Genomic DNA, 57,671 nt, shown 5'->3' with positions numbered 1-57,671 from the left:
ATGCCAAACTAATTGAGATTTCAAATGAAGAGGAGAAGACTTTTGCACCCGACTTTTGGAACAATGCAAAAGATGCTGAAATCATTGTAAAAAATCTTAGAAACAAAAAAAAATGGATTGAAGATTACAATAAAGCTGTCGAAATGACGGACGAATTGCAACTCGCCTATGATTTTTACAAAGAAGGAGAACTTACATCTGAAGAATTAGACGAACAATATTTGACTACTGCCAATCATATAGAAGCGATTGAATTCAAAAACATGCTTTCGGACGAAGGCGATACTTTGAGTGCTGTTGTACAAATAACGGCTGGCGCAGGTGGAACCGAAAGTTGTGATTGGGCCGAAATGCTGATGCGCATGTACATGATGTGGGGCGAAAAATACGGCTATAAAATCAAAGAACTGAATTTCCAGAAAGGAGAAGCTGCAGGTATAAAAACAGTAACGCTCGAATTTGAAGGCGATTATTCATTTGGTTATTTAAAAGGTGAAAACGGCGTACATCGATTGGTTCGAATATCTCCTTTTGACAGTAATGCCAAGCGCCACACTTCGTTTGCATCCGTTTATGTGTATCCGCTTGTTGATGATAGTATTGAAATTGATATTAATCCTGCTGATATTGAAATTACAACTTCGCGATCCAGTGGTGCCGGAGGACAAAATGTAAATAAAGTAGAAACCAAAGTACAATTGTTTCACAAACCAACCGGAATTCAAATACAATGTTCCGAAACGCGTTCGCAACAAGATAACAGACAACGTGCGATGCAAATGTTACGATCTCAATTATACGAAATTGAGTTAAAAAAGAAACAAGCACAACGCGCTGATATCGAAGCCGGAAAAATGAAAATAGAATGGGGATCACAAATACGCAATTACGTGATGCAACCTTATAAATTGGTCAAAGATGTTAGAACCGGTCATGAAACCAGTAATGTTGATGGCGTTATGAATGGTGAAATTGACGAATTCCTAAAAGCATATCTAATGATGATGGGACAAAAAGAAGAGGAATAGTTATCAGTTTGCAGTGGTCTGTACATACTCTAACAAGGTGAAATAAATAACAAAATCCCCTCAACATTCGTTTATCGAAAGGTTTGAGGGGATTTTTTTTGCATCTATTAAAGAGTCCTTTTTTTACAATGCAAAAAAAACATTTGCAATTTCAACGTTAAATGATTTTATTTGGAAACGATAACAAAACCAAATTCAATCCATACTTAATGAAATCCTACACAATTCAAGAAATAAATGAGATTCTAAAAGGAGTAATAGTCGGGAATACTTCCCAAAATATTACTGCACCTGAACAACTTGAAGTCGCTAATGAATCTGAAATTTCATTTATTGGGAACAAAAAATATGAGAAATTTTGGTCTGCATCCAAAGCTTGTGTAGCAGTCGTTAACGAAGACATATCAATAGAACCAGGAGAAGACAGGGCTTTTATAAAAGTAAAAAATGCTGATTTGGCAATGTCTCAAGTATTGGAACTTTTTGCACCTCCAACTCCATTATTTACTATTGACATTCACCCAACCGCAGTAATTGACCCAAGTGCAACTATTTGTAATGGCGCCAGAATTGGTGCAGGTTGTTATATAGGACCTAAAGTTATTATTGGAGATAACACGACCATTTATCCAAATGTGACTATTCTTGATGAATGTACTATAGGAAAAAACACCGTGATTTGGTCAGGAACTGTCATTAGAGAGCGCTGTCATATTGGGAATGATTGTATTTTGCATCCTAACGCAACAATTGGTGCCGATGGTTTTGGTTTTCGTCCTGACCCACAAAGAGGTTTAGTCAAAATTCCTCAAATTGGAAATGTGATTATTGGTAACAGTGTTGAAATTGGTGCCAATACTTGTGTTGACCGAGGAAAATTCAGTTCGACCGTTTTAGGAGATGGTTGTAAAATTGATAATTTAGTTCAAATAGGTCATAATAGTAAATTGGGTAAATTTTGTATTATGGCTGGAAACAGTGGACTGGCAGGATCCGTAACTTTAGGAAACGGCGTGATTATTGGTGGAAGTGCTTCTATAAAAGACCACACCACTATTGGCGATGGTGCCATTGTAGGTGCTGGTTCCGGTGTCACAGGAGATATTCCGGCAGGAAAAACTATGTTAGGATATCCTGCAGTAGAAGCTCGTGACGCATTAAAACAATGGGCAATTTTGAAAAGACTGGTAAATGAGTCTAAAAAATAAATATGACTATCCGTTATTAATACAAAAAAAAAAATCAATCTCTCCGCCGTGGCGGATTCGAACTTGCAAAAATACTTTGTAAACCCCTGTAAATATTAAATCCGCCGCGGCGGAGAAAAACATTATAATTTTTAAACAGTGAGGTTTATAGGTTAAGAGATGCTGGCTTTGTTCTGTTTTAAACCGACGCGGCGGAAGGTTTAGCTTTTTTTTAAAACAAAGAAATAAAGATAGCAAGTGGGGTTCAAGATATTCAGTTTTTTTTTTAAGATTTTTTTGATAACATTGACTCTTAATCTCTTAATCTCATTGTTGATGATAGTAAAAAAAATAATGATGGTTCGTTTAGCGGACAGTCCTACAAATAAATATTCTCTTTTTTTATTAAATTCATAAAAAAATAGAGATAAACTTCTATTTTTTTGTTTTAATAGTAAACATATATTCGATTTTCTTCACAAACCAATTAAAATAATAAAATTTATTTAGTTGGATTTTGTATTTTAGCGCAAACTTTTTTTAACACTATTTCATCATGGATTTGAACTTCAACAAAAACGAAGACCACAATAAACTTTTACTTTCAGCATTACGACAAAAATTAAGCATAGTCAAACTTGGAGGTGGTGAAAAACGCATCCAAAAATTACATGGCGAAGGCAAAATGACGGCACGCGAACGTATCGATTATTTATTGGATCCAAAAGCAAAATGTATTGAAATTGGAGCATTTGTTGGTGAAGGAATGTATGTAGAACATGGTGGCTGCCCATCTGGCGGAGTTGTGGTAAAAATAGGGTATATCAAAGGAAAACAATGTATTGTTGTGGCCAATGATGCTACCGTAAAAGCGGGAGCTTGGTTTCCTATAACCGCAAAGAAAAATCTACGTGCGCAAGAAATTGCAATGGAAAATCGTCTGCCAATCATATATTTAGTGGATAGTGCAGGCGTTTATTTGCCTTTGCAAGATGAGATTTTCCCTGATAAAGAACATTTTGGTCGTATTTTTAGAAATAATGCACAAATGAGCAGCATGGGAATCACCCAAATTGCTGCTGTAATGGGAAGTTGCGTTGCCGGTGGTGCCTATTTGCCTATCATGAGCGATGAAGCTATGATTGTGGATAAAACGGGAAGTATTTTCTTAGCCGGAAGTTATTTGGTCAAAGCTGCCATTGGCGAAAGCATTGATAACGAAACGTTAGGTGGAGCAACTACACATTGTGAAATTTCGGGAGTTACAGATTACAAGGCCAAAGATGACAAAGACGCATTAGACAAAATAAAAAATATAGTTGACAAAATAGGTGATTTTGACAAAGCCGGCTACAGCCGAATTAAAGCAGAAAAACCAGCATTGGATGAAAAAGAAATCTACGGTGTTTTACCAAAAGCCAGAAATGAACAGTATGATATGATGGAAATCATCAATCGTCTGGTAGATAATTCCGAGTTTGAAGCCTATAAAGACGGTTACGGTCAAACCATTATTACCGGCTATGCCAGAATTGACGGTTGGGCAGTGGGAATTGTTGCCAACCAACGAAAAGTGGTGAAAACCAAAAATGGCGAAATGCAATTTGGCGGTGTAATCTACTCCGATAGTGCGGACAAAGCCACCCGTTTCATCGCTAATTGCAACCAAAAGAAAATTCCTTTAGTTTTCGTACAAGATGTTACCGGTTTTATGGTGGGATCCAAATCTGAACATGGCGGAATTATAAAAGACGGTGCTAAGATGGTAAATGCTGTATCTAATTCAGTTGTACCTAAATTCACAGTTATCGTAGGGAATTCCTATGGAGCCGGAAATTATGCCATGTGTGGAAAAGCGTATGACCCAAGATTAATTTTTGCTTGGCCAAGTGCAGAATTAGCCGTTATGGGTGGAACACAAGCAGCGAAAGTATTGGCGCAAATCGAAGCTTCTTCGCTTAAAGCAAAAGGCGAACTGGTAGATGAAGCTAAAGAAAAAGAATTATTCGATAAAATAAAAGCAAGATATGACGAACAAGTTTCGCCTTATTATGCGGCTTCACGATTATGGACAGATGCAATCATCGATCCTTTAGACACCAGAACCTGGATTTCTATGGGTATTGAAGCGGCAAACCACTCGCCTATTGAGAAGAAATTTAACCTGGGTGTAATTCAAGTTTAACTACTCATTTACAAACACTTAACTCTTTATTTTGTATATTTATAATGCTTTTAGAAACTATTAATATAGTTCCTAAAAGCATTTACAGTGCCATAAAAAGTCTTAACCTAATTCGTTTTAATTATTTAAAATTAAAAGAAAATGAAAAAGATTTTGGTTTTACTAACAACAGTATTATTGTTAGTGGGGCAGTTTATATATGCACAAAATAAAACCGAAAATGCTATTTTGTCAATGGATAAGAAACCTTTTTATCTAGAATCAGGTTTAAACTTATCATTGCCCGTACATATAGAAATGTATCGAAGTCACAGACTTGCTGTAGGCGTAAATGTAAGAGCTGGAAAAATAATTTCCAGAAAATTAGAACTCGGAATTCGATTCGATTATGATTACAGATTCATTAAAAAAAATAGTCGAATACTTACTCCCGAAAGCACATTGGAAGAAAGAGCTTTACACAGTAACTTTAGCTTGTTCAGCATCAAACCAAATGTTCAATTTAATTTAAATAATTGGTATTGGGGAGTCGAAACCGGCGTAGGGTACGCACTTTCAGACGAAGACGGTAAAATTGGATTGGGTTTTGTATCTGAATATGCCCGTGACCAACAATTTGGATTATGTTCGGGTCTGTATTTTGGGAAGTCATTTATCATTGGTGCTAAAAAAACCAAAGTAAACTTATCTATGGATTTGACTCAGTTTTTGGCTCATGGACATGCTGAAAACAGCCTTGGTTTAAGAATAAATTATCGATTCCTAAATTAAATAAGGCTTACTTTATTATTAAAATTACGAAATCATTTTTTAAAATTTAACATCTTTACTTACGCTGCAATTATAAATTAAGTTGGTATTAGTAGTAATTTATTCACAAACGCTAGATTACTATTCATTTGAATAAGAAAAATATTCGAAATTTAGTTTTCTTTAACAATTTTAAATTATTTAATTAAAAATCAGTAACTTAGTACTACATATTTTAAACTATAGTATTATGAGCAACGTAAAAAATTTAAACAAATGGGCGAATGCGCACACTTATTTAACCGTAGATTTGGTACGAATAGCACTTGGTGTATTTTTGTTTATGAAAGGAATCTCTTTTATAACGAACATCCAATATTTAAATGATCTAATATCCCCAATTGACAGAATTGGTGGTGGAATGTTTCTCATTCATTACATTGCTCCAGCGCATATGGTAGGTGGTATAATGATTGCATTTGGTTTATTGACAAGATGGGCGATAATGGCGCAACTACCTATACTGATAGGTGCTATTATAGTAAATTTCATGGGAGAAATGCATTCACAAAATTTACTTTTGGCATTACTGGTATTAGGAGTATGTGTGTTTTTCTTATTCTACGGAAGTGGAAAAAATTCAGCTGATTATTATTTTAAAATGCAACAATAATTAAATAAAAAAGCATCCATTTAGCGGATGCTTTTTACTTAAAAACAATTTATATACTTTCTACAATTTCTTTGCGTTTTATCTTCCCGTTTTCGGTTTCAATAAATTTAGAAACATAAAACACCTCTTTAGGCTTTTCATATTTGTCTAAACCATCAAAAATAGTCTCGTCTAGTATTTGTTTTTCACCTTCTATAACGATAACTAATTTTTCTCCTAAAACAGCATCTTGTTTTCCAGTTACAAAAAATCTTGAGTTAATTTTATCGGATAGCTTATCTTCAATTTTCTCCGGAATTAATTTGATTCCGCCACTATTTATTACGTTATCAATACGTCCTAAAAATACAAATTGATTTTCGCCCACCAGTTCCACTAAATCATTTGTGACAATGGACTCATCTGAAATTTTTAAAGCATCAATCACCAGACAATTTCTATCATCTTGGCTAATTTTAATATTTGGCAAAATTGAAAAAGCCTCCTCCCCTATCTTTTTGGCTGCAATATGAGTAATAGTTTCAGTCATACCATAGGTTTCATAGACTTCCGTTTTTAATTTAGAAAGTCCTTTTTCTAGTGTTTTGCTCATTTTAGCTCCTCCAATAATCAACTTTTTCACATTCTTTAATGCCGACAAAGAGTTTTGAGCTTGTAAAGGGACCAGCGCTACAAAATCATATTTGGTATCATTTTGCAACATTGGATGAGAACTTGGCGCAACAAAATCAATATCGAGACCAAGAATAAAGCTCCTCACAAACATCATTTTTCCAGCTATATATTTTGTGGGTAAGCAATGTAATACCTTATCTCCAGGTTTTAAATCGAAAAAATCACCCGTAGCAATTGCCGAATTGACCATAGCTTGTTTATCGACACGAATCAATTTAGGGGTTCCAGTTGTCCCGGAAGTATTCATTTCAATATACGATTTGTTATCAAACCAATCGAGTATAAAATCTCCCACTGATTTTTCGAACTCCTCTCCTTCTTTTATAAAACTGTACGCTACTCTGCATAAATCATTTCGATTCAGATGATATCCATTTAGTTTAAAGAGGTTGTGGACATTATGGTACTTTATTGTATCGATCATGATTCCGGTTATTTTAAATTATTGAAGCGTTTTAATGTTTAAATAGTTCCTGTTAATTTTTCTTTCCAATTAGTCCAATTGTATTTTTTACTAAAGATAAATAAAAGTATTGGGTAAATAAGAACTACCGGTACTATTACATCTAATCCCGCTGAAGGATCCGAAATGTCCTTAAAAATAGAATTAGTTTGGAACGCTGACCAATCTGATGTAACGAGTAAAGCACCAACTAAATTATTGGCTGCATGAAATCCTAAAGCCAGCTCCATTCCTTCATCCATCAACGTAATAATACCCAGAAACAAACCGGTCCCGATGTAATACACTAAAACAATATGACCAATTTTGGATACTTCAGGATTAAAAATATGCATTCCTCCAAAGATAACCGAAGTCATTAATAAAGGAAACCATTTATTCTTGGCAAGATTGGCAAATCCCTGCATCAAGTATCCCCTGAAAATATATTCTTCGGAACTGGTTTGAATAGGAATTAAAAGTACACCTATTACAACTAAAATTGCAAATGGAATTGGTTTAAAATTGACTACGAAATCGCTGGGATTAGAAAAATAAAATAGCAATGTGGAGACAATTGTAAAAATGGACCAAATCATAAAAGAAAATCCAACTCTTTTCCAATCTATTTTATCTCTCGATGTTGTTATCGAAAGCATCGTTTGTCCGTGCAAATAACGTACTACTAGCACAATGCCAACCATAATAAAAACGAATGAAATCAGTATTAAAAACAAAGTCAAATTAGGGTCAAAAAAACGCATTACAGCTTCATTACTCGTTGGATAAGGCTTTCCATTGAAAAATGCTTCATATAAGACCCCAATCAAAAGTGGCACCTGACCCACAAATGAAGCGAAAATTATTAATAACGATCCTAAAATATATTTCCAAAACTTATTTTCTGCTTTTATTCCTTGTTCTATAAACATCTATTTTTCGTTTAGTTTTTATACTGAATAAGTTTAGCAAATGTTACTTTTGTTACATCAATGATAATCCTCGATATACCAATTTACAATAACCCAATATAAATAAAATATGATACAAATATACCATAATTCACGCTGCGGAAAATCTAGAAATTGTCTGGCATTTGTAGAAAAATCAGAAAAAGAGTTTGAAGTCATCAATTATTTGACAAACCCTCCTTCATTTGAAGAGTTGTCTGCTATCATTCAAAAACTAAATATAAAACCTATTGAATTAGTTCGTCAAAAAGAAAAAATTTGGATAGAAAATTTTAAAGACCAAGAAATGAATGATAAACAAATTATTCAAGCCCTGATTTCTAATCCAATTCTAATTGAAAGACCAATTGTAATCAATGGAAATAAAGCAATTATAGGCCGTGAATTAGACAAAGTAGCAGCTTTTATTTTGTAAAACCTCGAATTTTATAATTAACATTTTTTTGTGATTTCTAGTATTAAACCAAATTCTACTTTTACAATCTAAAGTTTGTAACCAAAGTTTTTAAAAATGAAAAAAATGAAATCCGTTTTAATTCTTGTTCTCTTTTTTACTACCCTGTTCGGTTTTGCTCAACAAGGTCCAAGTCCAAAAATTAAAATTACTGGAAAAGTGCTTGAAAAAATAAGCAAGCAACCCCTTGAATACGCAACAATAACTTTTTTGATTCCCAATAATCCAAAACCAGTTGCTGGAGGTATTACAAATCCAAAAGGAGAGTTTGATATTGAGATTAAGCCCGGTATTTACGATATAAAAATTGAATTCATCTCTTTCAAACTAAATGAAATCAAACAGAAAAATCTTAAAGCAAGTACTAATTTAGGGGTAATTAGTTTAGAAGAAGATGCCAATCAATTGAATGAGGTTATTATTCGTTCCGAAAAAACAACCGTTGAAATAAAATTAGACAAAAAAGTATACAACGTAGGAAACGACCTTATGGTAAAAGGAGGAACTGTTAGTGATGTTTTAGATAACATTCCTTCAGTTGCTGTTGATGTTGAAGGAAATGTAAGTCTTCGTGGAAACGAAAACGTAAGAGTACTTATTGACGGAAAACCATCAAATGCTATTAATATTGCTGAAGCCTTGCGATTAATTCCAGCCGATGCGATTGACAAAGTAGAAGTTATTACCAATCCATCTGCAAGATATGATGCCGAAGGTGGTGGTGGTTTATTAAATATCATCTTGAAAAAAGGAAAAAACCAAGGTTTAAACGGAACTTTTATAGCTTCAACCGGATACCCTGAAACGTATGGTTTAAGCGGTACATTAAACTATAAATCAAAAAACTTTAATCTTTTTACTACTCAAGGATACAATGATCGTAGTAATCCCGGAAATGCATTTACAGATTCAAGATATTTAAATGCTGATAATACAACTCGTAATTATGTAAATGAAACTCGAGAAAACGAAAGAGACAATAAAGGATATAATGGAAACTTTGGAATGGAATGGTATCTAAGCGAGAGTCTTTCCTGGACCAATACCTTCAACTACAGAAAAAGTAATGGAATCAACGTTGATAACGTTTTCCAAAATAATTATGATGCAGGGTTTAATTATGACTATACCCGTAATCGTATCAATTTAGAAAATAGCGATAGTGAAAATGTAGAATTTGCAACAAACTTCACTAAGAAATTTAAAAAAGACGGTCATAAATTAACAATTGACGGTTCCTTCTCTACAAATGATGACATCAACGATGCTATAATTACAGACACAGCCACTAATACAAGTGTGGTGAAATTTGACAATACAATCAACAATCAAACTCAAAGCAGAAATTTACTTCAAATGGATTATGTATTGCCTTTTGGAAAAGGAAGCCAGTTTGAAGCAGGATATAGAGGCGATTTCTCAGAATTACTTACCGATTATAGCGTTGAAAATGATGGCATAATCAATAATAACTTCACAAATACATTAGAATACAAGGAGAAAGTTAATGCGATTTATACACAATATGGTGTAAAAATCAATAAATTCTCAGCCCTTTTCGGATTGCGTTTTGAGGATTCCAATATTGAAATCAATCAATTAGCAACCAATGATTTCAACAATAAAAAATACAATAATTTCTTTCCAAGTGCTTTCTTCACTTATGAAATCTCTGATAAAAGCAGCGCTTCTGTAAGCTATAGCCGAAGAATTCAAAGACCTAGAGGAAGAATGTTGAACCCATTCAGTAACTTGTCGAGTAACATTAATATTTTTGTTGGAAATCCAGATTTAGATCCTGCATTTTCAGATGCAATTGATTTTGGTTACATCAAAAGATGGGAAAAATTGACCTTCAATACTTCTTTATATGTGAATAAAACTACTGATGTTTTTCAATTTGCAAGAAGAGAATCAGGAGATTTCGTTAACGGAACACCTATCTTAATCAGTTCACCAATCAACTTGGCAACTGAATATAGAACAGGATTTGAATTTACATTAAACTATTCTCCATACAAATGGTGGAAATTAAACAGTAATTTCAATTTCTTCAGAAACGAAACTCAAGGCGATTTTACCTATACAGATTTTAACAATAATGTGATTGTACAAAATTTTGATAACGTAGCCACTTCATGGTCCACAAGACTAACCTCTAAAATTTCGTTACCCTATAAAATTGACTGGCAGACAAATGCATCCTATAATGGTCCGCAAAATAATGCACAAGGAAGAAGCTTAGGGATTTTTGCAGCAAATATAGCATTCAGTAAAGATGTCTTAAAAGATAAAGGAACACTTTCATTTAACGTTAGTGATGTATTCAATTCCAGAAAAAGAATGATGGAAAGTAATCTTCCTGGAATTGTAAGCTCTTACAGCGAAATGCAATGGAGAGAAAGACAGTTTAGCTTATCGTTCACGTATCGTTTTAACAAACCGAAAAACGAAAAAGAACAACCTAAGCGAAATCAAAATGAAAATGAAGGTGACTTTCAGGGATAAAAAAATAAGGACTCGTGAAAACGGGTCCTTTCTCTTTTTATACAAAAAGTAAAATATTAAGCATAAAAAAAGGACTCATTTTCACGAGTCCTTTTTTTATTTAACAAACAGATTAAACTGATTGTTCTTTCTTTGCTTTTCTTTCTTTATACATTTCCCATAGAGCACCGCCAATCCAATATTGAACGAAACCTACAAGAAAAAACATTAACCAAAATCCTATAGTAAGAATGGTTAAGAAAAGTAAAAAGCCTAAGTACTGTGAAAATTCAAACATGTTTTCCGGAATTTTTGAATGTAGCCACAAATGTAAGTTTAATTCTTTTTCGCACCAATAAAAAAACATAAAAACTACCAATCAATTTTTATAAAAAAGGAATTATCCGTATTTTTGAGCTCAGAATTTGGAGCTGTTTCCCGCTGTACACTCTAATCTTTTCTTTTTGGCAGCAAAAAGAAAAGGATTTCCGTTGCCATCGGGGCTAAAAACGAATTAAACTACATAATTACTTATAAATAACAACAAATGAAATTCAGAATAGAAAAAGACACCATGGGTGAAGTGCAGGTTCCTGCTGACAAGTATTGGGGCGCACAAACAGAACGTTCCAGAAATAACTTCAAAATAGGTCCATCGGCTTCCATGCCAAAAGAAATTATTGAAGGTTTTGCTTATCTTAAAAAAGCGGCGGCTTATGCCAATTGTGATTTAGGTGTTTTACCAGTCGATAAACGTGACGCTATTGGAGCTGTTTGTGACGAAATTCTAGCTGGAAAATTAGATAACGAATTTCCATTGGTGATTTGGCAAACTGGTTCAGGTACGCAAAGTAACATGAACGTAAATGAAGTTGTTGCAAATCGTGCGCAAGTATTAAAAGGATTCAACATTGGCGAAGGCGAGCAATTTATCAAAGCCAATGATGATGTAAATAAATCACAATCTTCAAACGACACCTTCCCTACCGGAATGCACATTGCAGCTTACAAAGCGGTTGTAGAAATCACGATTCCAGGTGTTGAAAAATTGAGAGATACACTTCATGCGAAAGCGGTTGAATTTAATAATGTGGTTAAAATAGGTCGTACGCATTTAATGGATGCTACACCACTTACATTAGGACAAGAAATTTCAGGATATGTAGCGCAATTGAACTACGGTTTGAAAGCAGTTAAAAATACCTTGGCACACTTATCAGAAGTAGCTTTAGGAGGAACAGCGGTAGGAACAGGATTAAATACTCCTGATGGATACGATGTAAAAGTGGCTGAATATATCGCTGAATTTACCGGACATCCATTTGTAACTGCCGAAAATAAATTTGAAGCTTTAGCTGCACACGATGCAATCGTAGAAACACACGGAGCATTAAAACAACTGGCGGTTTCATTGAATAAAATTGCCAATGATGTACGTATGTTAGCTTCAGGACCACGTTCAGGAATTGGAGAAATCCTTATTCCAGAAAATGAGCCAGGCTCTTCAATCATGCCAGGAAAAGTAAACCCAACACAATGTGAAGCATTAACGATGGTTTGCGCACAAGTTATGGGGAATGATGTTGCCATTTCTGTTGGTGGAATGCAAGGTCATTATGAATTGAATGTTTTCAAACCATTGATGGCTGCAAATTTCTTGCAATCAGCGAGATTACTTGGTGATGCTTGTATGTCTTTTGACGAACATTGCGCACAAGGTATTGAACCTAACTACAAACGTATTAAAGAATTGGTTGACAATTCATTGATGTTAGTTACGGCTTTGAATACTAAAATTGGGTACTACAAATCAGCTGAAATTGCTCAAACAGCACATAAAAACGGAACAACGCTTAAAGAAGAAGCCGTTCGTTTGGGGTATGTAACTCCGGAAGATTTTGATGCTTGGGTTAAACCAGAAGACATGGTGGGAAGCCTGAAATAATTTTTTATATTGTAGAGATGCACTGCAGTGCATCTTTACTAAATTAAAAACCCTGCAATATAAAATTGCAGGGTTTTTAACTTTTTAAAGCTATCAAACTATCAAACGCTATTTAATAGTGTCAATAACTTCTTTCATGATTCGAATGCTTTTCAATTTATCCTGATGATTAAAAATTGGACTGGTAATCATCAATTCATCAATAAGCGTATAATCAATAAACTGTTTTAATTCTAAAACTAATTTTTCTTTGCTTCCCACAAATGAACAAGAAGTCATTTGGTTTACATGAAAATGTTCTTCTTCACTCATAATTGCATCAAGGGAATCAACTGGCGGCTGTAACGGTTTTCTATCATTCCGAATCAAATTCAGAAACATTTGAGTCAAACTGGTCGATAATTTTTCGGCATCTTCGTCGGTATCGGCAGCTATCGCGTTTACACATGCCATTGTTTTGGGTTGGTCTAAATATTCCGAAGGTTCAAAATTATCACGGTAAAATTGAAATGCCTGATGCATTTGTTTCGGTGCAAAATGTCCCGCAAAGGCATACGGCAATCCATTGGCAGCAGCCAAAGCAGCGCTATCCATACTGGAACCTAAAATCCAAATGGGAACTTTAGTCCCTTCGGCAGGAAAAGCTCTCACTTTTGCAGTAGCATTATCCTCTGAGAAAAATTCCTGCAGCGCGGCAACATTTTGAGGAAATCGTTGCGATTGCTCGAAGAAATCTTTCCGAATCGCTTGTGCTGTTAAACCATCCGTTCCCGGCGCTCTTCCCAATCCTAAATCAATCCGGTTGGGATATAGTGTTTCAAGCGTACCAAATTGTTCCGCAATAATTAGCGGAGCATGATTAGGCAACATGATACCGCCTGAACCTACACGAATATTTTGGGTTTGACTGGCAATATAACCAATCAAAACAACCGTGGCAGAACTCGCTACGTGCGCCATATTATGATGTTCGGCTAACCAAAATCGTTTGTAATCTAAACTATCAGCCAGTTGCGCCAGTTCTTTTGTTTTTTGTAATGTTTCGCTTGCATTGCTATCTTCGGTAATTATCGCTAATTCTAATAGGGAAATTGGAATATTTTTAGTCATTATAAATTTTTAGTTTTGAACAAAATTAGGCATTTAGACAAACTCATTAAATTATGAGGTGTTAATTGATTTATAATATTTCAAAACCAAGCCAATTTATTTGCCTATAAATTTCCATAAAAAAAAACCTGCAACATTACATTGCAGGTTTGTCTATTATATTAAAGAAACAGCATTTACTTCCCATCTACATAATCTTGTAAATAACTAAATCTTGGAGTCAGTTTTCCTTTTTCGGTGATTTTAGCTCTTTGTAAAATCCCTTCTATATCTCCATTGAAAAATGCAGGAATTACATGCTCCATAAACATTTCTCCAAATCCTTCACTGGCATCTTTTGGCAATTCACAGGGTAAATTATCAACCGCCATAACTACAATTGCCGCAGGATGAAAAACATCAACTTCTTTATCTTCATTTGGCAAATACCCATATAAAGGTTCCGCAATTGTTGATGATCTTAGCGTGCATGCTATTGGGCCATTGACATCACAGGAAACATCTGCAACTACTTTGATTTTGCAATCTTTGGACTGTAGCATTTCACGTGAAAGAATCACCGGAGCCTCATTGGCATGAAAATGTCCCGTAATATAAATATCCGAAACTTTAGTGAATCGTTCAAAATTAGAAACATATTCCTGTGGATTATCATAAAAATCAGTGAAGTCTAATATTTGGCCGTCTTTACGTTTGTTATATTCCAATACATCAATTTGGGTGTAAACGGGTTGTGTGTAGTTTTTTGTTAAATAATTTTCGACTGAAACTTCTTTTATTTTTATGGCATCCAGAATCTCTTTTGCCCCATTACCAACTTTTCCTGTACCCGTAATCACGAATTTTAACGGTGGCAATACCAATCTTTTTAAATGTGTGATTAAAGCCTCTTTTCCTGAAAGTGTTTCTGCTTTTGGCAATTTAAATAATTCGAATTTTATTCCAAAAGCTCTTATACTATTATATGCACCTACTATTCCGGCATAACGTCCAAAACCAATTAACCTGCGATTATGAGAGTCTACAATAGTTTCATGATCGTATAAATCAATATTTTTTTCTAAAATGGTCTGCAATAACTTTCTATTGTAAGGCTGTTTTTTTATGGTATGAGAGAAAAAGAAATACGCTTTATTAGGAATTAAATTTTCTACAGGAACTTCTTTTACTCCAAATAAAACATCACAATCACTGATATCATTGGTCACTTCAATTCCTGATTCTTTATATTGTTTATCAGTAAACACGCGAATATCAGAACTTTCTACTTTTATAGAAGCACCTTGATATAGCTGTTTTAATCTAGCCAATTCATCTGGTGAGAAAATAACTCTTCTGTCAGGCGGGTTCTTTCTTTCTTTTAATATTCCGAATTTCATATTTTTTTATGCTTTTGATTTGTTTTTATTATAACTTTATTTAACTTATTTGTTACAAATATAACAATTTAAATTAAATTGCATTTATTTTTTTATTAAAATCTGCAGGCTGTAAACTACTATTCACTGATGTACAAAATGATACAAAAAATGTGATTCCTATCTACTGATAAAATAGTGTTAAGGTTTAGAAAAAACAGCGTCCAAAAAGACATTGATTCTATATATTTGCCTTCTAGCACCACAGAAATGAATTTTATAAAAAAAACAAATATACTACATATATTCCTCCTCTTTTTGGTTTTGAGTTCATGCAATAAGGAGAAAAAGAAAATAGAATTAAATGATGCCCAACTCCCAAAGAGTACATTGCCTAAGATGAAGCCGTTAAGCAAACCAGAGACAAAATTAACTGCTGAATACATTAATTCAAAAAAGGCATTGATTGACTCTTTTTATAAAAAAAACTGGCCCAATAATAGTGCAAACGGAAGCTTTCTAGTTGCTAAGAATGGTCAAATTATTTATGAAAAATATGAAGGCTACTCTAATTTTAGAGATAAAACATTAATTACTAAATCTACTCCGCTACACATTGCCTCTGTGAGTAAAGTAATTACGGCAACTGCTATTTTAAAACTAATAAATGCTAAAAGACTTGACTTAGATCAAAAGGTGAATACCATCTTGAAAGAGTTTCCGTATCCAGATGTTACGATAAAAACATTGTTAAATCACAGAAGTGGTATGCGTAATTATGCCTACTTCACGGATCGTGACAAAACTATTTGGGATAGGCACAACATACTTACCAATCAAGATATCCTGACTATCATGGCTACAAAAGACATTGGTTTAGAATTTAAAACCGATACTCGTTTTAGTTATTGCAATACTAATTATGTCATGTTGGCATTAATAATTGAAAAAACCACAAAGCTCCCTTACAAAGAGGCTATGAAACAGATTATTTTTGAACCATTAGGCATGAAAAATACGTATGTTTTTGACTATGAAAGGGATAAAGATACTGCTGTTACTTCCTATAAAGGAAATAAAGTAGAGATAGGGAAAGATTACTTAGATGAGGTTTATGGAGATAAAAATATCTACTCTACACCGCGTGATTTATTAAAATTTGACAGAGCGAGAAATAGTTCCGATTTTTTAACGCCTGAGCTTCAAAGTCAAGTATACAAAGGATATAGCAATGAGCGCAAAGGCACTAAAAACTATGGTCTTGGCATTAGAATGGTCAATTGGGAGACAGGGCAAAATTTTTATTTCCACAACGGTTGGTGGCATGGTAACACGTCGGCTTATATTACTTTAAGAAAAGAAAGCGTTACCATTATTGCACTATCCAATAAATTTACCCGAAAAACATATGACGTTAGGAAGTTAGCCGTTTTATTTGGGGACTATCCGTTCAAATTAAAAGACGAATAAAAAAAGGAATGATTTTTGAAATAGAGTTGGTAGTTTAGCACTACTAATTAAAGTTTAAAAGTGTACATTTGCAAATTCAAAATTCAAGTTTGGATTTTGAAATAAAAAAGGGGTCGACTGGTTTTGACAGCAAGTCGAATTGAGAAGTAAGCACGTCGAGAACTGGGACAATTCTCGTTAATAAAAGGTTTCAAAACACATACACGGCGAAGGAAACTACGCTCTTGCTGCATAATCTGAATCATAGTAAGATTAGCCTCGTTCCTATCAGATAGGAAAGCAGGATTTACCTCGAAAGCTTTGGTTTATAGCGGTCGATAAAGGTGAATCGTAAATTTAAACCTAGATTTCCATAAGCTTCGGGTGGATTTTGAAATTAAGAAGATAAGTCTTGTGCGACTGTTTCTGGTCAAACACAAGATCGAAAATCTAATCAGGAAATAAACGTGTAGAAAGCTTTTTAGTTGCTTGTTTGGACCCGGGTTCGATTCCCGGCGACTCCACTAATTCATTTTCAATTGAAACCAAAAGCCTGTAAATCCTAAGATTTACAGGCTTTTTCGTTTTTATTAATTTCAAAAATCATCATTAAATCATAATCGTAAGGACGCTTATTCGGTTACCCTAGAAAAATAATTTTTAGGTACCCGAATTTCAAACAAGACCTTATTTAACAAGTAGTTTGAATAATGAACATCTTGACAATAGAAAATTTATAATCTAATTTAATAATCTTCAAAAGTCACCACATTATAAAAAACAAAATTGCAATACTTTTTTTATACAAAAAGTTCTAGGGCATTAAAAAGCGGTTTACTGCCAATTTATTGGTTCAGTCGCAGCTATCGATTACAAATCTACTTATTAGTGCTTTCGGTGGGATATGCTACCAATGAACAGAAAGATTTAAATATAGTTATACCAGGATTAATCATCTGTTTCTTTCTTAACATATGTACAACTTCAATTCCACTTAACGTTCTTTTAGCTGATTCAAAATCTTTAAATCCTAATCCATTTAGAGTTCTCCACTTGATAAAACGATGATCTTGGTCAACAATGTTGTTCAAGTATTTACATTGCCGGATCACTATTTTAGAAAACGAACGCTGATTATAAACTCTTATAGCACCTATGTTTGATCTCCTTTTATCAATATTTATTACTCCTGGTTTACCATTATTACCAATTGCCTTAATTAAAAAAGATTGGGCACTCATCCTTTGTTTTCTCCTGGTTAATAGGAATCAACTGTATTACCTGATTTATCAACTGCTCTATACAAATAACATCATTTACCCTTAACCTTTATATAGGTTTCATCCATTCTCCAATTTTCCCCAATTCTTAGTTTTCGTTTTTTCATTTGCGCCTCGATAAAAGGACTAAACTTGTACACCAACGCTGAATTGTCGCATGGTCAACCTGAACTCCCCTCATTTTCATTATTTCCTCAACATCTCGATAGCTTAACGTAAACCTGAGTTTGAAATATACAGCTTGAAGAATAATAGATTTTGGGTAGCAGTCACCTTTGATATTCATGGATCGAATGTTTTAAAGCCCCAAAGATAAAAAGTTATTATCAGATGCGAAAGAGCCCTCTCAAGATGCTTTACCAGATATAGATTACGGGTCTGTTAATTTCTATAATCCTAAAGCATAAAAATATAGCACGTAATTTTTTACAAACTAAACACTATCAATAGTACTGTTCAATTTTTCATGCAAGATTTTAAGTTGCTTAAAATCTACGACCAAAGCTTCATCTGTAAAAAAATCCCCCTTGAAAACGGTATTTACATTTTTAGAATGCTTTTTTAAACGTTCAAACATTTGAATAACTTCATCATTTGAATATTCAATTTTAACAAAAGATATAAATCTCTCCAAAACAGATTTCATTCCATCATTATAATTGCACAATAAAACGTTTTTATCTGTTGCATAAAAATCAATTAAAGCCTGAAAATATTTTTCCAGAACCAATGCACCATACTGTTTAAAGCCAATTTCCTTAATTGTATGTGTGGTAATCCCAAAAATTCTAGGTGCTAATACGCCCGGAACCATATGCATTCCTATCATTTTTTGATGAGATTTTAAAACCTCTGTTGGTTCTCGATAAAGCAACATAAAAGGTAATTCAGGAAAGATTGACCTCAACTGAACAGCATTAAATATATGCCACGCATCCAACTTTATAATTAAATTTTTTTGTTGCGGAAATCGTTCTTGACCTAAGAGCATTATTACGGCCTTAATAAGAACATCCTTTTCGTCGAAATCAAAAATATCACTTTGCAAAATTTGATCTATAATGGGCGCTTCAGAAATCATTATATTTTCTGAGGATGTAACTAAAGACTGACTCAACATTGTAGAGCCACATCGTGAAACATGAAATACTAACGATTTTAATTCAACAGAAATTAATTCCTTAGACCAATCCACGAGATTCTCCACAGTACTTAGTACTCTCACTACTTTTGAATTATATGGATGGCTTTTACATTTAGAAATAGTTTCATCAAAAAAAGGATCTGTATATTCTCTTCCTCCCAAATAGATCCATTCAAAATATACCTGATTATCTTTTTCAATTAACTTATAAGGAATCCAATGTAAAAGAGGATGATTTGTGTTTTCCATTTTATAAAATCTATTTAGCTTGCAGTCTTACTATAAGTTCGGCATTTATGTCCGATTGTATTCGATAAAGTTCAGCAATAATTTATTGTTTTACGTCGTATGAAGCAGGTCCTATTATTCCACTTCTGAATCTAACCGAAGTACCCTTCCAGCTTCTTTTTTACATTGAAACCAATTTTTAATTTCTGTGAAAAAAGACAACAATCAAGAACACCAGTATTAAAGTATTCTTCATTTCCAAAAGATAAAATATCATTTATCTTAACAGAAACTGATCTTAAGAAAATACAGTCCAATCACCTTCATATCGCGCTGCATTGAAATGGGGAGCTGAAAAATCATGTTCACCTACAGCTAAGTCCCTTTGCAATTTATCGATCGAAAAGTAAATTGGGAATTTGTCAGAAAAAAAATTCATATTCTTTTTAAAAAATTAAATTAAAAATTATGCCTTTTGCAATGTAAATATACAAATCTTACAAAAGCTTTGTCATCAAAAAAAAATTGGAAATTTTTTGATTCAGGAACGCAATTTTTAAAAATTAAGAACAATTATGTAAATTTTGAATGATAAAATTGTACAGTTTATCAGTTGATAAAGATACTGTATCAAAATCGGTTTTTATTACTAAGTCTGCTCTTGAAGGAATCTCAAAAACATCACTTATTCCCGTAAAATTATTTATTTTACTACTATCATGATCTGGCAGTAATGCTCTTTTATACAATCCTTTAGAATCTCTATTGATCAAATTTTCTATAGAACAGTCCAAAAATACAGTTCTAACAAATTTATGCACTCTCAATTCCTCTCGTAGGCTTTCGTATGGATTAATTACGGACATCAAAACAATAGTATCTGCTTCAACAAAATCTCTTGCTACATTAAAAAGACGTCTAATGTTTTCGCATCTATCCTGTTTTGAGAATCCTAAATCTTTACAAATAGTTTTTCGATAAACATCACCATCAATCACTTCGGCTTTATAGCCTTCTGTTACTAACAAATGATGAACATTTTCAGCTAATGTTGTTTTACCCGAGCCAGATAAGCCCGTAAATTGTATAAGTATCATCCTACGAATAAATTTTCATTATCAAAAAAAATTGATTATTTACAACACTATTTTTTTAACATATTCAAAAAACATTCGAATATACAACTTTATAATACTTAGTTTTTGTTTTCGAAAAATTAAAAAAACATTAATTTCTATTTCTCTTTTATAAATTCGGTTATTACAAAACAACCGATATTAGGTCAATCTTATTCGCTACCAATAAATCACTTCTCCAAATTCTTGATAAGTTCATTAGCTATTGGTAAATTCATTTTTACTAATTCAGCTATTATAAGTTTTTTTTGATCTGCATCAATAGCAGGGACAGTTTTTACGAATTCATTGATTGAAGCTTCTCTAAAAAATAATTGATCCGTCCATTCATTTCTAACGCCATCGATAACCAAATGGATGCGATCTTTATCCCCGCCATTTTTCACGGAATGTAAAAAATTAGCATTAAAATACCAGCATTCTCCAGGATTCATGGTTAACCGCTGGTCGTCCAAAATAAATTCAACCTCTGGGTTCGTGATTATTGGAATGTGCAATCGAAACACGCCATCTTCATAACCTAAACAATGATCTCTATGCGGTTTTACTTCTGCTCCTGAACCAAGATTTAACAACCGAACAGCTATCTTTTCAAATAAAAAACCATCAAGAATTTCTTTGAAATAGTCACAGAAATCTAAGGCATCAGTAGGCATAAACTCTTCTGCACTATTAGACAAAGCAACAATATTACCTGACTTTCCTCCATTTGACATTAAAGCTATAGAGGTCCACTTTCCATTATAATCGTTAGAATTATAGTGGTCTACCCACTTTCTTTTTAGTACTTTATTGGTATCTAGCAATAAGCGTTCTTTATTAAAAACAAAAGGAAATTTTATTGATCGTACTAGTTTATCCATAATTTAATCTCTTATCCATTTTTGCATAACTGGAAAAGCTTCCTTTCCTTCTAAATGAGCTCTTTTGTCTCCTAAAGCTAATCCAGCCCATTCTAAAAAAGGTAAGCCAATGTAATTTGCGTTTGTGAAATTTGAAATAAACCATTCTGAATTTCCTTTATAACCGTTTGAGTGAAATACGAATGAAGGGTCGAGATTTAAATAAGTGAGAGCAGCATAAGACCACAGGATTGCTGCAATTTCTTCACCTTGTGTAGGCCATTCTTCATTATTGATGTTAGTATCAATCATTTTTCGGCTTTCTCCATCTGTAACAGCCAAATGGCCAGCTTCGTGTAGCAAATCGCCTGGATTTTTTAATTTTTCAAAATCTACATAGATACCATGGGTCGCTAGGGCAAGGCCTGGTAAAAAAGTGGTCGAATCTAATTCTTTTTCGATGATTTGAATTCCTATTTTTTCTAAAAATTGCAAAACTCTCGTTGTTTCTAAGATGTTTTTCCTGGTTGACATGCCTATTATTAAAAGATGATTGACTGATTGTTAGGTGTTTAATAAATATTGTCCTGTGATTAAAAATCATCTATTACAATGTAAGCAATATATTATATATTTTCATATATTTACTTTTTTTAACATAAAATAATTATGAAAACTTTTAAATAAGAAAATATGTCAACAGAACCATTTATAGGTGAAATTAAAATTTTAGGATTCAACTTTGCTCCTAGAGGCTACGCGACTTGTCAGGGGCAAATTCTATCAATAGCACAGAATACTGCTCTTTTTTCTTTACTAGGAACAACTTATGGAGGGAATGGTCAAACCACTTTTGCTCTTCCTGACTTACAAGGACGTGTGGCAAAAAGCCAAGGTCAAGGACCTGGTCTTCCTAATTATGTGATGGGACAAGTAGGAGGAAATACATCAGTAAATATATTGGTATCAAATATGCCTGCTCATGTTCACCCTGCAACTGGAATCACGGCAAATCTTCCTGTGGCTAGTGGAGTTGGTAACTCCAGTTCTCCTGTAGGAAATTATCTGGCTCAAGCCCCTATGGATATGTATTCTACTGCAGCTACACCTAGTAAAAACTACGGAACTATAGCAGCTTCTGGAGCAACAGGAAGCGCGGGATCATCAATTCCTCTTGATATAGAAAACCCTTATTTAGTAGTTAATTATTCGATCGCTATAGAAGGAATATTTCCAAGTAGAAATTAATAACTTAAAACAAGAAAGATGTCTACAGAACCATTTATAGGTGAGATTAAAATTTTAGGCTTCAATTTTTCTCCTAGAGGCTACATGGATTGTAGGGGACAAATTCTATCAATAGCTCAAAATACAGCATTGTTTTCTTTATTGGGAACTTATTATGGAGGAAATGGACAGACAACATTTGCTCTGCCGAATTTGCAAGGTCGAATGCCAATTGGACAAGGTCAAGGACCTGGACTTCCAAGTCATGTTCTAGGAGAGGTTTCTGGAGTAACGAGTACAACTATATTACAATCAAATATGCCGGCACATGTGCACCCCGCTACAGGAATTTCTATTAGTGTTCCAGCTTCTGAAGGAGGAGCAGATACAGATAGTCCCACAAATGCAGTTTTGGCTAATGCTATACCAGGATTTTATGCGAGTGGGACAAATGGTTCTGCAGCTCCCATAGTAGCTTCTGGAGTAACAACTGTCACTGGATCATCAATGCCTATTGGTATAGAGAATCCATATTTAACATTAAACTATTCTATAGCTACACAAGGGATATTCCCAAGCAGAAACTAGTTTGAAGAATATTTCATAAATATAACAAAATTAATATTATGCCCAAAATTGGAGTTTTATTGCCTCGTTCAACCTATTATGAAACAATTGGTTTTGATTTATTTGAGGGGCTTCGTTCGGGCTTAAACCTTTATGGATTTCAGGATGTTAAGATAGTTACTGAAAATATTGGTTTCGGGAGTGATAAACAACAATGTTATCGAAGTGCTGAAAAATTATTATTAGAAGAAAATGTAACGATGGTAATTGCCTATATAGGTCAGAGAATGGCTCAATTGCTTCGTCCTCTTTTTTTAGCGGCTAATAAAATTCTTATTGTTCTAGACTCAGGAGCTAATTTGCCCACGGAATACCCTTCTTGTCCAAATATTATATATCATTCCTTGCAAAACTCATTAGGAGCTTGGCTTTCGTCTAAACAGGCAACTGAAGACGGTTATTTTTCAGCAGGAATGGTTACAGGATATTATGACGGTGGCTACCTCCAGACTTATAGTTTGTGTAATAGTTTTGAACAAGCAGGAGGTCAGATTTGTTTTAATCACGCCACAGGATATAAAGAAAATGATTTTACTATGGAACCATTAAAAAATTATTTGGACGAATTTCCAAAGAGTGCTCTTTTGAGTCTTTTTAGTGGCGATTATGTGCAATGGTATTTTTCAGGGATTAAAGATTGGATTTCTGATAAAAAAACAACTATTTATCTTTCCCCTTTTGGTGTAGAAGAAACAATGTTGCAAAAGGCAGTTTTTCCAAATTGTAAAATAAAGGGTGTTGCTGCTTGGTCTAAAAATATAGATTCTCAAGAAAACGATTTGTTTGTTAATACTATTAAAAAAGCAGGAAGAACTCCTAATTTATTTTCATTATTGGCATGGGAAAGTGCACAAATAATAATACAGGTCTTTGACCTTTTAAACAAAAATGAGAATAATAGTGCCCAGACAATTTCAGATTTATTAAGTTTTGAGTTTGTTGGTCCAAGAGGAAAAGTCAGTTTTAATTCAAAAACAAATACATCAGTCGCACCATTATATGAAGTAGAAATTGTTCTTAATGAAGAAGACGGGATGTGTAAAGTTAATTTGCTTTCAGAAATAAAGGATACAAAGAAAGCTTTTGAATTACTAAGCGAACTAGAAATAGGTTTAGCAACTTCAGCATGGTATAATAGTTATGTGTGCGTATAGCTTATGAGTAGTCAAAAAAAAATAGTAATCTTATGTGGGGGTAAATTTGCTTTCAAAGCGCTACAACTATTAGCTTTTGAAAATTATTTATGCGGAATTGGAATTGGAAAAAGTTCTAGTCTGGTCATTGAAGCATTGGAAACGGAGTCAGAAAATAACAATTTGGATTTCAAATCTTTTCCAGACAAAAAAAGCATATCAGAAATGAAATCATGGATTGAAAAATTGAAGCCTGATTTTATTTTTTCGATAAGCTTTCCTTTTTTGATTCCTGAAAATGTTCTTTCTTACGGTAAGGAAAAATTTATCAATTTTCATCCTGGTCCATTACCCCAATATCGTGGTCCAATGCCAATTTTTGAAGTCCTTAAAAATCAAGAGAAATTTACGGCAATCAGTGTCCATTTCATGGATTCGAAATATGATGAAGGTCCTGTTATTTTTAAAGAACTTTTAAAAGTTGAGCAAGATGATACCTATGGAAAGTTAGCCGTTAAACTGAGTAATCACGCAGCTCAAGTTGCATTAAATATGGCTAATATGGTTCAATTTGCGGGAAAAATACCAAGTTCCATACAAGAATCGAAAGATGCGTATTATTTCGAAAAACCAGAGTTTTCAGATACCTGTATAAAATGGAAAAACATGACCGCTGACGAAATAATAGCGTTAATAAATTCATGTAATCCATGGAATACTGGAGCAGATACTTCATTTCAAGGTGAGCATATTAAAATTATTGTAGCCTCTCTTTATAATCAATCTCATCAAAATACAAAGCCAGGGACAATCCTAGCGATAACTGAAGATGGGAATATTACTGTTGCTTGTTCAGATGACAAACAAGTTTCTATTGAGGTATTAAAAACAGATATTGGAATAATTACTGCAAAACAATTCAATTTTCAAGAAAATATTTTAGGAAAAAAATTTAGATAAATTATGAAAAGAAGACAATTCGTTAAAAGCACAGCTATTTTCACTACTGGGGCTTTGGTTTTTTCAGAGACTGAAATTCACGCTTCGATAAGTAAAAAAGAATCAGATGTTTTAGATTTAAAGCCGCTTGTCAATTCGAAAGACAAAATTTCAATTAATGGCTTCGTTAGGGATTTTGAAACTCTTCAGCCAATTACTAATGCTAAGATGAATGTGTCAGTAAAAAGAAATAGGTTTTTCCCCACGTACAGAGAACTAAATTCAAAAAATGGTTCCTATACAATAAATTCTGGTTTCACTAATTCGGGTAAAATTTCTGAAAAACTAGAGATAAAAATTATTGCGGATGGTTACAAGACTTATATAGGTTATCTCTATTTAACTAAAAATGGATGTAATTTGCATAGCAGTGAATGGGATTATAATCCTAAGTTTAATCCTGAATACTGTCCTAAAAACAATAAGTCATTTGATGAGACAACGTCAAAATTTAACTTTCATTTAATAAAAGAATAAATCATTTAAAAAATCAATTGCTTATGAAAAAGAACTTTACTTTTATTTTAATGTGGTTACTTTTTGTTTTTTCATTAAATACTAGAGCACAAACGCAATTTTGGAGTGAAACATTTGAAACAGTTCCCTCAAGTGGAACCAGAACCCCACAAGGAACAGGTGGAACTGGGACTCCTGCAACAAGTTATTTTAAACTAACCGATGGTTCAAATGTTTCGCAAGTTGTTACTTTTTCAGGTAAAGAAGGCAGTAATTACTGGGCTGGAGAAGATCATAACGTTACAGGAACTGGACTTCCGTCAGCAGGAGCTGGTACTGATGATCCTTTAAATGAGCTTCAAATTAATTGGACTGGAATTAACATTACCGGTAAGTCAGGATTAAGTTTTAAAGGCCTTTTTGCTGCAAATAGTACAAGCCAAGCTTGGGATAACAAACAAGCTTGTTTGTCAGGAGTTGCAACAACAAATACGGATTATATTATCGTAGAGTATCAAATTGACGGAGGAGCATGGACAAATCTTACTCGCTTTTATAACAAAGGGAGCGCCAGTGGACTTGGACAAACTTGGAAAAATTTATATGAAGATACTGATAATAATGGATGTGGTGATGGTACCATGTTAGCTGATACTTTTGGTGAATTTACTAAAACTATTAGTGGAACAGGTTCAACAATGGCTATACGCATACGTGTCTATTCAGAAGGAAATAATGAAGAATGGGGTATTGATAATTTTAGATTATTTGAAATCGCTGTAACGGCTCCAACAGTTTCTACAGGAGGTAATACCCCGTCTTATACCACTGCTTCATTAGCAGGTACAGTAAATGATAATAATGCCAATACAACGGTAACCTTTGATTGGGGAGTATCTACATTGTATGGTGCATCTGTAGCTGGATCTCCAAACACAATTGCTGCAGGTATAGGCAGTACCGCAATTACAGGAAGTTTAATCGGCCTTACACCAGGTACTACTTATCATTATCGCATAAAAGGTGTAAACGGTATAGGTACATCAAATGGTAGTGATGGAACATTCACAACGCTTTCTTTGCCAACCATATCAACAGCTGTACCTACAATTATTGCTGCAACTTCGGCTGTATTAGGAGGTAATGTTTCGTCAGCTGGTAGTTCTGTAGTTTCAGAGCGTGGTGTTGTTTATGCATTAACAACAAATCCAACTACATCAAATACCAAAGCTTTAGTAGGTAGTGGAACAGGTATCTTTTCAGGAACAGTTAGTGGGTTTGAATCTTCAACAGTATATTATGTAAGAGCTTATGCTACTAATGCTGGGGGAACGAGTTATGGTCTTCAACAAACTTTTACCACAACATCACCTACAATAACAGCAGGCAACACTTTTCCGTCTGCATTAAGTACCACTTATGGAGTGCCATCTACTTCAACCAGTATTGCTGTTTCGGGTACTGAATTATCAGCAGGTATTACTGCCACTCCATCATTAACTGCTAATTTTGAGGTAAGTTCTGATGGTACTACTTACGGTTCATCTGCTACCATAGGTAGTTCTGGTACGGTATCAGGTACAGTTTATGTTAGGTTAAAAGCAAATGCGCCTGCAGGGACTAATATTACCGGGAACGTAACTTTAACCAGTACAGATGCTAACAGTCCTGTTATAACCATACCATCGAGTACGGTTTCGACAGCTACTTTAACTTATGTAGCAGATTTAAAATCTAAGATTTATGGTGCTGCTGTTCCAGCCTTAACAGGAACAGTAACAGGTTTTGTGAATTCAGAGAATATAGGCACTGCAACAACAGGTACTTTTAGTTTTTCTACTTTGGCTGCGCCAAGTAGTGCTGTAGGTTCCTATGCAATTACAGGTGGAGGATTAAGTGCTGTAAACTATGATTTTGTACAGTCAGCTGCAAATACAACAGCTTTAACAATAACCCAAAGAGCGGTTACGGTAACTGCTAATGCAACACAATCTAAAACTTATGGTAATGTTGATCCAACTTTAACTTATACAGTTGGTGGATCGGGCTTAGTTTCTCCAGATGTATTTACCGGTAGTTTAAGCCGTGCAGCAGGAGAGAATGTAGGGAACTACGCTATCACGCAGGGTACACTTGCAGCTAATGGGAACTACGCGGTAACCTTTACACCGGGAACTACTTTTGCCATTAACCAAAGAGCTATAACGGTAACAGCTAATGCAGCACAATCTAAAACTTATGGTAATGTTGATCCAACTTTAACTTATACAGTTGGTGGATCGGGCTTAGTTTCTCCAGATGTATTTACCGGTAGTTTAAGCCGTGCAGCAGGAGAGAATGTAGGTAACTACGTCATCACGCAGGGTACACTTGCAGCTAATGGGAACTACGCGGTAACCTTTACACCGGGAACTACTTTTGCCATTAACCAAAGAGCTATAACGGTAACAGCTAATGCAGCACAATCTAAAACTTATGGTAATGTTGATCCAACTTTAACTTATACAGTTGGTGGATCAGATTTAGCCTTTGCAGATACTTTTAGCGGAAGTTTATCTCGTGCTGCAGGAGAGGACGTAGGTAACTACGCCATTACACAAGGTACGTTTGCTGCTAGTGGTAATTATAACTTAACTTTTACATCTGGTACTACTTTTGCCATTAACCAAAGAGCAGTTACGGTAACAGCTAATACAGCACAATCTAAAACTTATGGTAATGTTGATCCAACTTTAACTTATACAGTTGGAGGATCAGATTTAGCCTTTACAGATACTTTTAGCGGAAGTTTATCTCGTGCTGCAGGAGAGGACGTAGGTAACTACGCCATTACACAAGGAAGTTTGAGTGCAGGTTCAAATTATACCATTAGTTATGTCAGTAAAGATTTTTCTGTTACAGCAAAAGCTATAACGGTTACAGCCACTGCATCACAAACGAAAGTTTATGGAACAACTGATCCTATTTTTGCTTATTCGGTTTCACCGAGTTTAGTTGGAAGCGATACGTTTACAGGAGCTTTAACAAGAGCTGCAGGAGAGAATATCGGAACTTATGCTATTGCACAAGGAAGTTTGAGTGCAGGTTCAAATTATACCATTAGTTATGTCAGTAAAGATTTTTCTGTTACAGCAAAAGGTATAACGGTTACAGCCACTGCACCAACGAAAGTTTATGGAACAACTGATCCTATTTTTGCTTATTCGGTTTCACCGACTTTAGTAGGAAGCGATACGTTTACAGGAGCTTTAACAAGAGCTGCAGGAGAGAATATCGGAACTTATGCTATTACACAAGGAAGTTTGAGTGCAGGTTCAAATTATACCATTAGTTATGTCAGTAAAGATTTTTCTGTTACAGCAAAAGCTATAACGGTTACAGCAACTGCAACACAAACGAAAGTTTATGGAACAACTGATCCTATTTTTGCTTATTCGGTTTCACCGAGTTTAGTAGGAAGCGATACGTTTACAGGAGCTTTAACAAGAGCTGCAGGAGAGAACATAGGAACTTATGCTATTGCACAAGGAAGTTTGAGTGCAGGTTCTAATTATACCATTAGTTATGCTAGTAAAGATTTTGCTATCACAGCCAAGCCAATTACAGTTACTGCTGCTGCTTCTCAAACGAAAGTGTATGGTACTGTTGATTCTGTTTTTGCTTATACAGTTTCACCAAGTTTAGTAGGAAGCGATACGTTTACAGGAGCTTTAACGAGAGTTGCTGGAGAGAATATCGGAGCTTATGCTATTGCACAAGGGAGTTTGAGTGCAGGTTCAAATTATACTATTAATTATGTAAGTAAAGATTTTTCTGTTACAGCCAAGCCAATTACAGTAACAGCTAATACTTCACAGACAAAAGTTTATGGTAGTGTTAATCCTATTTTGACGTATTCATTTACATCAAGTTTAGTAAGTGGAGATTCATTTACTGGATCTTTAACAAGGGTGACTGGAGAGAATGTAGGAACTTATGCTATTACACAAGGAAGTTTGAGTGCAGGTTCAAATTATACCATTAGTTATATTAGTAAAGGCTTTACTATCACAGCCAAGCCAATTACAGTAACAGCTAATGCTTCACAGACAAAAGTTTATGGTGCTGCTAATCCTACTTTGGCGTATTCATTTTTACCAAGTTTAGTAAGTGGAGATTCATTTACAGGAGCTTTGGCAAGAGTTTCTGGAGAGAATGTAGGCACTTATGCTATTACACAAGGCAGTTTAAGTGCGGGTTCAAATTATAGTACTACTTATATTGGTGATAACTTTATCATTACTAAGGCAGATCAGACAATTACTTGGGGTCAAACTTTGGGACTAGGTTGTGATGGAGAAACGACAGTTATCTTAACGGCTATTTCTAGTAGTGGTTTGCCTGTAAGTTATTCTTCTTCTAATAGTAATATTGTAACAATTTCAAATGATTTATTAGTCTTCAAGAATTACGGTTCTGCAACTATAACTGCCTCACAAGGGGGCAATAATAATTATAATGCTGCTCCAATAGTAGTGTTGCCAGTTGTAAACAGTCAACCAAATTTAATTAGGAAACAGTTTGAAAATATTATCTTCTTTGACAATAGTTCTAAAAATTTTAAATCCTATACTTGGTATAAAAATGGAGTTTTAGTTCCAAGTCAAACTGCTCAATTTTTTAAAGAAAGTGGAGCTTTAAATGGAACTTATTATGCAGTCGCAACAAAATTAGACGGAACATTAATTAATACTTGTCTATTAATTTTATCTCCAACAGTAGAAGAGGAATATATAAAAATTATCCCTAATCCAGTTAAAACCAATTCAAGTTATGAACTTATTACAAATGTGTCTTCTTCAAGATTGCAGAATGCGCATATTGAAGTATATAGCGTAGGCGGATTGCTGATTGAGAATAGAGTCACCAGTGAAAATAAAGTAACTTTAGAAGCTCCAATGTCTGAGGGTATTTATATTGTTAAAATGACTTTAGCAAATGGTAAATATTTTACAAAAAATCTTCTAGTTAAAAATTAAATAATTAAGAGTATGAAATCCTCATTTGGTATAAATGAGGATGGATTATTCTATTGCAAAAAATATAAGTATGAAATTTAATATTAAAAACATAATAGGGACTTCAGCCTTTCTAATTTCTCAAGGAATCGCTGCTCAGTTTTATATAGGTGTACAAACAGGAATAGGGAATATTCAAAGTGATGTTAAAGGAACCACAGCAGGTAATAGACTTGGGGGAGCATTAAAAACGGGTTATGTCTATTCTTTAACAAATCATATCGGAATCGGGACCGGAGTAGAATTTTCTCAATATAAACAAGAAGTTTATCTGACTAATTCATCAGAGACACTGACTAATTATGAGGTTGATCCTTCATCTTCTGCATTTGCATATAACGTTACGACAACTAATTATAATGAAAAGCAGACACTTCATTCAATTCAAATTCCGCTTTTTTTGCAGTATAAAACAAATATAAACAAAGGAGTCGATTTTAATTTCAGAGCTGGAGCCAAATACTTTTTGCCCGTAAATTATAAAATTAAAGCATCTGCAAATTATGTTAATGGTACTGCTTATTACCCAGATGTTAATCTGAATATTTCTGATTTGCCAGAATACGGTTTTGGAAGTTATGATAATTATACAGCTTCCGGTGAGTACCAAACTAAGGGTATCATAATGAGCATGTTTGAATTAGGTTTTACATTTGATATGGGAGTAAACAATGCATTGTATGCAGCGATGTTTCTTGAAAATGGATATGGTTCTATTCTCGACCTAGACAATGACGAGTCTTATATAGGTTATAATCCAACTTCTGTTGTAGAAAGAAAAGCTAACGGATTGTATAGTACTGATAAAAATGCTAAAATTCAACCTGTAGCATTTGGTATAACATTAGGGTGGAATTTTAAATAATTCCGATTTTAAAATTGGTATTGAAGGTCTTGATTAATAATCAAGACCTTTTTTTTATAACTTCTCTTTTTAATCAATATTTTCATCCTAAAAACAAATCATTAAAGTAGACAAATTAACAGTAATTAATTTTCTGTAATTCAACTTAAATTTTTAATATTAAGCGTAATGATTACTTAATTTTCACATCATCGTCAACCAATTTTGGTTTAGTAGCCATCCTTTAAAAACCAAATTAAATATATGTTGTGGTTTGAATCCAGTCAAGGTCACGAGAATAACTAATAGAATTAAGAGCAATAAGAAGTTCGAAACATTGCACCTATCGAATTAAAAATATCTTAAAGAACCATTAAAAAATATTATAAATGAATACAAAATTTTATACATTTACATCAACCACTGGATTAATGAGTTCTTAAAAAATAATATCACAGATTGACAAAAGACCATCGTTCAATTGAAATAATGGATAAAAGTTTGTTTGTTCTTATTTCGCGATGTTTTGCTCAGATTAGTAACTTGTTTGTACCTCAAAATATGTAAAGCCCAGTAAACAATTGGTGTTAATTTCTGCATCGGAATAGTTATTGAATTAATACTTATTCCTTACCTTTACTTAGTAATAAAGACTTTGAAAGTCTAGTGACCCTATTCTTAAAAAACGTTTCGAAGTCCAGTATTTACTGGTGTTATTATAAAGGCATCGGAGCCTCTTTCCCCACAAAAGAAAAACCTAAAACTTTTGTTTCAGGTTTTTACTTTTTTGTACTGAAATATTCACATTAAAAGGTAAATTTAATTATGTAATTTTTTCTATTACTTTAATCCCTAAAGTGTTCGACAATTGTAAAGAGTTCGACTGCCGAACTCTAACGTCACCTTTATCTACACCTTTTTACCTTTAAAAAACTTAGAATTATTAAAAAACATTAAAAGTACTTAGTTAAACTTTTTAACCTTAAAAAATAATTATTGAATTAAATTATTTAAAATCAGATGATTATATTATAATTTTAAGGTGCCAAAAAAAGTTAAGATCGATATAAGGTGTTCAATTGTGATCCCGGCGACTCCACTAATTCATTTTCAATTGAAACCAAAAGCCTGTAAATCTTAGGATTTACAGGCTTTTTCGTTTCTATTAATTTCAAAAATTATCATTAAATCATAATCGTAAGGATGCTTATTCGGTTACCCTAGAAAAATAATTTTTAGGTACCCGAGTTTCAAACAAGACCTTGTTTAACAAGTAGTTTGAATAATGAACATCTTGACAATAGAAACTTTATAATCTAATTTAATAATCTTCAAAAGTCATCACATTATGAAAAACAAAATTGCAATACTCTTTTATGTAAAGAGTGCTAAAGCATTAAAAAACGGTTTACTGCCAATTTATTTAATAATTACGATTGACGGAGTTCGAATTGAAATTAGCACATCAAAGTATGTTGAAAATTAAAAATAGTCAGTTGCAGCAGGCAAAATTAAAGGTAATTAGAATTGGGTGGTCAATATCATTGGAATTTGAATTCACTGTCTTGTCCTAGTATTACCCAAGCTATGCGCTTCACCACCTAGCAGCCTAATGATGAAAATAATGAAGCCACTACCTTATTATTAAATTATTAAAACAAACTGACCTACTATTCTTTGATAATCTTTATTGTTTGTGTTTTTTCTTGTGAAATAACTTTTATGAAGTAAATACCATTTGAAGAAGCTGCTAAATCTATTGTATTTTGATTATTCGCTTTTAAATCAATAGCCTTATTAAAAATTTCTCTTCCTGCTAAATCTGAAACAATAATTTGTGTAGAAGCATTCTCTGATGAAACTAAAGTTATAAGCCCATTTGATGGATTTGGATAGGCTTTAATTTCTAAAGAAGAATTCTTTAAAGATTTTTTGCTGTTTTTTTCGCGTAGTGTTGCAGGAATAGTCGCAGGTATAGAGATAGTTGCAACCACCGCTTTATGATCAGATGGCCAAGGCAAGGTTGATGCTTCGAAAATATCACTTCCATTACCTGCTGTTGTTGCAAGATTATAAGCATAAGCCCCTACTGGTCCAACTATGGCAGCTGAAGTAGCTCTCACGCCCGCACCTTTATAGAAGATATAATCAATACGATCTCTTTCGTCACTTAAAGGAGTCCAACTGGTGCTTGCTCCTCCATTTGTGGCAACTGCTGGCCACGAAATTCCCGGGTTTAACACCACGTCAGGATATACTTGACGGTAAGCATCGGTAAAGCCATTGTTATTAAGAGAAAGTGTTGTGTCCCATTGGTAAACCACACCATGATGATCGTATAGATTTGCTTGTCTTGAAGTCCAATCTAAGCAAGAAGGCTCATTGAAATCACCCAATAATAGGATCGGACGCGTTTCTGTTTGCATGTACAATATAAAAGCTGCGATTTGTTCGTCCCTTTGAGAACCTAGATTTTGGCCTGAAATTGCTGTTAAACTAATTTCAGGTGTAAAAGGAGATAATGCATTCCATCCGGCATATCTTCCTGAACCACCGCAAGCATAACCACGAGGTAAATAAGTAGCATAATAGGTATAGTCTAAATGTGATGAACAAACAACTACTGTAGTTCCATTTACATTCACATCATAAACTACGACAGCACCTGCCAACACTGGTCCCGATAAAGAAATAGGATATTTACTGATTATGGAAACATCAGAACCTGTTATATATCCTCTATAATAGGTTTTACCAACAGCTGCAAGATCGTTTACTATTTTTGTTGTCCAATCACCAGTATAATTGCGAACTTCCGAAAAACAAACAATATCAGGATTTACCGAATTGATTACATCCCTAATATAAGTCATCCCATTTGGTACAGATGTTCCTTCTTGCCAAACATTAAATTGCATCACTTTTAAGCTAATATTTGCTCCTTGGTCAGCAACGGTGATATAGCCATTTTTAGTTAATGTGTTTACACCATTGGCATTAGTAGCCGTAAGCGTAACTGCATAAGTTCCATTAGTATTATAAGTTACCGTAGGATTCTTTGCTGTACTTGTTGATGGAGTTCCACCAACAAATGACCATGACCATGAAGTTGGAGTGCCTGTTGATTGATCTGTAAATGTAGTTGAACCACCTGTTACTACTGAAGTTGCACTAGCCGTAAAAGCTGCAACCGGAACTGCAGAAGTTGCTCCAACGGTAAAATTAACCATAGCCTTGATGGTATAACCATTATTTGCTAAAAGACATGCTTTGTAATTACCGGCAGTTGCAATTCCAGAAGAAAAAGTAACCGTTCCGCTTGCAATATTTTTTTTGGAGGCTGTTTGTGTTCCACTAGTGTAAAGCCAACCTACATTAGTACCTGAGGCGGGTGTTGTGGTTTGCAGGAACAATCCAATCCAATCCTTTGCGGTTGTTGAACCGGTGAAATTTACTGTTATTGCTTCTCCTATAGTGTAGGAGGTCTTATTTGTTGTCACTGTTTGCGCAGAAACATTCGATGAAAATGCGATAGCAATCAAAATTAATAATAATCTTTTCATAGTATTTTAATTGGTTATATGTTACAAATTATATGCGGTTTCTGTTTTTTAACGCAACAGCTAAAAAAATGCAATAAGTAAATTGTTCAATCAATTTATTAATATTTAACGTGAATCAAGGGTTAAGACATCCTTTATAATTAATTTGAATTAGACTTATCCTCTATCAATCGTTTACAAAAAAGATTCGCCTGCTATCTTTTACTATTTATAAAATATTTCCCTACTTCAGTTCCATCATCTTTTAGCATACTTACATTCAGGCTTTTCATATCTGCTTTTACTTTTATTAAAGTACGGTTGCCTTCTTTTGGTCCCCCACCAATTATAATGGGATACGAATGATCCGTTGTAGGAGGATGAACTCCATAAGTATGCGTATGGCCAGACAGTACAATATCGACCTTATATCTATCAAATAATGGGGCAAATAACTGACGACAATGCATGGTCCCATGTTCTTCATCCGAATGGAAATGTGGAATATGCATCATGACTACACGAAATTTTGCTTTTTTGAATGCTTTAGAACGCATTACTTCTTCAGCCCATTTTCTCTGTTCTTTTCGGTAATCATCAAAACCTACTATTCCTCCGTAAACCTGATGATTGTCTGGTTTATCTTCTCCTGTATCTAAAACTACAGTGAAAACCGGTCCCCATTCATAAGCATAATATCCTTTATCTCCTTTGGTGGAAAAATAATTTTTCAGCTCCCGTGCATACTTTCCTCTTGTTTCATGATTACCACGAACAAACAGGAATGGCTTTGTACTGGCAAAGGATTCAGTACAAGGGTTCAGCATATGATCAATTATTTGTTTTTCATCTTCCTGATAATCAAAAATATCACCATTAAAAAAGACATAATCGAACGCCTCATCCCCATTGAGTTTAAGAAGGTGCGGAATAGAATGCGGGCGGTCATGAATGTCATTCATAATTAACCAGGAAACTTCTTCAGGGTTTTCCTTTGGAGTTGTAAATGAATAGGTATCGCTCGTAATTGTTTCTCCATACTTTAAGGAATAAGGCTGAAAAGAAGTAATCTCTTTGGATACAACCCGATAGCTATAGGCGGTATTCGGCTTAAGATTTTGTAGCGTGACACTATTAATTCTATTGTGCGCATTTACCAAACCATCCGTTACCTGATGCATCTTTTTATCCAAATTATTCCCTTCACCATACTCCAGCCAACTGTAGCAAAGCTTATTGGTGACCCATCGTATTGTCATGCTGTCGGGTGAGGGAACTTGCAAATAAGGTTTGGTAAGAAAAATATGCCCTTCAGAAGGGCGTGCCGTGAAAGTTTCAATAGCAGCTGCATTTGCACTAACTGGTAGCATACTGCCTATGAAACCTAATGCTCCCACTTTAGACATGTTGGCAATAAATTGCCTGCGTGGAAGTTCTTTTTTATCTTTTTTCATATATAGATAATATTTGTTTTTTAAAGGAATATGGAATTCGCATATTTTCATCGGTGTTTGCATCGACTCCAGATATGCTCATTTCATATGCTGATATTTATTGTTTTTTATTAATCATATATAATTGATGACATTTTATACTGTTTTTTTTAGAGTCATCGAACTTTACTCGTATAATATCATTCGTGTTTGTATCACAAAGCCGATATGCTCATTTCATAAATTTAGTACTTTTATTATTTTGTAAGTTCCAATACTCTTAAAAAAATAATTGTTTTCGCCTCACCCATCAAAAATAAATCTGACGAAGCTTTTTCAACTAACAAAAAAATATCGTTACGAGAAAAACATATCTTGTCATTATACTGGGTTGAATTAGTATATCAAAAAATTGTTTATTCATAAAAAACTCCAAACATCAAACTGATACAGTAAAGCAAAAGCAGACGTCCGGAGTTTTAACCAAATTCAAAAGTATTAGTCTTTAAGTAACCACATCATCTGATTGACATTATCATTACCTCCATACTGAGAAGCTACGGCAGCATTCATATTTTCGGTATTATAATCAAGTTCATTAGACGGATAAAGCCAACGCAACGGAAAATTTGTGGTTGGGTTATTCAGATTCGTGGATGGGTTCAGGATAAAAACCGGGTAACCTGTCCTTCTGTTTTCAAACCAAGCACTATAAGTACTTCCTCCATGAAAAAAGCCAGCAAGATATTTCTGGGTAATAATCTGAGAAATTTGATTTTCATTGGTACCTGTAAGAGCAACATTGGCTATATATGTAGCTATATTGGCATCCGTAATTTTCATATTGTGATGATAATCGGCGATATCAGGAGTATAGGCTGCGGTAAACTTCATCGCATTAGTGATACCTGCGGCATAATACGTTTGTGCGGGAGTGCTAATCCATCCTCTAACGGCCGCCTCAGCTAGTACAAACTGAAGTTGCTGGAAACTAAAAACACTAACTGGCTCAGCATTTACCAAGTCGACATAACGGTTATTAATATCCGAATAATCTTTTGTCCCACGCATAGCTCCAAGGCTTGTAATAGAATTTGATGGCTCTGCTCCAACATACGCATTCCAATCAGAAGCTAAAAACCCCGCTGTTATTTTTACCGGTGATGGCTTGGCATAATAAAACAACCGGTTGTCTTGCAATGTCTTTAATGTGTTTATTAAAGTCGTCGACAACATTGAATATTTTGAAAGCACATACGGATTAGAACCAGCAGGGACACTAGACCAAGGATAGTTTTGCCCGGCTGTTACATTGTAAGTAAGTGCAAAATTATCTTTATAATCGCGCATCAATGGACGGTTGGCTACAATATCATTAAAGCGGGTAACAACTTTCAGGTCGGTATCGGCCGTTTTTTTATACAACTGCAGTAACACATGCAATTGAAAACTGTTGGTCAATCTGCGCCAGTTATCTACCTTACCTGCGTATATAGGGTCTCCATCAAAATTAGTTCCTTCGGAAAAAAGGATATTAGCTTGATCCAATTCATTTAAAATACCCAAAAAGACTGCCTTCTGTGAATCATATTTAGGTTTTATAATGGCATCCGTTTCTCCCTTTACGGCATCCGAATAAGGAATATCCCCCACCTGCATGGTTGTTTGAAAAAACTGCCAAGCTCTGATAAAATGCCCAAGTCCGGTATACGATTTCTTAAGTCCCTCATTGGGTGCAAAATCAATCATTGGTTTTATATTTCTCAATAAGGTAATACGGTTAAAATTGGTACGACCTAGCTTATTATATTGGAAATCTGTTGGACCACCCTCATTCCAAGTCATGTATTTACCCAGTAGGGACGGTTGTATAAAAGTCTTTGTACTACTGATGTCACTACGGGTAATACTTAAAATCATACTAGTTGCCAGCATCCCGGAACTAACCTGAGTAGCAGCATTAGGATTGGTATTAATCTCATCAAAATTAGAACAGCCAGTTACCATGATTGCCGCTATTGGTACTAATAGTGCATATCTTAAAAATTTTATTTTCATGTTTATATATTTTTATTTTACAGATCGTAATTAAATAAATGAATCTACTTGTTTAAAATCCTAATTTAAAGTTCATTCCAACCATACGTTGTGAAGGTGCATTCAAATCTTCAGAACCAACATCCGGATCGGAAAACTTGAATTTGGTTATCAAAAAGACATTTTGTGCCGTTAGTGTAACCGAAGCACTATTTACCCCTATTTTACCCAATATTTTGGATGGCAATGCATAGCCTACAGATATTTCACGAAGTTTAACAAATGATGCTTTTTCTGCACCATAATTTCCTCCCCTAGTATATTGGGCATAATCTTGATAGGATATGGCATTATCGTTAGGGGCATATACGCGATCATCGGAAACTATTTCGCCATTACTATCAAAAACTACAGTACCTGATACCACTTTTACGCCCTGACCTACATAGTTAGTCAAGCCATTTACTACCTCATCATAACGGTATTGATTGATCGTGCCTGGATGGGTACCGGAATCCCACATTTTATCCTCAATAGAGTTGAACATTAACCCACCTATACGACCATCGACAACCAAACCAACATTAAAGCCACCAATCCTAAAATTGTTTATGAATCCAAAACTGAAATCGGCATCATAATTACCATATTTCTTCACATAATCACTCTCTACAGTGTACCCATTATTATGTATTAAATTTCCGGAAGGATCCCTAAGCCAGTATCTATCTGTATAAACATCTTTCCTTAGCCCTTTCTTAACAAAGGGGCTTTTGGGAGAATATATTGGATCAAGCTCTCCATAATAAACATGATTGTTAGACCAGTTGATGGTTGACTGCCATTCGAAATTTGCTTTCTTTATAATTGTACCATCAACAGTCAATTCAAAGCCCTTACGCACACTTGTTTCTTTTGTATTAACCAAAGTTGAAGAAAAGCCAGACGAGTTCGGGATGGAAACAGAAAGTTGTTGGTTATAATAATATTTATTAAAATAAGCCAAATCCATATGCAACCTCTTTTTAAATAAATAGGCGGCTGTACCGATTTCCCAGGTACGCTGCGCACTTGGTTCAAGACCTTCACCAAGCAAACTGGAAGGATAGCTGGCAGAGTTTAAAGTATTCCAAGCAATATTTGTGGTGCTAAACGTACGATTGGTAGCATATACTCCTGCAGCTGTTTTTGACAAAGCCCAAGAACCACGAATCTTGAACATATCAATCACTTCTGGAAGTTTTACTAATTCTGACAATACAATACTGGAACCTAAAGAAGGATAGAAAAAAGAACGCTCCGCTTTGGGCTGGGATGAATTCCAGTCATTCCTTCCGGTAGCATCCAAAAACACAGCATTATTCCAACTAAAAGAAGTACTTGCATATAAGCTATTTACCTGTCTGGAGCTGTAACCCGGAGATACAGTAGCTTGTTCAACTGAGCCGTTAAGCGAATAAAAAGTAGGTGAAGTTAATCCGTTTTTTGTGGAAGCAAATAAACTTTGATCCACCCAACGATAGACAGTAGCACCTCCCAAAGCATTAACGTTCCATTTATCGACTTTTTTATTATAGGTCAAGATGAGATCGTCGCTGGTACTCCAACCCCAAGTTTTGGATATATTATAAAGTCCTTTTGCATTCCAACCACCTCTGGTAGAGAAAATGTTTGCCGTAGGATTTCTTTGTGTTGATTCATTGGAATACACGTCATAGCCAACACGTAGCATCAATTTTAGATCTTTAGAAAAATTATAATTAGCCGTAAAGTTAGCATTAATGGTGTTTTGTTGTATTCCGTTTAGTTTTTCATAAGCAATCAAATAGGGATTATCGTACCAGTTGTTATAAAGCCAGTTTTGCTTTTTATTAGGTATTTCCCAGTAATCCTTGTATTGACGAATGTCGTAGTCGGCACCGGTCCACATGGTAAGCTGGTACAAATACCCTTGATTATTATAACCACTGCCCCATACTTGTGGAGCTGTTCTGCGGCTTATCCCCACATGACTCTCCAGTGTAAACTTTTCGGAAGCTTTAATCTCCCCCCCTACTGTAAAGTTTAACATATTTAACTGTTGATTCGGAAACTGTCCTTTATTATGTATTTGATTGAGCGAAACCCTGAAACTTCCCGCATCCCCACTTTGGGCAATACTAAAATTATTATTGGTGACCAAGCCAGTTTGCATAAAATTTCTAAGGTTATTTTTTCCGCTTGAAACCAAAGGCAAATCTTCCATTTGTTTGGTAACGGGATTCCATTGCATAGCTGTTGTGCCAACATCCAGTTTTGGCCCCCATACATAGTCATCATTTGGAGAACCGTAAGATCCTTTCCCATATGATGATTGCGTTTCAGGTATGGCCAAAAAACCGGTTTGAAACATGGTACTGCTATTTACATCAATCGAAAGTCCTTTGCCTGAAGCACCCTTCTTGGTTGTAATCAACATGACTCCCGCCTGCCCTCTAGAACCATAGAGTGCAGCAGCTGTAGGTCCTTTCAGAAAATCAATTTTTTCGATATCATCTGTTGGGACATCTCTTAGTGTCATATTTCCATAAGGTACGCCGTCGATTACCAGTAATGCTGCTTCGCCTCTCATTAGCAATTGAGGTTTACCATTGAACTCCGTAGAGTTTTTTACTACTAATCCCGATACTCTTCCTGTAAGAGAGGTACCTATATCTACTCCTTTTACCGTTTGCAACGAAGCTCCTTCCACTTTCTGGGAAGAATACCCCAAGGCTTTTTCCTGACGTTTAATACCCAAGGCCGTCACCACTACTTCTTCCAAATTATTTTCAAGTGGCAACAAAACGATATTTAATGTTGTGCTTTTTTTTGCAACAATTTGCTGGGAAGTAAAACCCAAATAAGAAATAACCAGCACAGCTCCTTCTTCCACTTCGATAGAAAAATCACCATTTGCATCTGTCGTCACCCCTTTGTTAGTTCCTTTGACAGCAATAGTTGCACTTGGAACAGGCTGATTATTATTGTCAGTAACCTTTCCTTTTATTACAATTTTCTCCTGATTACTTTTTTGTACTGAAGACTCTTTCCTTGCTATACTTTGAATCCCCACCATGTTACCTGACCTAAGGAATTGCCAACCGGTCAACTTAGATAATTGTTGTAAGGTCTCCTCCAGAGTTCTTTCTTTTTTGGGAAGGTCAATTTTCACGGCACCTTTTACCACTGTCTCATTATAGGTAAATTGGACTTCAAAAAGTTTTTCCACTTTTTTAATTACTTGTTCAACAGGGGCATTTCGAAAGCCAAAAATGGCTTTCTGTTTAGCAAAAGCAAACAGCTGATTTGATACGAGTAAGGAAACAAGCAAGATATAGATCATTGGTCGTTTCAATGCGCAATATTTTCTTTTAACATTTTTTTTCATAAAGCAATTGTTTTTTGGTTTTAGTATGCGTTTTTCGTGTTTTTTTTTATAAGGCATTTTATTGATTAAAATTTGGGTTAGTTATTCAATAATGACGCTGTCACCAGCAAAAGAATATTGGCAATCAATACTAAAGCAGACAATTTTCAATACATCCTGCAAGGATGCATCCTGATATTCACCGTTGATAAAATGTTTTTTAATTTCAGGATTCTTCACCACTATTTTTACTTGATACCATTCTTCCAGTTGTTCAATTACATTAGACATTGGTGTTTTATTAAAGGCTATACGACCATTTATCCAGGAACGCAATTGAAAAGAATCAAATTTTCCTTTTTGCAAATTCATACCCTTTATGCTCACCCCTTTTTCGCCAGGCAAAAGAAAAACAGTTGTTTTTTTATCATTCTTTCTTGTATCAGCAACCTTCACTTTACCTTCCAAGAGATCAATTTCAATGTCTCTTGAATTCGTTTGTCTGCCTCGCACATAAAATTCTGTACCTAGCGCAGTGGTGGCAATTTTTTCTGTTGTTACCGTAAATGGTTTCTGAGGATTTTTCGCTACTTTAAAAAATGCATTCCCAATCAAAAAAACTTCTCTTTTGCACGTATTGAAATCTTTATTCAATGCTATACTACTGTTCGAATTCAGTATAACGGTGGAGCCGTCAGGCAATGTTACCGTTTGGCGATGACCTGCAGCACTATGATAACTTAACATTTCTGTTTTTGGCAATTGTTCTTCAGACGTCCCTATTCCCAGTTGAAAAAACCGGACAGCAATAAACAGAATTAAAGAGGCCGCTGCCAGATAAGTGGCTACCAAACGGAAAGTTCTACGTTTTTTCTGTCTTTTTTCTATTACCAAATTTGCTGCAGACAAACCTGACTCCTGAAAAACAGTCGTATTATTTGCTTGAAGTTTTCGATCTTGTAATTCCTGACGTACTTTATCAATCTGCCTGTTCACTTCCGAAGAGGTTAGTCCCCCGTGTAGTGACAAAACCAGTCTTTTAGCTTCGTCAAAAACAACTCTTTGTTCCGGGCTGTCATTAATAATGGTTTGCCAGTGTGAGAAGTGTTTTGGATTTGTATTTAAACAATAGTCTACAAAACTATCATCCAACATTATTTCTTCAATAGTATAAATAGGTCCTTTCATGAATTCACTTTATTAACGTTATAGTAATAGATAGAAACCTTCTGTTTTTTTACCCGTTTTTAAGAAGTTTTTTTTAAAATTTTCTAAAAACGGTAAAACGGTAAATCAAGGAAGAGGAATAAAAACTGTTATTTGATCAGGCTTAAAAAGAAAATTCAGCTATGGGAATGATAGCGATAAATTAGTAGCGCAACCGTTCTATACATTCAACTGTTCGAAGTTTTTTAATAGCTTCATGCAGTTTATTATAAACAGTCCTGACAGAAAGCGATGTCTCTTCGGCTATTTCTTCAAAGCTCATATGCTCATAAAAACGCAATTGCAATAATTGACGTTGTCTTGCAGGAAGACCTTTGATAGCATCTCTTAAAACAAAGCCAATCTCTTCCTCTTCGATTTGTTTCACCAGATACTCTTCATAAGATTGTTCAGAAGGTTCCTTTATGAAAATATTGTCCCGAAAAAGTACACGGTGTTTTTTAGATTTTTGAAGATGGGTAATAAGCCATCTTTTGTATGAAACAAACAAATATGCTTTTAGATTATCAACATGCTGCAATTTATCCCGATTATCCCATAAATGAATGAAGAATTGATTCAGGGCATCTTTGGTCATTTCGACATCAGACGTGAATTTAACACCATACCGAAACAATTCGTTATAGTACCTATCCATTAAGGCAAATAATGATTTTTCATTAATCAATTGATCCAATGTAATTTTGAAGATATTACCCCCGGGTGAAATGACATATCAAGTTTTTTTAGCTCCTTTAAAAAAATAAATTTGTTCCGGGTTGTCACTCCAGTAGTATAAATACGACCTTTCTGAAAATTATTTTGATAAGGTTTTAATAATAGATAGAAAGTCAGTGCTTTTTTACCCGTTTTTAAGAAGTTTTTTTATTTAAATGAAAGGAAAAAAGACAAATTCCAAGAAAATGGGGTAAAAGTTGTTAAAAAATCCAGTTGAAAAAAGGAATAAATAACGACGGTAATGATCGCGAAAATTATTAGCGCAATCGTTCAATGGGCTGATGTACCCGTAGTCTTTTGATTGCCTCGTGCAGTTTATTGTAAACAGTCCTTACAGAAAGTGAGGTCTCCTCGGCTATTTCTTCAAAGCTCATATGTTCATAAAAACGCAATTGCAATAATTGTCGTTGTCTTGCAGGAAGACTTTTTATGGCATTTTTTAAAATTTGGGCAATCTTTTCCTCTTCGATTTGTTTAACCAGATACTCTTCATAAGATTGTTCAGAAAGTTCATTTGCATGATTATCGTCAAGAGAAAGTACACGGTGCTTTTGTGATCTTTGAAGATGGGTAATAAGCCACCTTTTATAAGAGACAAATAAATATGCTTTTAGGTTATCAACATGCTGCAATTTATCCCGATTATCCCATAAATGGATGAAAAATTGATTCAGGGCATCTTTAGTCATCTCCACATCAGCCGTAAATTTAACACCATAACGAAACAGTTCGTTATAATACCTATCCATTAGAGAGAACAATATTTCCTCATCGGGTAACTGGTCTGATATTGATTCCTTATTATCCAAAAATTACTATATAGTTATTGTATCCCTTGATTTATGTTATTTTACGTAAATAATCGGGCAATATTAATAATTTAATTAATTACTGAATCTATTTTTAATTTTAATTAATCATTAAATAATATATAACTACGAAAAAACTTATCATTCTGAATTTGGTTTATACCCATCTCTAGTTACAGTTTTCCTTCTCTTAAAATTTCACTTTGCAAGATCTTGAAATTCAATATAGACTTCCTATTTCGTTTTGCATATCTACATTTTCAAATACCAAAAAATAGAAAAAGAATTAAGCTAGTATATTGATAAAATGTAGTCTTCCATTACTCTTTAATCCCTTGCGTTCTTAGTCTGAATGTCATAACTTTTTAGTATAATTACATAGCTTATATAAAAATTAAGCATTCACCTTTGTTTTTGTGATAATTACGTACTAATCTAATAAACAAAGTTATGAAATTCAAAAATGCACTCCCTTCCATAGCAATGCTGCTGGTTGTATTTATGTCCAGTTGCAATAACGAAATGGATGAGAATATAACAGCTGAGATGGCGTTAGTTGAAAAATCGGCTTCGCTGATGACTAAAATATCTGCAGTAAATGAAACTGTTGCTTCTCAGTCAAGTGTTGGTGGATTACAAGGTATAAATCTAGGTGTTTCAGGCGAATTTGTGATTCTGTCAAAAACAGGAATTACTAACGTTTATAAATCTGCCGTTATTGGCGCTTAAGGTTCAAGCCCTATCACCGGAGCTGCTATTCTACTAAAATGTTCAGAAGTAACAGGGACAATATACACCGTTGACGCAGTAGATCCGCTTCCATGCAGAGTAACTAATGCCACAAGATTAACCACCTCTGTAAGTGATATGCAAACCGCCTACACTGAAGCCGCTGCGGAGAACTAAATGAAATATACATCGGCATTATACCAAATCGAATAGGCTAAAACATATGCCGTAATGGTATAAGTTGCTATCCAGACGGAACAGACCAATAAAACAAAGAGCGTTGCTTAATAAGCGACGCTCTATTTTGTTATCTAAAAAAATTACCGCAAAAGACCACGAGTTTATGATGTGTTAAAAAAAACTATAATTTTCTAAAAATGAGACACTTACTTTATATTGTTAAATTTATTTTTGTAAATTTATAACTCAAAAAAAATACCAGAAGTAAAAAGGAAACCGGTATGAGCTGAAGGTAAACTAAAACTAACAACCCACGAAGCAAAACTAAGCATTAAAAAAAATTACGATGCTGAAGTTATTGTTTATCATAAAGTACATAATGAAATTCTAGAAATGTCAGATATACTTGCCGACGGCATCGTTAAAGAATTTCCGGAAAAATTTAAACCAGGAATTATTAAGAAATCTTCAAAATAAAATGGAAGATTTCTTTCAATAAATTTCACATTGGCGGAAAAACAATGAAAGTCATTAAAGCAAAACGGATATGAAAAAACCTACTGCAAAAATAAAATCAACAGACAAAGCCACTCCTGGCGTGTTACAAACTCATGTTAAAGCTCCTGAGAATATATCTGCTTCCAAACCCGTAAATGGGACTATTACCTCGGGAGATAATCTTTCCTTTTGGTTTTCATCGTCCAAAAAGCCAATAGCTTTCGAGAAATTAAACCAGAATCTTGATACTGATATTTTAGTTATAGGTGGAGGAATCGCTGGGCTTACCACTGCTTATTGTCTTGCAAAGGAAGGACGTAAGGTAATTTTGGTTGAAGACGGATTTATTGGTAGCGGAGAAACCGGAAGAACCACGGCTCATATTACCTGTGCCCTTGATGATCATTATTTTGAATTGGAAAAAATTTTCGATGAGCATACTGCGCAATTAGCTGCCAATAGTCACATGGCTGCTATTGAATGGATAGCAAACACCGTTAAACATCATAAAATTAATTGCCATTTTAAAAGAGTTGATGGCTATTTGTTTTTACACCCTTCTGATACCAAAGAAACATTAGAAAAGGAATATGAAGCTACAAAACGTGCGGGACTTATTACCGAGATGTTGAATTCCGTTCCGTCCCTTGCGGCTGAAAAAAATAAGTGGTGCATTAAGTTTGCAGACCAGGCACAGTTTCATGTGCTTCTTTATCTTAAAGGATTGGCGAATGCCTTTATAAAATTAGGCGGAAAAATATATACAGAAACAAAAGCGGAAAACATCACCAACGAAGGAGCTACTGCAAACGGTTTTAAAGTAAAAGCAAATCATATTGTAGTGGCAACGAATACCCCCATTAATGACTGGGTAACCATGCATACCAAACAATGGCCTTATCGCACGTATGTGATCGCTGCCAAAATTCCAAAAGGAAAACTACCTTATGCATTGTGGTGGGACACAGGAGATCAAGACTCAAAATGGATATCTAAGCCTTATCATTATGTTCGTTTAGAAGAATTTGATGAACACTATGATATGTTGATTGCTGGAGGAGAAGACCATCGCACGGGGCAGGCTGACGATGAACATATCAAAGAAGAAGACCGCTACGATAAACTGGAGAAATGGACAAAGAAACATTTTCCAACTATTAAAACAATCGAATTCAAATGGTCAGGTCAGGTAATGGAACCCCTTGATTCATTAGCATACATTGGCAAGAATCCAGGCGACGATAACATTTATATCATAACTGGTGATTCCGGCAACGGTATGACACACGGAACCCTTGGCGGAATGATAATCACCGACATAATTACCGGAAGAGAAAATCCTTGGATTAAAATGTACAGTCCGTCTCGCATTACATTAAAAACCACCGGTGATTATTTGCACGAAGTGGGAAACATGGTGGCACAATATGTAGACTGGTTTAGTGCAGAACATATAAAAGAAGTAGGCAATTTTAAACCCGGTGAAGGTGGGATTATTTCCTCGGGATTTAAAAAAATAGCAGTATATCGTGACGAACAAAATAATCTTCATACCTGCACTGCAGTATGTCCTCACTTAGGTGGCATATTGCAATGGAACGCTGACGAAAAAACATTTGATTGTCCTATGCACGGCTCCCGTTTTACCAATGAAGGCAAAGTAATAAATGGACCCGCAACCTCCGATCTAAAAAAAATCATTATTAACAAAGAACGTGAAGTTTAAAAGTTAATACCTGCCTAAAACAACACTCATTTCAAATAGTAAAATAAATTAACAAATTCATTTATTATGGCAAAGAAAGAACCATCAAAAACAAAAGAGATTGACAATCTTAAAATTAATGACCTTGCTAAAAACACGGAGAGTGGTCAAGGTGAATTTTTAACCACGAATCATGGCTTGCGTATTAATGATGATCAAAACTCTTTAAAGGCAGGCGAACGTGGCGCAACTTTACTGGAAGACTTTCACTTTCGTGAAAAGATTACGCACTTTGATCATGAAAGAATTCCAGAACGCATTGTGCATGCCAGGGGAAGTGCGGCACATGGATATTTTGAACTACACGAATCCATGACAAAATATACTAAAGCCAAATTCCTGCAAACTCCAGGTAAGCAAACTCCCGTATTTGTAAGGTTCAGCACCGTTGCAGGCTCACGAGGTTCATCGGATTTAGCACGTGACCCGAGAGGATTTGCAGTTAAGTTTTATACCGAAGAAGGCAACTATGATTTAGTTGGGAATAATATTCCTGTATTTTTTATTCAGGATGCACTTAAGTTTCCAGATCTTATTCATGCTGTAAAACCGGAGCCGCACAACGAAATGCCGCAGGCAGGATCCGCGCATGACACCTTTTGGGATTTTGTTTCCCTGATGCCAGAGAGCATGCACATGATTATGTGGGCGATGAGCGATCGTGCTATACCGAGAAGCTTGCGAATGATGGAGGGATTTGGCATTCATACTTTTCGTTTCATAAATGAAAATAATAAATCAGTATTTGTAAAGTTTCATTGGAAACCCGTGTTGGGTGTTCATTCTGTTACATGGGATGAGGCACAAAAAATTTCGGGAAGGGACACTGATTATCATCGTAGAGATTTATGGGAAGCAATAGAAACTGGTAACTTTCCGGAATGGAATTTTGGCGTGCAGATTGTAGCGGAAGAAGACGAACATAAGTTTGATTTTGATTTGCTTGATCCTACCAAAATTATTCCTGAAGAAATTGTTCCTGTGCAGATAATTGGCAAAATGACATTGAATCGTAATCCTGATAATTTTTTTGCGGAAACCGAGCAGGTAGCTTTTCATCCCGGTCATATTGTTTCCGGAATTGATTTCAGTAATGACCCATTATTACAAGGCCGATTATTCTCATACACAGACACACAACTTAGCCGACTGGGAGGTCCTAACTTTCATGAAATACCTATCAATCGTCCCATTGCACCTGTTCACAACAATCAACGGGATGGAATAATGAGGCAAACCATTAATGCAGGTCAGTCGAGTTATAATCCTAACACGACAGGAAATGGATGTCCGTTCCAAGCCGGAACGAAGGATGGAGGATTTGTTTCCTACAATGAGCGTATTGATGCCAGAAAAGTCCGTGCACGCAGTCAAAGTTTTTTTGATCATTTCAGTCAGGCAACATTATTCTACAACAGCCAGAGCGAACCTGAAAAAAATCATATTATCGATGCCTTGCGATTTGAATTAGGCAAACTGGAAACAGAAGCAATACGTGTGCGGGTAGTAGGAATGCTTACTCAAGTGGACAAAACGCTTGCTGCAAAAGTTGCGGAAGGCTTAGGCATACCGGTTCCAAAAGCACCTGAACAGCCAATGAATCAAAGTATTCCTGCTGATGGCGATCCAATGAAATTTCAACCTATAAAAGTGCAACCTACATTGCAAAGTTCAGCAGCATTAAGTATGGAGAATACAGTTAAGGATAGTATTAAGACCCGACAGGTAGCGATACTTACCGCAGATGGGATTGATGAAATTTCATTAAATACCATGAGAGAAGCACTTGAAGCCGCAGGAGCACAGACAAAAATTATTGCGCCTCACTTAGGATTTATTGCAGCGGCAACGGGCAAACAAATAAAAGTGGATCAAAGCTTTCTGACCGCAGCTTCCGTTTTATTTGACGCAGTATATGTGCCGGATGGGAAGCAAAGTGCTACTGCATTAAAAGAAGAACCTGATGCTATCCATTTCATTAATGAAGCGTATAAACATTGTAAAGCGATAGCTGCTGATGGAGCCGGGGCCGATTTCGTCTATCTGACTGCTGCCGGAGTTAAAATTCAAAACGAAGACAAAGCAGATAAAAACAACCTTACAATTGGAGTGTTGCTTAATCGTGATGCTAAAGAATTTATAAAAGCAATTGCACAACATCGGTTTTGGGAGCGAGAAAAAACGGGTAAGGTTCCTGCTTAGGATGAATTATCACACGGCAAATAATTCGGATAAATAATAATAATAATAAAGATGAATCTAAAGTTCGAAAATTAACGGCAAAAATTAACAATAAATAATAATTATTCTTAACAATTTAAAAATAAATAAAATGGACAAGGAAAAATCAATTGACGTGTTAAACACACTCATCGAAATCAACAACGACAGAATTGAAGGGTACGAAACCGCTTCTGAGGAGACGGAAGAAAAAGATTTAAAAACCTTGTTCTCTCAATTAATGAAAACCAGTCAAAAATGCAAAACAGAACTTGTTAACGAAGTTCAAAAACTGGGAGGAACACCAATTGAAGGAACCCGGACAACCGGCAAGTTTTTTAGAGTCTGGATGGACGTCAAAGCTGCACTAACTGGTAAGGACCGTAAAGCAATACTCAATTCATGCGAGTTTGGTGAGGACGTTGCAGTAGCTACTTATGTTAAAGTATTAAAAAATGATATTGAAGACATTACTTCCGAACATCAAGACCTGTTAAAAGCACAATACGCATTAATAAAAGCCGATCATGACAAAGTAAAAGGCTTACGAGATATGTCGTCCTAGCATTAATAAATTTTATAAAATAGGTTTAAATAGCGGCAAGAGATGAATTTATCCCTTGCCCTATTTATCTTCCTTTAAAATTAACAGCATCATTTGATATGATACCAATGACATTAACCTCTTCATTTTAAATGCGTGAATAATGTAACTTATTTTTTAAATTATATAATGCTTTCTGGAATTAACCGGGATACTTTTAATTAACTTCTAAATCATATTTTATGTCACTACTTACTGTATTACTTGTATTAATTGTTGTAGGTGTTCTTCTTTGGCTTGTCAATACCTATATACCTATGGATGGCACAATCAAAAAAATACTTAACATTGTGGTTATTATTGTAGTGATTATTTGGCTTCTCAAGGTGTTTGGGCTTTTCAACAGCTTGATGGATGTACAGGTATAAAAATCCATGTTGCATTCATATATTAGTTCTGAAATCGAACAATTTTCAAAAAACAATAATCCGATACAAAAATTAAATTTTATATATCAACAAACCTTTAAAACTAAAAATCATGAATCTAAAAAGAATCTTTGGAGCGTTACTTACTGCTCTCGGAATAGGTGGTCTTATTTATACTGCAGTAATATTTATGGATACCTCTGGCGGTACACGTGACATTAAAATGCTCGTCATTTATGGTATATTGGGTCTTATATTCTTCATATCAGGCATTAGCTTAGTTCGTACAACAAAAGATGAATCATAGTTTTTTAAATAAAAAAACAACTAATTTAACAGTATTTATCTTATTTCTAGTTTGTCCTAACGGCAGCTAAAACATAGGAGTTTCTCAACCTTCCGTCTATTAACAACGAAAAGGAACTAGAGCCTCCTACACGTTAATCAGTAAATGCTTTTGAAATACCTATATAAATTAGTAATTGATTTGCATTTCTAAATTTTTTATAAAAAATGCACGCTTTGGCGCATCAGATAGAGACGGTAAATGTCCTGATTCTGATAGAGATGGCGTTCCCACTATTGATAACCGTTGTCTAACTACAAAAGGTACTATCCTAAACAAAGGTTGTCCTGATATTATTCCTCGGGATACCAAAAAATTACGGATATCGCCAGTACACTTTTCTTCAAGAATACCAACGATAAACTAAAAATAGATACTTTGATTCAACTAGACGAGTTGGAAAACCTATTAAACCGTTACAAAAGTACATACTTGCTTATTGAGAGATGCAGACAGTAATGATACAGATTGTCTACAACTTAAATCTCTCACAAGGTTATACCGATTCTGTAAAAAGATACTTAGCTGGTTGAGCAATCTCTGAAACTAGATTAAAACTATAAGATTTGGCCAAAATAGTGATTAATAAAACTTCTTTTGGTCGTGCAAAAACAGAAGAGTCTAATTGAAAACATCGTATTAAAGAGATATATTAACTGGTTCAATGTTAGTTTGGAAGAAGAAGGCTATTAGTCATCAATAGGCTTTTTTGTTTTAAGAATTTTGCAAAAAAATCTATGTCTAAGTACAAGGATTTTAAATATTTTATTTGCTTCACAAGGAATCCCTAGCAAGATTTTGCGAAGTAATTATACAAAACACCTAGCTGGTTGACATGGCTTATAACCCAACAACATTAATTTGGGGCGTTTCTTTTATAACAACTTGATAATAAGTAAATAATACAACTTTTTAACAGATTTTTGCAACAGATTTTAACATTAGAAATCGAACTTTACATTTCAATAGCGAAAAAAATTCTAAAAGTTATTGTCTTCTTACTAATGTTTTTTTTAAGGAAGCCAATCAAAATAAGGAATCATGATAGCAGGTAAAAAGAAAATATACTATTTATCTGCTTGCGCTGCGGTAAAGGACTTACAAAATTCGATAAAAGAAATTGCTCGATTGCCTTACCCTTCATTTAAACCCGAATTGATATGAGAATTGATATGAGAATTGAAAGAAGATGTAAATAATGTATGTTTCCTTATTGATACGGCATTATGTAGAGATACACTTTAACTTTATTAAGGCGCTGCCGACGAACTGATAGGTTTCACATCTGTTGGTCAATATTAATTACTGAAAGAATTAATGCTTAATACTAAAAAAATGAGAAACAGAATCACAACTAAAAGTTCCAATGCACGATCTGCAGGAAGTCAAAAAAAAAGATATTCTTCTGGGTCCAATGCTATATATATTCCTGAGACTAAAAAGAAGTTGCCCGAAATTTTATTTATTACTTCGTATCCTCCTCGCGAATGTGGCATTGCGACATATTCTCAAGATTTGATTAAGGTATTGAATAACAAATTCAAATATTCATTCAAGATAAAAATTTGTCCGTTAGAATCCAAAAATGAGCAACATGTTTACTCCGAACCAACACAATATATTCTCAATACAGACCATTCAAATGCTTTCCAAAATTTAGCATCCAAAATTAATGATAACACTGCTATTCAAATTGTATTGGTACAACATGAATTTGGGTTGTTTAGAAAGAACGAGGCTGATTTTAGACAGTTTTTAAATACTGTTCTAAAACCTGTAATCATTGTTTTTCATACCGTATTGCCAAATCCAAATGAATTATTAAAAGAAAACGTAAAAAAAATAACCGGATCGGCTCATTCTATTATTGTAATGACCAGTTCATCCGCAAAAATTTTAATGAATGATTACGAGATTGCTCCAGAAAAAATCACCATTATTGCGCATGGAACGCATTTAGTTCCTCATTCTGACAAAGCACTTTTGAAGGAAAAATATAAATTAACGGGTAGAAACGTACTTTCCACTTTTGGATTACTTAGTTCTGGAAAAAGCATTGAAACCACGCTGGATGCGTTACCCAAGATAATCAAAGAAAATCACGATGTACTGTTTCTAATTATTGGAAAGACACATCCATCTGTCGCAAAAGAAGAAGGGGAAAAATATCGATTAATGCTTGAAGCAAAGATTGAAACCCTGCAACTGCAAAATCACGTACAATTTATAAATCGCTATTTGTCCCTATCGGATCTATTGGAATATTTACAGCTTACTGATATTTATTTGTTTACATCCAAAGATCCAAACCAAGCTGTCAGTGGCACTTTTTCTTATGCCATGAGTTGCGGATGCCCAATTGTTTCCACCCCGATTCCGCATGCCTGCGAAGTATTGTGTGGTGGATCTGGAATTATTGTAGATTTTGGAAACGTTCAACAATTAGCCGCAGAAGTAAACCATTTGTTACTTGACGAGCAATTAAGAAAAAACATCAGTGCCAACGGATTGCACAAAATAGCACCAACAGCATGGGAAAATGCAGCAATTGCTCACGCTTTATTATTCGAAAAAATTGCAGAAGACACGCTCTCTTTGCATTATAAAATTCCCAAAATTAATTTGGATCACATAAAAAAATTAACCACTTCTTTTGGAATGATTCAGTTTTCAAATATAAATCAGCCAGATATAAATTCCGGCTACACATTAGATGATAACGCAAGAGCAATGGTTGCAATGTGCCAACATTTTGAATTAACAAAAGACGTAGCTGATTTAGAATACATCTATATCTATTTTGATTTTATCAAATATTGCATGCAGCCTGGAGGACATTTCTTAAATTATGTAGATGAATATCGCCAATTTACAAATCAAAATAATACAACTAACCTATCCGATTCCAATGGAAGAGCGATATGGGCATTGGGATACTTGATTTCTATAGGTGATTTGATACCAAAAGATTTAGCGAAAGCAGCACAAACTACCCTGTATACCGCTTTGTTGAATGTCAATAAAATACATTCTACAAGAGCGATGGCATTTATAATAAAAGGAGTGTATTATAGTAATACAAAAAATAAATTGGCACAAAATGTAGTTTTAATAACAGAACTGGCCAATCGATTGGTTCAAATGTACAGACACGAATCCGACAAAGATTGGGCTTGGTTCGAGAGCTATCTTACTTATGGAAACAGCATTTTGCCCGAAGCCTTATTGTGCGCTTGGTTAGCAACTGGAGATGCTGTTTATAAAGAAACTGCCAAATCCTCATTTGACTTTCTTTTGTCAAAAATATTCAGAGAAGATTGCATAAAAGTAGTTTCTAATAAAGGATGGTTGTATAAAGAAAAGGAGGCTATCTCAATACCAGTAGGAGGCGAACAACCCATAGATGTAGCCTATACAATTTTGGCATTAAGCAAATTCTATGATGCCTTTAAAGACGATGTCTATTTACAAAAAATGGAAATTGCTTTCAGCTGGTTTTTAGGAAACAATCATTTGCAACAAATTATTTATAACCCCTGTACCGGAGGATGTTATGATGGACTGGAAGACACTTACATCAATTTGAACCAAGGGGCAGAATCTACAGTAAGTTATTTAATGGCAAGACTGACAGTTAAAAAAACATTCAAAAAAATACTTAAACATTCGAGTGCCACAGAAAGTCAAATGGAGCATTATTTGAAATTGAATAGCAAAAATCAATTTGCATAATGTGTTAATGCTAAAAGAATTCTTAGTAATAAAAGAAACACTTATCTTTTAGCTTACATATAATAATCAAGTATTTGTATTAGAATAAGCCGTCTCAACACATTGGGATGGCTTATTTTTATCTGATATAAATATTTGCTTTTTTGGAATATTTGACGAGATCTTACCTAAACTAAAAGATCCAAATTTGTCATCTAAAAATCAATATAAAACGCTATGAAACGATAAAAATAGAAGAGCAATTTGTTGCTTTTAACATAATTTAATTATTAGAATAATTTATGTAATAAAAATACTAATTAATTAATAGCCAGACAATTAACAAACTATTTATTATTAATATTTTATTACTGCAAAGCTTTTCTTAACGAAATATGTACTTTGTCGGAAATAATAGAATGTTGTCTTATTTAGTTTTTTTTTTTTGATGTTATACCTAACTTTGGTTCCACAAAAACTTATTCGATTTAAGTTGTTTTTTAGACGACTTTAAGTTTATATTAGGAGATAGATTTTGTTCCCCACATTTTATATTCCTATGTTTGAGGGTTCACTTCAATTATTTTTTACTTGAAGATGACTTAGTAATGGTTAGATACATTTCCCCAATGTGTACCTCCCAGTAATAACCTTTTTACCTGTTTTAATTTAATCGTTTTGAAATTAATCTAATAAATTTTTACAAATCGATTTCGGTAAATGATAAAGGTGTTTTTATCGTCCTGATAAAAACATTCTTTTGATGATGGTTGCCTTCATTATTTTATCTGAAGATGTGTACTCGCCTTAAATCTGTTTACTTCCTAATTAAATCAAATATATGGTGTTAAAATACTATTATTATGAAAAAGAATACATTTTTTAAGTTTTTCGATTTCTTATACAACAAAATAATAAGTTGTTTTTTAATGAAAAACACTATTTCTAAATTAAATTTAAAAAAATTTAATAAGAGAAATCCTTTAGATTACCTATCAAGTTTATGGTGTCTTTATTGGCACCGATGGCTTACTATGTCACTATTATTGGTGACAATTTTAATGACAAATAGTACGGTTAATGCACAAGGATCTATTAGAGGTATAGTGCCTGTAATATCGCCTAAAAATGGTTCTGGAGTTGATGGAGATGCTTTTGCTCATTCTCCTGCTGGGTATGAAAATATAGGTGACTTATTTGACTCTCAGCATCCTACCGTTTCTGGTCACGGTGTGATTAACCCATTAACTGGGGAACTCCTGTATCCCGGTCAAACTTTTTTCCTGCAGGATAGGTATATAAACGATTTAACCATTTTTACTTCATCTAATAAGATTAATGACAATCCCAACACTTATACTTGGGGTCCAGGAAGTTCACCAAACAAAAATGAAATCCAAAATGCAGGTGCTCATTTTTCTTATGGAGATCCTGCATTAGGTGGATTATCAACTGATTTATGGGCTTTATTTGCTGGTGACCGTCAGGTTACTAATGGTAGTAGTTATATTGATTTCGAGTTTTTGCAGAAATCATTGACTATCACTGGCGCAACTACTAGCGCAAATGGAACAATTACTGGAGGTAGTGGAAGTTTTACTTCTTTAGGTACCGACGGCGGTCGTACGGTCGGTGACATTCTGATCACTATCGAGTTTACCAATGGAGGTGGCGATGCAAATGCAGTAATTCGTGTATGGACTGCTAAAGCAGGAGGTGGTTTTGAATATGTAATTCATCCAAACTCAGAATTTCTGGGTAGAATTTTCATTACTAATAATACCTCAATAACCCATGTACCTTTTGATGTATATGGTAGCGATCCCAATGGAACCGGTATAGGTGGAGATTATGGTGTGAATCAATGGGCTGAGGGAGCTATCAATCTTACCCAAGTGTTCGGCCTTGCAAAAGACCCTTGTTTTTCACTCAGTACATTATTTATTAGAACTAGATCTTCTGGAAACTCACAACAATCTGAATTGAAAGATTTCCCGGGAGCTCCCATTCAATTCATAGTAGACTCTAATCCAAAAGCAGTGGCAGTTGCTACTAATCCAGCTTGTAATGGAGGGTTTGGTTCAATAAATCTTACTGTAACAGGAGGTATAGGTCCTTATACTTATTCATGGACAGGTCCCAATAATTTTACAGCAAGCACTGAGGATCTTAGTAATATTTTAGCAGGTACTTATCAATGGGAAGTAAAAGATTCCAAAGGATGTATAGCAACAGGATCGGTAGTTCTGGCTGAACCACCACCGATATTGGTATCATCTGCGGTTGCCAATAATCCACTTTGCTTTGGGGTAGCCAATACCGGCTTTACCATCACAGCATCTGGGGGAACTGGAACTTTGATGTATTCAAAAGACAATGGTATTACTTACGTAGCTTCCGGAGTATTCAC

42 protein-coding genes, 1 other RNA gene and 1 pseudogene (1 of these 44 running past the window's edge) are annotated in these 57,671 nt (G+C 34.6%); 27 read left to right on the top strand and 17 right to left on the bottom strand.

Annotated features, from left to right (window positions below; translation table 11 throughout):
- From prfB to E0I61_RS11970, 5 genes are all read left to right on the top strand, one after another.
- Positions 1–1,028 (top strand): peptide chain release factor 2 gene (gene prfB / locus E0I61_RS11990; protein WP_131995282.1); it begins 71 nt to the left of the window's first position. Within the gene, positions 1–1,028 belong to an annotated coding region that runs on past the window's edge; the region does not span the whole gene.
- A gap of 209 nt (positions 1,029–1,237) precedes the next feature.
- Entirely contained in the window at positions 1,238–2,236 is a 999-nt protein-coding gene (gene lpxD, locus E0I61_RS11985; RefSeq protein WP_131995285.1) for a UDP-3-O-(3-hydroxymyristoyl)glucosamine N-acyltransferase, read from the top strand.
- Between the two features lie 535 nt (positions 2,237–2,771).
- The gene (locus E0I61_RS11980) at positions 2,772–4,400 is read left to right on the top strand and encodes an acyl-CoA carboxylase subunit beta (RefSeq protein WP_132071685.1); all 1,629 of its coding nucleotides are present in this window, start codon (positions 2,772–2,774) and stop codon (positions 4,398–4,400) included.
- Between the two features lie 141 nt (positions 4,401–4,541).
- Positions 4,542–5,171, top strand: a complete 630-nt coding sequence (locus E0I61_RS11975) for a hypothetical protein (protein ID WP_132071683.1) — start codon at positions 4,542–4,544, stop codon at positions 5,169–5,171.
- Between the two features lie 229 nt (positions 5,172–5,400).
- Positions 5,401–5,823, top strand: coding sequence for a DoxX family protein (locus E0I61_RS11970; protein WP_132071681.1), 423 nt, complete (start codon positions 5,401–5,403; stop codon positions 5,821–5,823).
- 49 nt (positions 5,824–5,872) lie between these two features.
- Here the strand turns inward: E0I61_RS11970 and E0I61_RS11965 are convergent, their stop codons facing one another.
- Together E0I61_RS11965 and E0I61_RS11960 are read right to left on the bottom strand one after the other, a co-directional pair.
- A complete protein-coding gene (locus E0I61_RS11965) occupies positions 5,873–6,922 on the bottom strand; it encodes an AMP-binding protein (RefSeq protein WP_394346065.1) in 1,050 nt (349 codons plus the stop codon).
- A gap of 38 nt (positions 6,923–6,960) precedes the next feature.
- The gene (locus E0I61_RS11960) at positions 6,961–7,872 is read right to left on the bottom strand and encodes a CPBP family intramembrane glutamic endopeptidase (RefSeq protein WP_131995297.1); all 912 of its coding nucleotides are present in this window, start codon (positions 7,870–7,872) and stop codon (positions 6,961–6,963) included.
- A 109-nt stretch (positions 7,873–7,981) separates the two neighbouring features.
- Here E0I61_RS11960 and arsC point away from each other — a divergent pair, with 109 nt between their 5' ends.
- Together arsC and E0I61_RS11950 are read left to right on the top strand one after the other, a co-directional pair.
- Positions 7,982–8,326 carry an arsenate reductase (glutaredoxin) gene (gene arsC / locus E0I61_RS11955; RefSeq protein ID WP_132071679.1) on the top strand — a complete coding sequence of 115 codons (345 nt, stop codon included), beginning with the start codon at positions 7,982–7,984 and terminating at the stop codon, positions 8,324–8,326.
- Between the two features lie 105 nt (positions 8,327–8,431).
- Entirely contained in the window at positions 8,432–10,873 is a 2,442-nt protein-coding gene (locus E0I61_RS11950; protein ID WP_317126177.1) for a TonB-dependent receptor domain-containing protein, read from the top strand.
- A 112-nt stretch (positions 10,874–10,985) separates the two neighbouring features.
- On the opposite strand, the gene E0I61_RS11945 is transcribed toward E0I61_RS11950, so the two are convergent.
- Positions 10,986–11,150: a hypothetical protein gene (locus E0I61_RS11945; protein ID WP_091170588.1), complete on the bottom strand. Its 165-nt coding sequence runs from the start codon at positions 11,148–11,150 to the stop codon at positions 10,986–10,988.
- 249 nt (positions 11,151–11,399) lie between these two features.
- Between E0I61_RS11945 and fumC the strand changes: the two genes are divergently transcribed.
- Positions 11,400–12,797, top strand: coding sequence for a class II fumarate hydratase (gene fumC, locus E0I61_RS11940; RefSeq protein ID WP_131995306.1), 1,398 nt, complete (start codon positions 11,400–11,402; stop codon positions 12,795–12,797).
- 108 nt (positions 12,798–12,905) lie between these two features.
- Here fumC and E0I61_RS11935 read toward each other — a convergent pair whose 3' ends face one another.
- Complete coding sequence (locus E0I61_RS11935; RefSeq protein WP_132071675.1) at positions 12,906–13,907, bottom strand: LLM class flavin-dependent oxidoreductase; 1,002 nt, start codon at positions 13,905–13,907, stop codon at positions 12,906–12,908.
- Between the two features lie 176 nt (positions 13,908–14,083).
- Positions 14,084–15,286, bottom strand: a complete 1,203-nt coding sequence (locus E0I61_RS11930) for an NAD(P)-dependent oxidoreductase (protein WP_132071673.1) — start codon at positions 15,284–15,286, stop codon at positions 14,084–14,086.
- A gap of 249 nt (positions 15,287–15,535) precedes the next feature.
- Between E0I61_RS11930 and E0I61_RS11925 the strand changes: the two genes are divergently transcribed.
- Positions 15,536–16,735 (top strand): serine hydrolase domain-containing protein, encoded by a 1,200-nt coding sequence (locus E0I61_RS11925; RefSeq protein ID WP_132071671.1) that lies wholly within the window; start codon positions 15,536–15,538, stop codon positions 16,733–16,735.
- Positions 16,736–16,844: 109 nt separating this feature from the next.
- Positions 16,845–17,241, top strand: a transfer-messenger RNA (tmRNA) gene (gene ssrA / locus E0I61_RS11920).
- Positions 17,242–17,592: 351 nt separating this feature from the next.
- Here ssrA and E0I61_RS16595 read toward each other — a convergent pair.
- The 5 genes and pseudogenes from E0I61_RS16595 to E0I61_RS11895 form a co-directional block, all read right to left on the bottom strand.
- Positions 17,593–17,970: pseudogene (locus tag E0I61_RS16595) on the bottom strand (DDE-type integrase/transposase/recombinase); the annotation flags it as partial.
- A 457-nt stretch (positions 17,971–18,427) separates the two neighbouring features.
- Entirely contained in the window at positions 18,428–19,387 is a 960-nt protein-coding gene (locus E0I61_RS11910) for a sulfotransferase family protein (protein ID WP_132071669.1), read from the bottom strand.
- A 542-nt stretch (positions 19,388–19,929) separates the two neighbouring features.
- The gene (gene cysC, locus E0I61_RS11905) at positions 19,930–20,463 is read right to left on the bottom strand and encodes an adenylyl-sulfate kinase (protein ID WP_132071667.1); all 534 of its coding nucleotides are present in this window, start codon (positions 20,461–20,463) and stop codon (positions 19,930–19,932) included.
- Positions 20,464–20,672: 209 nt separating this feature from the next.
- Positions 20,673–21,365, bottom strand: coding sequence for an aspartyl/asparaginyl beta-hydroxylase domain-containing protein (locus tag E0I61_RS11900; protein WP_132071665.1), 693 nt, complete (start codon positions 21,363–21,365; stop codon positions 20,673–20,675).
- A 3-nt stretch (positions 21,366–21,368) separates the two neighbouring features.
- Entirely contained in the window at positions 21,369–21,878 is a 510-nt protein-coding gene (locus E0I61_RS11895) for a hypothetical protein (RefSeq protein ID WP_132071663.1), read from the bottom strand.
- A gap of 159 nt (positions 21,879–22,037) precedes the next feature.
- Here E0I61_RS11895 and E0I61_RS11890 point away from each other — a divergent pair, with 159 nt between their 5' ends.
- The 8 genes from E0I61_RS11890 to E0I61_RS16330 all read left to right on the top strand — a co-directional run bounded on the left by E0I61_RS11890 (position 22,038) and on the right by E0I61_RS16330 (position 33,173).
- Complete coding sequence (locus tag E0I61_RS11890) at positions 22,038–22,592, top strand: phage tail protein (protein WP_132071661.1); 555 nt, start codon at positions 22,038–22,040, stop codon at positions 22,590–22,592.
- A gap of 18 nt (positions 22,593–22,610) precedes the next feature.
- Complete coding sequence (locus E0I61_RS11885) at positions 22,611–23,159, top strand: phage tail protein (protein ID WP_132071659.1); 549 nt, start codon at positions 22,611–22,613, stop codon at positions 23,157–23,159.
- A 38-nt stretch (positions 23,160–23,197) separates the two neighbouring features.
- Entirely contained in the window at positions 23,198–24,352 is a 1,155-nt protein-coding gene (locus E0I61_RS11880) for an ABC transporter substrate-binding protein (protein ID WP_132071657.1), read from the top strand.
- 3 nt (positions 24,353–24,355) lie between these two features.
- Positions 24,356–25,291: a methionyl-tRNA formyltransferase gene (locus E0I61_RS11875; protein ID WP_132071655.1), complete on the top strand. Its 936-nt coding sequence runs from the start codon at positions 24,356–24,358 to the stop codon at positions 25,289–25,291.
- A 3-nt stretch (positions 25,292–25,294) separates the two neighbouring features.
- Positions 25,295–25,807: a hypothetical protein gene (locus E0I61_RS11870; protein WP_132071653.1), complete on the top strand. Its 513-nt coding sequence runs from the start codon at positions 25,295–25,297 to the stop codon at positions 25,805–25,807.
- A gap of 23 nt (positions 25,808–25,830) precedes the next feature.
- Positions 25,831–30,804 carry an MBG domain-containing protein gene (locus E0I61_RS11865; RefSeq protein ID WP_132071651.1) on the top strand — a complete coding sequence of 1,658 codons (4,974 nt, stop codon included), beginning with the start codon at positions 25,831–25,833 and terminating at the stop codon, positions 30,802–30,804.
- Positions 30,805–30,874: 70 nt separating this feature from the next.
- Positions 30,875–31,708: a porin family protein gene (locus E0I61_RS11860; RefSeq protein ID WP_132071649.1), complete on the top strand. Its 834-nt coding sequence runs from the start codon at positions 30,875–30,877 to the stop codon at positions 31,706–31,708.
- Positions 31,709–33,035: 1,327 nt separating this feature from the next.
- Entirely contained in the window at positions 33,036–33,173 is a 138-nt protein-coding gene (locus E0I61_RS16330; RefSeq protein ID WP_165930223.1) for an Arm DNA-binding domain-containing protein, read from the top strand.
- A 184-nt stretch (positions 33,174–33,357) separates the two neighbouring features.
- Here the strand turns inward: E0I61_RS16330 and E0I61_RS11855 are convergent, their stop codons facing one another.
- The 7 genes from E0I61_RS11855 to E0I61_RS11825 form a co-directional block, all read right to left on the bottom strand.
- Complete coding sequence (locus E0I61_RS11855) at positions 33,358–35,250, bottom strand: endonuclease/exonuclease/phosphatase family protein (RefSeq protein WP_132071647.1); 1,893 nt, start codon at positions 35,248–35,250, stop codon at positions 33,358–33,360.
- A gap of 194 nt (positions 35,251–35,444) precedes the next feature.
- Positions 35,445–36,683, bottom strand: a complete 1,239-nt coding sequence (locus E0I61_RS11850; protein ID WP_131998054.1) for an FN3 domain-containing metallophosphoesterase family protein — start codon at positions 36,681–36,683, stop codon at positions 35,445–35,447.
- 477 nt (positions 36,684–37,160) lie between these two features.
- Positions 37,161–38,720: a SusD/RagB family nutrient-binding outer membrane lipoprotein gene (locus E0I61_RS11845; protein WP_131998051.1), complete on the bottom strand. Its 1,560-nt coding sequence runs from the start codon at positions 38,718–38,720 to the stop codon at positions 37,161–37,163.
- Between the two features lie 52 nt (positions 38,721–38,772).
- Positions 38,773–42,108 carry a SusC/RagA family TonB-linked outer membrane protein gene (locus E0I61_RS11840; protein WP_165930222.1) on the bottom strand — a complete coding sequence of 1,112 codons (3,336 nt, stop codon included), beginning with the start codon at positions 42,106–42,108 and terminating at the stop codon, positions 38,773–38,775.
- 81 nt (positions 42,109–42,189) lie between these two features.
- Positions 42,190–43,275, bottom strand: coding sequence for a FecR family protein (locus E0I61_RS11835; protein WP_132071643.1), 1,086 nt, complete (start codon positions 43,273–43,275; stop codon positions 42,190–42,192).
- A gap of 181 nt (positions 43,276–43,456) precedes the next feature.
- A complete protein-coding gene (locus tag E0I61_RS11830; protein WP_132071641.1) occupies positions 43,457–43,981 on the bottom strand; it encodes an RNA polymerase sigma factor in 525 nt (174 codons plus the stop codon).
- A 307-nt stretch (positions 43,982–44,288) separates the two neighbouring features.
- Positions 44,289–44,840, bottom strand: a complete 552-nt coding sequence (locus E0I61_RS11825) for an RNA polymerase sigma factor (protein WP_131998039.1) — start codon at positions 44,838–44,840, stop codon at positions 44,289–44,291.
- A 522-nt stretch (positions 44,841–45,362) separates the two neighbouring features.
- Here E0I61_RS11825 and E0I61_RS11820 point away from each other — a divergent pair.
- The 9 genes from E0I61_RS11820 to E0I61_RS11785 form a co-directional block, all read left to right on the top strand.
- Positions 45,363–45,569 carry a hypothetical protein gene (locus tag E0I61_RS11820; RefSeq protein ID WP_131998036.1) on the top strand — a complete coding sequence of 69 codons (207 nt, stop codon included), beginning with the start codon at positions 45,363–45,365 and terminating at the stop codon, positions 45,567–45,569.
- A 727-nt stretch (positions 45,570–46,296) separates the two neighbouring features.
- On the top strand, positions 46,297–47,973 hold the full coding sequence (locus E0I61_RS11815) for an FAD-dependent oxidoreductase (RefSeq protein WP_131998033.1): 1,677 nt from the start codon (positions 46,297–46,299) through the stop codon (positions 47,971–47,973).
- 66 nt (positions 47,974–48,039) lie between these two features.
- Positions 48,040–50,214 (top strand): catalase, encoded by a 2,175-nt coding sequence (locus E0I61_RS11810; protein WP_132071640.1) that lies wholly within the window; start codon positions 48,040–48,042, stop codon positions 50,212–50,214.
- 130 nt (positions 50,215–50,344) lie between these two features.
- The gene (locus tag E0I61_RS11805; protein ID WP_131998026.1) at positions 50,345–50,797 is read left to right on the top strand and encodes a ferritin-like domain-containing protein; all 453 of its coding nucleotides are present in this window, start codon (positions 50,345–50,347) and stop codon (positions 50,795–50,797) included.
- Between the two features lie 221 nt (positions 50,798–51,018).
- The gene (locus E0I61_RS11800; RefSeq protein ID WP_131998023.1) at positions 51,019–51,204 is read left to right on the top strand and encodes a Thivi_2564 family membrane protein; all 186 of its coding nucleotides are present in this window, start codon (positions 51,019–51,021) and stop codon (positions 51,202–51,204) included.
- Between the two features lie 112 nt (positions 51,205–51,316).
- On the top strand, positions 51,317–51,511 hold the full coding sequence (locus tag E0I61_RS11795) for a hypothetical protein (protein WP_131998020.1): 195 nt from the start codon (positions 51,317–51,319) through the stop codon (positions 51,509–51,511).
- 1,080 nt (positions 51,512–52,591) lie between these two features.
- Positions 52,592–52,714 (top strand): hypothetical protein, encoded by a 123-nt coding sequence (locus tag E0I61_RS16555; RefSeq protein ID WP_262708582.1) that lies wholly within the window; start codon positions 52,592–52,594, stop codon positions 52,712–52,714.
- A 171-nt stretch (positions 52,715–52,885) separates the two neighbouring features.
- Complete coding sequence (locus E0I61_RS11790) at positions 52,886–55,282, top strand: glycosyltransferase (RefSeq protein WP_132071638.1); 2,397 nt, start codon at positions 52,886–52,888, stop codon at positions 55,280–55,282.
- Between the two features lie 1,013 nt (positions 55,283–56,295).
- A partial coding sequence (locus tag E0I61_RS11785) for a SprB repeat-containing protein (RefSeq protein WP_165930221.1) occupies positions 56,296–57,671 on the top strand: 1,376 nt, incomplete at its 3' end.

Source organism: Flavobacterium ranwuense (assembly GCF_004349315.1).
Classification (GTDB): domain Bacteria; phylum Bacteroidota; class Bacteroidia; order Flavobacteriales; family Flavobacteriaceae; genus Flavobacterium; species Flavobacterium ranwuense.
This window is presented reverse-complemented; position numbering and strand designations above follow the sequence as displayed.

Excerpts from the sequence above, each read along its gene's own strand:
- E0I61_RS11800 (WP_131998023.1), top strand. The coding sequence starts at position 51,019 with ATGTCACTACTTACTGTATTACTTGTATTAATTGTTGTAGGTGTTCTT.
- E0I61_RS11805 (WP_131998026.1), top strand. The coding sequence starts at position 50,345 with ATGGACAAGGAAAAATCAATTGACGTGTTAAACACACTCATCGAAATC.
- E0I61_RS11850 (WP_131998054.1), bottom strand. The coding sequence starts at position 36,683 with ATGAAAAAAGATAAAAAAGAACTTCCACGCAGGCAATTTATTGCCAAC.
- E0I61_RS16330 (WP_165930223.1), top strand. The coding sequence starts at position 33,036 with ATGAAAAACAAAATTGCAATACTCTTTTATGTAAAGAGTGCTAAAGCA.
- E0I61_RS11790 (WP_132071638.1), top strand. The coding sequence starts at position 52,886 with ATGAGAAACAGAATCACAACTAAAAGTTCCAATGCACGATCTGCAGGA.
- E0I61_RS11880 (WP_132071657.1), top strand. The coding sequence starts at position 23,198 with ATGCCCAAAATTGGAGTTTTATTGCCTCGTTCAACCTATTATGAAACA.
- E0I61_RS11965 (WP_394346065.1), bottom strand. The coding sequence starts at position 6,922 with ATGATCGATACAATAAAGTACCATAATGTCCACAACCTCTTTAAACTA.
- E0I61_RS11925 (WP_132071671.1), top strand. The coding sequence starts at position 15,536 with ATGAATTTTATAAAAAAAACAAATATACTACATATATTCCTCCTCTTT.
- E0I61_RS11875 (WP_132071655.1), top strand. The coding sequence starts at position 24,356 with ATGAGTAGTCAAAAAAAAATAGTAATCTTATGTGGGGGTAAATTTGCT.
- cysC (WP_132071667.1), bottom strand. The coding sequence starts at position 20,463 with ATGATACTTATACAATTTACGGGCTTATCTGGCTCGGGTAAAACAACA.
- E0I61_RS11795 (WP_131998020.1), top strand. The coding sequence starts at position 51,317 with ATGAATCTAAAAAGAATCTTTGGAGCGTTACTTACTGCTCTCGGAATA.
- E0I61_RS11845 (WP_131998051.1), bottom strand. The coding sequence starts at position 38,720 with ATGAAAATAAAATTTTTAAGATATGCACTATTAGTACCAATAGCGGCA.
- E0I61_RS11885 (WP_132071659.1), top strand. The coding sequence starts at position 22,611 with ATGTCTACAGAACCATTTATAGGTGAGATTAAAATTTTAGGCTTCAAT.
- E0I61_RS11960 (WP_131995297.1), bottom strand. The coding sequence starts at position 7,872 with ATGTTTATAGAACAAGGAATAAAAGCAGAAAATAAGTTTTGGAAATAT.
- E0I61_RS11975 (WP_132071683.1), top strand. The coding sequence starts at position 4,542 with ATGAAAAAGATTTTGGTTTTACTAACAACAGTATTATTGTTAGTGGGG.
- E0I61_RS11910 (WP_132071669.1), bottom strand. The coding sequence starts at position 19,387 with ATGGAAAACACAAATCATCCTCTTTTACATTGGATTCCTTATAAGTTA.
- E0I61_RS11900 (WP_132071665.1), bottom strand. The coding sequence starts at position 21,365 with ATGGATAAACTAGTACGATCAATAAAATTTCCTTTTGTTTTTAATAAA.
- E0I61_RS11860 (WP_132071649.1), top strand. The coding sequence starts at position 30,875 with ATGAAATTTAATATTAAAAACATAATAGGGACTTCAGCCTTTCTAATT.
- E0I61_RS11970 (WP_132071681.1), top strand. The coding sequence starts at position 5,401 with ATGAGCAACGTAAAAAATTTAAACAAATGGGCGAATGCGCACACTTAT.
- E0I61_RS11820 (WP_131998036.1), top strand. The coding sequence starts at position 45,363 with ATGGATGAGAATATAACAGCTGAGATGGCGTTAGTTGAAAAATCGGCT.
- E0I61_RS11935 (WP_132071675.1), bottom strand. The coding sequence starts at position 13,907 with ATGACTAAAAATATTCCAATTTCCCTATTAGAATTAGCGATAATTACC.
- E0I61_RS11895 (WP_132071663.1), bottom strand. The coding sequence starts at position 21,878 with ATGTCAACCAGGAAAAACATCTTAGAAACAACGAGAGTTTTGCAATTT.
- lpxD (WP_131995285.1), top strand. The coding sequence starts at position 1,238 with ATGAAATCCTACACAATTCAAGAAATAAATGAGATTCTAAAAGGAGTA.
- E0I61_RS11840 (WP_165930222.1), bottom strand. The coding sequence starts at position 42,108 with ATGAAAAAAAATGTTAAAAGAAAATATTGCGCATTGAAACGACCAATG.
- E0I61_RS11890 (WP_132071661.1), top strand. The coding sequence starts at position 22,038 with ATGTCAACAGAACCATTTATAGGTGAAATTAAAATTTTAGGATTCAAC.
- E0I61_RS11810 (WP_132071640.1), top strand. The coding sequence starts at position 48,040 with ATGGCAAAGAAAGAACCATCAAAAACAAAAGAGATTGACAATCTTAAA.
- E0I61_RS11855 (WP_132071647.1), bottom strand. The coding sequence starts at position 35,250 with ATGAAAAGATTATTATTAATTTTGATTGCTATCGCATTTTCATCGAAT.
- E0I61_RS11815 (WP_131998033.1), top strand. The coding sequence starts at position 46,297 with ATGAAAAAACCTACTGCAAAAATAAAATCAACAGACAAAGCCACTCCT.
- E0I61_RS11950 (WP_317126177.1), top strand. The coding sequence starts at position 8,432 with ATGAAATCCGTTTTAATTCTTGTTCTCTTTTTTACTACCCTGTTCGGT.
- arsC (WP_132071679.1), top strand. The coding sequence starts at position 7,982 with ATGATACAAATATACCATAATTCACGCTGCGGAAAATCTAGAAATTGT.
- E0I61_RS11930 (WP_132071673.1), bottom strand. The coding sequence starts at position 15,286 with ATGAAATTCGGAATATTAAAAGAAAGAAAGAACCCGCCTGACAGAAGA.
- E0I61_RS11870 (WP_132071653.1), top strand. The coding sequence starts at position 25,295 with ATGAAAAGAAGACAATTCGTTAAAAGCACAGCTATTTTCACTACTGGG.
- E0I61_RS16555 (WP_262708582.1), top strand. The coding sequence starts at position 52,592 with ATGATAGCAGGTAAAAAGAAAATATACTATTTATCTGCTTGCGCTGCG.
- E0I61_RS11945 (WP_091170588.1), bottom strand. The coding sequence starts at position 11,150 with ATGTTTGAATTTTCACAGTACTTAGGCTTTTTACTTTTCTTAACCATT.
- E0I61_RS11980 (WP_132071685.1), top strand. The coding sequence starts at position 2,772 with ATGGATTTGAACTTCAACAAAAACGAAGACCACAATAAACTTTTACTT.
- E0I61_RS11865 (WP_132071651.1), top strand. The coding sequence starts at position 25,831 with ATGAAAAAGAACTTTACTTTTATTTTAATGTGGTTACTTTTTGTTTTT.
- E0I61_RS11835 (WP_132071643.1), bottom strand. The coding sequence starts at position 43,275 with ATGAAAGGACCTATTTATACTATTGAAGAAATAATGTTGGATGATAGT.
- fumC (WP_131995306.1), top strand. The coding sequence starts at position 11,400 with ATGAAATTCAGAATAGAAAAAGACACCATGGGTGAAGTGCAGGTTCCT.